We start from the raw sequence: 57,671 nt of genomic DNA, 5'->3' as shown, positions 1-57,671 counted from the left end.
TGCGGTCGATTCCGGCATGAGAAATCAGGTGGCCTTCAGGGTTTCCGGGGATCATGAAAAACTCCTTGAGAATCTGGTACTGACAGAGTTAAAACGCCGTGGTTTTGATGTCTATTACCATTTTTCTGCTAAGGAATGTGATTTTGTTATCATCCAGAATGGCAAGGTGAATGCTCTGTATCAAGTCTGCTCAGAATTAACTGATATGAACAGGGAGCGGGAATATGATGGTTTGCAGGAAGCTATGAAGCAGTATGGCCTTGACTGGGGGATGGTAATTACTATGAGCCAGGAGGGAGCAGTTCGGGTTTCTGAAGGGGTGATTCAGATTATGCCAATGTGGAAATGGGTGTTGAATTGGGAGGTTTGATGTAAATATCTATTCATCTCTTTTTCCAGTTTCATCACACACACTGAAACAAAATAATCGATTTAATTAAATCAGATCATGACAGGATTTTATGTACTTCCAGCTGAAAATAAGCTGTGATTTTTCCGAGAGATACTAAACCGGAGATATCTATGGGCATATATTCAAAAATTAAGGGATTATCGGATGTTGATGTTTCTGGAAAAACGGTCCTTCTGAGGGTTGATTTTAATTCTCCTATTGATCCTCAGGCAGGAGTAATCCTTGATGACAAGCGCTTTCGGGAACATCTCTATACCATAAAGGCACTTGATAAAGCAAAAACGGTTATCATCACCCATCAAAGCAGACCAGGAAAAAAGGATTTTACCTCCCTGTATGCCCATGCTCAGAGGCTTTCAGAATTACTTGGAAAACCGGTCAGATTTATTGATGATATCTTTGGATCATATGCACAGGAATCCATAAAAAAGGCAAACATCGGCGATGTCATTATGCTGGAAAATGTACGGTTTAATGCTGAAGAAAACCTCAAACTATCCGGAGAGGAATCAGCAAAGACGGTGCTGATTAGAAATCTGGCCAGGATGGGAGATATCTTCATCAATGATGCATTCGGAACCGCTCACCGATCTCAGCCTACAATTGTCGGTCTTCCTGAAGTCCTCCCTGCAATTGCCGGCCTTTTAATGGAACGTGAAGTTGAAAATCTATCACGCGTATTCCAAGGCGCTCCTCGTCCGGTGACATTTATCTTAGGGGGAACGAAGGTTGACGATTCTATTGATGTTGCCCGTCATGTCCTTTTAAATGGTATCGCTGATTATGTTCTTGCAGTTGGCGTGGTTGCAAATATCTTCCTCGCTGCCAAAGATTTTGATATTGGAAAACCATCAATGGACCTCATTGAGCAATTAGGATATACCGGACAGATTGAAATTGCACGTTCAATTTTATCACAGTTTAATGATAAGATCGTTGTTCCTGAACATGTAGCGATAAAGAAAGATGGCGTTCGTGTTGAAATGCATGTTCGGGATATTCCCGCGGATTGCCCGATATTAGATCTCGGCTCTGAAGGATTGATCCCATGTCTTGATCTCATCCGCTCATCCCGTACCGTAGTCCTGAACGGTCCTGCCGGATTATTTGAAGAATCTGATTACTCATTCGGAACCTATGAAATAATTAAAGCTGCTGCTGAAGCAGAATTTTCTGTCGTCGGGGGTGGGCATACAGCTGCGGTCATTGAAAAAATGGGATATGATTCTAGATTTACCCATATATCCACAGGTGGTGGTGCCTGTATCGAATTTTTAACCGGAAAAAAACTTCCGGCCATTGCTGCTCTTGAAAAAAGTTCTGAAAGGTTTGCCTGATTATCAAGTAAAAAAGCAAACTTATTTTTCTCTGTTGTTGACCACCTTAGTAGAATACCTAATCTATGAATAATAATATGATATCACTTGACCATATTGCATTACAGGTAACAAGCCTTGAGCAAAGTATTCGTTTTTACCAGAATATACTGCAGATGGAGGTTTTCGGTCCAGTAAACCTCGGAACATTATCAGCGAGCGGTCGATTCGTAGGAAAAGCGGTTTCAGGTGGACAAGGATTATTAAAAGGGATTATTAAGGGAATTTCGCCGCGAGCTTTACATGATCAGTATACTGATATTGCCCTTCTTGCATCATCAGGAAGTAAATACAATATTTTATTGGTTCAAAAAAGATATCCTGAAACCGGAATGACGAAATCAGTCGATGGTAAGACAATATTTGGATTTTCATGTACTCTTTCACCATCAGTAAATGCAGAAATACTTGCATGGGATCTTGCCCAAGCAGAAGCCACATTTCAATGGGGTGATCAAAATTATGATGGAACCCTGTTTACCGAAGACAATCTTATCCACTCAATATATGTTCAGGATCCAGACGGACGGGTAATTGAACTGAAACCTGGAACAGAAGATACTTTTCATGGATCCTGCATCACATCAATTGATTCTATCACACTTCATGCAACTTATCCGGAAAAGTCTGCACAATATTATACTAAAACACTTGGTTTCTCGATTACATCAGATTCAAAAACTACTATTCCAGGAAAAAGATTCATATGGCTTACTGATTCATCAGGAAGAAGACTCATTCTTTTATATGGCCTGATCAGTCCGGATGGAACACCTGTCAAGGCTAGTGGTTATGGATTAGACCATTTTGCATTAACTGGTCTGTCAATAAAAGGGGAGAAACATTCTATCCAGACAGATGTTCGAATGAACCCAGAAAATTTGATAGAAAATTCTGGATCTACATATCTTCAGGATTCAGACGGATATTGGATTGAGAACTACCCAGAGTCATAATTTAACGTAACCTTTGAGTGCCAATGAATGTAAACTGGAAAGTAGTGGGAGGGTATGGAGCCCATATAAAATCAAACCGTACTGAGATCATAATTTCTCATAGAGGGAATGTAACTGAGATCCCTATTCGTAATATATCTCATTTCCTGCTAATCGGTGGGCATACTATTCAGACCTCAACGATTTCAACCCTCATGAAAGAGGGAACTTTTATTTCATTTTGTGAATCAGACGGTAAACCGGTAGGATATATTGCCCCCTATGATTATACTTCATTTAAAGAAATACAGAATCTTCAGGAGACGACAGCACCGTATTCGTATGCATTAACATGTGCTTTTGGATCAATGAAATCGAGAATTTTTGCCATCGAAGAACATACCGAAAAATTCGGCACCGACATTCTCTATTCGGGAGAACTGGATATTTTATCGGGATATTTAAATGAACTGGGAAATATGGTGCTCATTGATGAACTTCGTCGGATTGATCAACTGGTTCGGGATATGTATTACGAGATCATTAGCAGAATAATTAGTCCGACATATAACTTTAAACGAAGAACAATCCGCCCGTATCGTGATCCTGTTAATGCAATCCTTTCTTTTGGGTATGGAATGTTATCCTCTGCATGTATGCGGGCAGTTATAGGTGGGCATTTAAATCCATCTTCGGGATTTTTAAATCGAGGAGACCAGGCCCTCATCCAGGATCTTATGAATTGCTGGAAACCAGGGATGATTGATAAGCCGGCCATTGAATTTCTCGCATCTGACGAGTTTCCATCCAAAGGGTTTGAGCTCACTCGGGATCGATGTATCCTTCATGAGGAAATAATTACAAAGTTAATAACTCTTTTTTCAGAATCAATTGAACAAAATCTGATAGATTCACAGATTCAAAATCTTCTTCAGGCATTACAGGGAGAAACCCAATTTACGATTCTCCGATCACCTACCCTGAAAATTCATTTTTAACTCGATTTTTGGTTCTATTTTTCATTTGAGTGGCATCATCAAAATATGCCATACTAAATAATTCTATTTTAATAATTATTAGATTATTTTACCTCTTCTAATATATAGCATCATAAAGTTTAATATTTAAATATACCGCATTAATTTGCGTTAATTTATTAAACAATATTTATAAAAATGGATTAAATAAAAGAGGATATGCAGGATAATATCTCCTGCTCAAATGCCTTCGCTGTGGCTTGTTCAGGCGATTCCACATACAACCGGACCAGAGGTTCAGTGCCTGAAGGTCGAATTAAAGCCCAGGCATCTTTTCTATCTATCCGGATCCCATCGACCAGATTCAGGGAATCACTTGAGAATTTTTTTTGCACTGCAGCGAGAATTTTTTCTGCATTTCCGGTATGAAATTTATGCTTAAGCATAATAGAAGGGGGGAGTGCATCAACGAGAGAGGAGAGAGGCTGTTTTTTTGAGGTAAGAAGAGTAACCATCATCGCAGCAGTCATCCCACCATCCCGGCAGAACTGATGATCAGGATAAATGAGACCACCATTTCCTTCACCTCCAAAAGAAACCGGTTTACCTTCGGCAAGAAGTGCTCTCATCCGACGTGCGACATAGATGCTACCAACCGCAGTATAATCAACGGTGCATCCATAAGGGGAAACCACAGTTTCTATTAATCTGGATGTGCTCACCGGTGTAACCAGAATTCCTTTCCTTTGAGAGCACATGTATTCTGCAATAAGTGCAAATTCTTTATTTTCTTCGACAAAACGCCCTTTATCATCTATAAAGACAGCACGATCCGCATCACCGTCGTGGGCAACACCAAATGCTGCTCCGGTTCCAACAACCATATCAGCAAGCGGAGCCAGTCCTTCAATGGATGGTTCAGGATCCCGGGCCGGGAAATTTCCATCAGGGTACGCATTTAAGGTAAAGACCTGACAACCAATAGATTGCAATATCTCAGCCGTTGTCCGGTATGCTGCACCACATCCCGGGTCTATGACGACCTTCATGCCTTCACCAATATTTGTTGGAACCTTACTTACAACTCCTTTTACATATTTCTGAACAAGATCCCCTTCAGGAATTACTACTCCAACATCTTTCCATTCCTTTAGATCAAAATTATAGGAAAAAACACGTTCTTCTATCTCTATGGAACCATCATCATCCATTTCAGTCCCGTCTTTTTCTATAACCTTAACCCCATTATAAGCACCGGGATTATGGGATGCAGTAATGACGACTCCTGCATCATACCGATTCATAACAATGTACTGAAGAGCCGGAGTCGGGAGAATACCACAGTCAATGACATCACAGCCGGTTGCCATGAGTCCTGCCTTCATTGCATTAATTAATGCAGGTCCGGAAGTCCGTGTGTCCATTCCGACGGCAATTGTACCAGGACGCATGGTTCCAACAGCCATTCCAATCTTCATGACAAGTTCAGGAGTTATGAGTTCACCAACGATTCCCCGGACTCCATTCGTCCCAAATAACTGCTTTTTCTTTTCAGTCATATGCATCTTCTTGAGGTTTCACAGGCTGAGTACTGAGCTCTTCTACTGGCTCATCAGTATCTGCGTCTTTTTTCTTTCGCTTTTCCTGTTTTTCCCGTAACTGTTCTTCACGAATCTTGAGGAGACGTGATGAAGCCAGGGCGACATGCCGCATTACTTCAGTTACCCGGTCTTCTACTTCAATTTCATTGTCCACTTCAATAGAGGTACTCTCTATTTCCATGAGGAACCGGGCTACTTCACTTACTTCAAACAATAAATCATCAAGTTCTTCTGGAGTATAAAACCCGCACATTGCCCCATAGAGGAATGTTGCTCCTGCTTTACTCACTTTCTTTTTAAAAGAACTTCGTGCCTGATTTACTGCCTGAGGGGTGTATGTTCCGGTCATAAACGGAACCAATTCGGGGAGGTTTTTTCCGATGTACGTCATCTCTGCACCGGATGATGTCTGAAAATCGGCACACAATCTTGATATTGCCCATTCTCTGGCAGTGATAAAAGTTCTTTTTCGAAGAAACTGATTTACCTGAGAATAGGATGCGCCATCAACCTTCCTGAACTTGTGATACTTGGTAGGATCCCGTGAACGGAATGGTGTTGACATCAAAGTACCGTTAGAATTGCCTTACAGATAAGGCCACGGTAAGATCGTGTGTCGAATGAAACAATGGGTTTTTTATAACAGACAGACAACATGTATAGGGGTTGTCCCAAAGCCCAGATAGTGTAGTGGCCTATCATGTCGGCCTGTCACGCCGACGACTCGGATTCGAATTCCGATCTGGGCGTATTCTCATTCTTCTTTTCGATTTTTTACCGAATATCCACCATAAGGCACAACTACCTCAAATCGTGCCCCTTTACCCTCAAGTCCAGTCTCAACAATTGTGATGCCTGTAATTGACAATATTTCTCTGACTAAAAATAATCCAAGCCCGGTATTACTCCCATATCCGCGCTCAAATATTTTTTCTTTGAGATCTCCTGGGATTCCAAGGCCATCATCCTGACAATAAATACAGATTGAAGTATCCCTATGTTGCCAGTAAAACCGGATGACAGAAAGATCCGTGCCTCCATGCCGGATGGCATTATCCACTAAATTATAAAACACCCGTTCCAGTAAAGGATCTGCATACACGAACAGACCTGACAGATTATTCTCTATCTGTATCCGTTCTGGAATACCTACATCGGTTACTTTGAAGACCAGATCTCCAACATCTTTCCATTCCGGAGAATGAACACCGAGGTTTTGATATACCCGGGTAAATTCTATCTGATCATGGATGAGCTTTGCTGCACTTTCCACAATACTAATAATCTCAAGAGTTTCAGGATCTTTCTCATCTCCTTTGAGCAAAGGAATCAATCCGAGAATTACAGACACCCTGTTACGAATATCATGACGGGTAATGCTGGATAACAGATTGAGTTTTTCATTTGTCCGCATGAGCGCTTTTTCAGCCATTATCCGTGGAGTAATATCACGCATACTTTGAATAGCGCCAATCACATTTTTCCTGGAATCATAGAGCGGCCCTGCCATTGAAGAAAAGAATTTTCCCCCTTTTCCCATTTGAGGAAATGATTCTTCAATGAATAAAGAATCGCCCGACTTGCTGGCATCCGGGAAATGTTCCATCAGAGTTCCTTCTTTGTTAAGAACAGCATTCAGGAGCATGGGACGTTTTTCCGCATAAAAAGGGATAGCATATTCATATCTGCCACGACCGATGATATCTGATTCAGAAATGCCTGTCAGGGCCTCCATCGCCTGATTCCAGAAAATAACCCACCCGTCTTTATCAATGACAAATGTCGCATCAGGAAGACGCGAGATAACGTCTCGCAATTGTCTTGCAGATTCCCTGAGAGCTTCACTTTCCACAAGAGCTTTCCATGCAAGACGCTGCTCTGTAATATTTTGGACATTCAAAGACCATATCGCATTTTCAGAACTTTCTCCGGAAAGAATGGTGAGATCATGGAGGACAGGAAATCGCGTTCCATCTTTTCTGATATGATCCAGTTCAAAGGTTGCATGACCAGAATGAAGTGCACTCTCCAGATATGGGGTAAATTGCTTTTCCGGATATCCAGTAACAACAATGAAGGGATTTTTTCTCAGCAAATCAGATGGCTCCATACCATGCATTATCGAATATGCTGAATTAACATAGTCCACTTCATGACTTCGTCCGGTTACAATCCCGGTGCTGGTATGCTCGACAATATTTGCTAATTTCCGAAGTGAGGTTTCAATCTCTTTTCTCTCAGATATGTCAATGGCAAACCCTCGAAGACCAGTAATCACCGAACCAGACATTATGGGAGATGCGTACATAATCAAGGGAAAGCGCTCACCTGTATTTTTTACCCCCGTATATTCAACTCCACTAATAGGAATTCCAGTCTTAATCTTTTCAAGGGCCGAACGGAACCGGGAATGATCCGCCTCATCAATAATTCGCAGGATATGAAGATCGGACAGGTGTACATTCTGGTTAAGCCCTGAAATTGACATTCCCATCTGATTCATAAATGAGATATTCCCATCCAGATCTGATTCAAACACAAACTCAGGGAGCAAGTCTGCTAGTTCGCGATACTTCTTTTCACTTTCTGTAAGGAGTCTGACATGTTCTTCTAACTCTCTTCTTGATCGGCCTAACTCCATGAATACCGGATGAATCTCTTTTGCAAGATCTGAAAATTCATCGTTGCCGTCAAGGAGAATATCGGATAGATTTTCACGTTTCAGGTTTCGGGATTTAATGTTCTCTATCAAGGTATGGAGCCGTTTTAGAACGAGTTGGTCTACCGTGAGGAGTGAGACAAAAATAATCGAGAGACCAAGGCCCATGAGAATAATAATATACGCAAAAATCGTCTCTTTCCCCTGCTTTACAATATTTCGCGGTGAAGATACAAGCAGTTCCAGATATCCTTGAGAATCAAGAGTTGGCAAGTAGGTAAAACCTTGGATTAAATCTTCAGAGATTGGATTAACATAAATATTCTTTTTTGTTTGAACTGAAGGGTAATCATATGGTTCAATATTTTGTGAAGATACAGGAGTTACCTGTATAGAAAGATCAGATATATCAGAAAGTTGCTGAATTTTTTCTTCATACAAATACATACCAAAGACCAGAATACCTGCAGCGGGTCCTTGGTATGTACTGGTAATAATTGGCTCTGAAGTAACGAGTGCCGGACCTTTTGGGAAAATAATCATTCCCGAGTGACCATCTAAAATAGAATCAAAAGAAAAGAAGCCAGGTATTGCAAGTATTTGTGCTATCGTTTCGTTTGAGAGTTGTTCCATCGATTCAGTAGTTTTATTGACTTGCGTACCATACTTTACTGAAGAATTATCCTTTAAGAAGAGCGCAAAATCAATGCCCAGATTCTCCACCGATGCATAGTTCAGGTTACGGATAATATAGTCTTCATTCCTATCAAGAACAAAATTGTATGATTCATCCCATCTGGACCAGTCACCAGCCAGGGAGAGGATCTGTGCCTTTTCATATTCCAGTACCTTCTGAGCCTGGATCACTTTTTGTGTGACATCATCTTCTTCAAATCTGGTATAACTTTCATTCAAAAGAGAAAATGAAAATAGTGTAATGAGAAGGATACCACAAATCAAGGTGAGTCCGATAATGAGGAATGCTTTTGTCCGAAGATCCATAATACAAAACTCCCCTTCGGATTACCCCCTGTACATGTGGGGGTGTATGGGTTTATCCCTGCTGCGAAGGTGTTGTTATCGTCACAAATGAACCGGAATACGTACCAAACATATTCATAATCGGTCGGGATGTAATTATATATTGCCTTTCTTCTGAAGATGGACACAACGGAACCTGTACCCTGGACTCATCTATTGACCTGAAAAAATCAGGAGAGATTTCTAAACCAGATCCTCGTAATGATAATCCTTCCCGGACATCTTTTAAAAAGAGTGAAGAACTGCTCTCCCCGATACATTCTTCTGCAGCCTGATTCATCCAGATTATTTTTAAACCAGAATTTATGATAAGGATCGGATGAGAGGAAGTTGAGATCTGAACATCCATTGAAGGAGTAAGACCGGCTTTTCTACCCTCAGTTGTCTGACGCATTTTTTCGCAGAGATGTGTACTCACCTTGATGGCGCTGTACAAAAGATTTGGATTTACTGGTTTTATCAGAAAACCAAATGGCAATGCCCCAATCGCCTTTTCCAATATTTTTCTCTCATCATGTCCGGTTACAAATATCACGGGTATTGTAAAGATGTTAAAAAGTTCAGTCGCTGCTTCTATTCCGGATATTGCTCCGGGCAGGTCAATATCCATCAATACGATATCAGGCCTTTCAGCAGCTACCTGTTCGATGACCTGTTCACCGGAATTTACCGGAGTGTGAAGGACAAACCCCCCGTCACGAAGCATCGATAGTAAGACACGGGTAATTATCTCATCGTCCTCGACTATAAGGACAGAATTTTCAGGCATTTATGCTTGACCTCAACACTTTTCTCAGGGTAGCAGGGTGACACCGGGATATATCTGATATCATTGTTGGAATAGTCGCTATAAAGAAATATCGAGATCTAAGTTTCGCAGAATAGGTATTCTACGAAATAGTTTTAATTATTGAGATATATACGATATAGTAGTGATTAATGGGTATTTTTCAGAATGGATTCCCCGGTTTATCCAATATCTGAAAATGAGGAATTATTCGCAAAAAACTCTAAGCAGTTACAACATTACCCTCAGACGGTTCGGGCAGTATATCTGGCTCTCTCGATCGCATCGTGGTGACCTCTCAAAAAAGTGGAGCCATAAAGAACTACTCAGACTTGATACAGATGTACTGGTCACTGCATCTGAGATCTCAGGGTACCTTGAATTCCTCTCCCGTGATCATCAGTACCATGCTACAACATATAACCGAATCCTATCATCACTTTCATCCTTTTACCGGTTTCTTCTTATGCAGGAAGTCATCGATATAAACCCTGTACCACGGGTAGATCGTCCAAAAGTGAAAGAAAAAGAACTCAAATACTTAAAACACAGTCAGGTAATGCGTTTACTGCAATCAATTCCTGATGATCGGGACCGGCTGATGATCAGAATTATTTATGCAACCGGGGTTCGCGTATCAGAACTGTGCACGATGAATGTTGAAGATGTTGATTTTGATGACCAGATGATCCGTGTCATGGGTAAGGGTGGAAAAGTCCGTATGGTATTTGTTGATGAGGACACGTTGGATGAAATAGCCAACATCGTAGGAACTCGTCTTTCAGGCCCCCTTTTTCCAGGACAATCAGGAAAACATATCTCACCAAGAACGGTTCAGTTAATTTTTAAAAAATATGCCCCCCAGGGGATAACTCCGCACAAAATCCGACACAGTTATGCAAGTGAATTGTACAGAAGATCCCGTAATCTTCGTGTTGTGCAGGAAAATCTCGGCCATGCATCGATCAAGACCACAGAAGTATATCTGCATACAGATGTTGATGAACGGCGCCAGGTATATCGGGAATTTTTCCCGCTTGCATCTTCGGGAAGAAGAAATACTGAGAATTATCAGCGAAAATCATCTGAGCCGGATCATTATGATGAACATGGATAATCCTGATGTCTTCCAGGAAAGATAAATAGCGCGAGCTTTGAAGTGATCTTGTGATACGCTTAATGAAAGAACTATTCATTTTCCGTAATAAACCAGATTTTGTCATAAAATAGAGTATAAACTGAAAATTTTAGGGTGAGTAGAATCGAGTTATTTCTTTATCACCATCGGTTCATTTTTTGTGAGCGGGAATTTCTATATCCTATCAACACGAATATGTGTAGGCAAGGCTCACACAGCTTTTCAATACTCCCGTAGTGTAGAGGTCAATCATATCGGATTTTGGTTCCGATGACGACGGTTCGAATCCGTTCGGGAGTATTTTATTTTCACTTCTTTTTGGTTTTATGATTGCTAATTCATGACTCCGGCATCAGGTGTCCATAAAAAATTCATCACACACGGCCATTAACTATATACGATGTCTGAGGATAATCACCTATCAGCAAGAGTGCAGGGCAATTCATATGATAGGTATTCGTTGGATAGATTTTGATCACATTCCTGATCGTTTGGCAGGATTGATTGATCTCTCATATAATCTCTGGTCTTCATGGCACCCGGAAGCCTGGTTACTTTTTAAAAATCTGAACCGTCAGGGCTGGAAAGAATCAATACACAATCCGGTAAAAATGCTTCAGGAACTTCCAGCCGAAGCACTTGAAGCTGCGGCTTCGAATATCGAATATACAAACCACTATGATGCAGTTATTGCGAAGTTTCAGCGATATATGCTGGCGAAAAACCAGTGGTTTGATGAATATTACCCGGAACATCAGCAACATAAAATTGCCTATTTTTCCGCAGAATATGGTCTGCAGCACTCACTGCCACTCTATGCCGGCGGCCTTGGATTTTTAGCAGGAGACCATTTGAAAGAATGCAGTGACATTGGTATTCCACTCGTTGCTATCGGGTTTATGTACTCTGATGGATATCTGCACCAAAGGATTCGAAACGACGGGTGGCAGGAAGATGTAGAGGAGAAACTTGACAGAGATAACGCTCCGGTAAAAAGAGTTCTCGGACGGGACGGGACACAACTCATCCTGCAGGTCCCCTTTATAGCGCCGCAGATTCATTTTGCACTCTGGAGAGTGGATATCGGGAGGGTTATTCTCTACCTTATTGATACAGAGATTGAACAAAACCCACCACACTTACGAAATATCAGCAGCAGGCTTTATAGTAGTGTTAATGAAATGAGACTCTTGCAAGAGGTTGTCCTTGGAATTGGAGGAACCCATGCACTCAAATCATTAGGAGTAAAGTACTCTGCAATTCATCTGAACGAAGGACATGCAGCATTTGCTCTTATTGAACGATACCGGCAGAAAATTGAGGAAGGGTTGTCTCCAAAAGAGGCTCTTCAACATGTATATAGCACCTCACTCTTTACTACCCATACTCCTGTCCCGGCAGGACATGACAGATTCCCAAACTGGATGATTGACAAGTATCTAAATGCCTATTATGCAGGAATGCATATGAGCAGGGAGGAATTTCTGCAAAAAGGCCACCATATTGAAGATCCTCCGGATACCTTTAACATGGCTGCATTCTGTCTGCGGATGTCTGCTCATGGGAACGGGGTTAGCAAGAAACACGGTGAAGTTGCAAGAAGAATGTGGCATTTCCTCTGGCCTGAAAATAAACTTGATGAAGTTCCAATAGGTTCAGTCACCAACGGAGTTCATATTCCGACATGGATAAATCCCCGTCTTGTGAGTCTCATAAACCGGTATATTTCCCCCATCTGTCCGGACTGGTTTGAACACCATGATAAAGAATACGTGTGGGCACTCATCGATCAAGTACCAGATGCAAAACTGTGGGATCTTCATTATGCCCTGAAGATAAAACTCATTAACCGGATATTGCAATTTAAAAGACGGGACTGGATGAAATATCAGGCTGATTGTGCAAATGTTGTTGCAGGAGGAGCATTAATTGATCCAAATACCCTGACCATCGGATTTGCACGAAGGTTTTCTACCTATAAACGGGCAGACCTTATCTTCCAGGATCTGGATCGGCTCAAAAAGATTCTCAATAATCCCTGGAAACCAGTTCAGATTATTTTTGCCGGAAAAGCACATCCAGCAGATGATGAAGGAAAGCGGATTCTTCAGCGAATATACCAATATGCACAACAGCCTGAATTTGGTGGTCGAATCGCGTTTGTTGAAGATTATGGCGAACAGATAGCAAAGTACCTGGTTCAGGGTGTGGATGTCTGGATGAACAATCCGGTCCCTCCACTGGAAGCGAGTGGTACGAGTGGCATGAAAGCAGCGGTTAACGGAGTTTTAAATTTCTCAATTGCAGACGGGTGGTGGATTGAAGGATACAACGGTAAAAATGGCTGGATTTTTGGACGAGACCACGCAAACGGTGACCGAAACTGGGAAGATGCATCTGAAATGTATAGTCTTTTAGAGAATGAAATTGTGCCACTCTATTATGATACCGGTCTTGATGGAATCCCACATAAGTGGGTTGCGATGATGAAAGAATCAATAAAAAGTAATGCACCCCGGTTCTCTTCAAGAAGAATGGTCAAAGAATATATGCATAAATATTACATTTCCACACTTTCCTGTGTGGAATGCAATGCATTCATCGATGATAATGCCATTGAGGCAGTTTCACAATAATTTTTCCAGAATAATTTTATTCTTCTGAAGGTTGGGATTCAGAGGTTGATTCCTCTGCATCGCTGATTGCAAGCTGATACATCCAGTCAAGAAGATCATTACATTCGTCAACGACACAATCCTCATCACAGGCAATGCAGGGAATCAGTTCATCACCGGCTAAGAGACAGTATGGATCTGCTGGTCCTTTTCTGGCAATTAATCTGAAAGTTTTAATCCCATCCTGCCGGTATTCAATACGCTCTACTCTGTTTGTATCCAGAAGTTTTTTTACTATTCGAGAACATTTCCTGCTGTCTACTCCAAGGATCTTCCAGAGTTCACTCTGAAGTACACCCTCAGGTGAAGCGGCAATGATCCGAAATGCATCCTCGTCTGTTCCGGTCATGTCAACCTTTAGGCTACCGGTGCGATAGACAGAATATTATTTCCCCGTATTACGAGTGTTCCAAGCTCACGGCCTTTATTTTTCCCTGAAGTCTCGATGCTTTCTTCAAGATGCAGATTCAGGTACTCATCAACTGCCACAAGCCGGCCCTGAAATGTCCTTCCTTCATCCTCTTTCATTTCTACTGAAATCAAAGTGTCAACAAGAGAATATACCTTCTTGATTGGGAGGACAATGCTGCTAACCATCTGCCTTATATAAGGCTTGCAGCCATATTAAAGATTCCTGCAATTCAAAAATGAAAGGATCTATGAATGAGAATAAATCTCTTCAATCTTTTTAATAATGCCTTTACTGCCAATATATATAGGAGTCTTCTGATGAGGCTTCTCTGGAACGATATCCATAATATTTCTCGTTCCATCCGTGATGCTCCCCCCCGCCTGAGTTATGATAAATCCGAGAGGGTTCGCCTCAAATAGTAGTCTGAGTTTTCCATTCGGGCTTTTTTGTGAGCCGGGATAGGTATATATTCCCCCATATACCAGCAACTGATGGCAATCTGCTACAAATGAACCTGAGTACCGCATTTTAAATCCTTGATCATCAAAATACTCAATTACCTTTGTGTGAGCAGGAAGCCAGTCATTTCTCACTCCGCCTGTTCCAAACTGCTTTCCTTCCGGAACAGAAAAACTATCTTTGAGCAGGAGGTAGTGCTCACTTTCAGGATCCCAGGCAAAGCTCTGTACACCCTTTCCAACTGATACCACCAAAACAGTTAATGGTCCGAATAATGTGTAAAAGGCAGCACGCAATTTTGAACCGGGTTGTAAAACCCCACCTTTTTCATAAATGCCAACTATGGTCCCGACAGCCAGGTTTGTAGAAATAAGAGACGATCCATCAAGAGGATCCATAACCATACAATATTCGCAACGGGAATTTTCAAACCGAATGATATCTTCCTGTTCTTCAGATGCCATCTCCCGCACAAGCCCTGACTCGCCAACTACCTTGATAAGATGCTCATCTGCCCAGGTGTCCATCTGAGCCTGCAGTTCACCTGACGCATTCAGGGTATGTTCATACATCTGATTTTCAAGAAATGCCTTCCGGATAGCATCCATCTGCCGCGATATTAATCTGATGAGTGCAATCAGATCAGGTTCACACCCACAGGCTTCCAAATATTTTCGAAGAAACACCATACAAAATCGTAAAGAAATATCCACTCATGATATACATACGATTTTGCATCAGTTAGAGAATCAATCACATACCGGATCCCTTATGATGAGTAAAAACAACCCATTCAGGGGAAGTACTCCGTGATCAGAATCCTTCTTCTAGACAATGAACAGACAATAAATGAAAGAACGTCTTCATATCTTAAAGAACAGAATGGATTTCAAGTTAGAATCACTGACAGTGTAAAAAGCGCAACGAATCTCCTTTCTCAATGCTCCTATGATGTTATTGTATCAGAGTATGATATTCCTGATTTGGATAGCATATCATTTTTAAAACAGAACCGCCAAAGAGGAAATCAAATTCCATTTATTTTTTTTACAAATAAAGGAACTGAAGAGATTATTATCGATGCCTTGAATGAAGGAGCAGACTTCTTTCTTCGAAAACAGGATCTTACTCCTCAAATTCTCTCGAAACTAGCTACCTATATTGTGCAGGCAGTCAAAAGGACGAGAGAAAAACACTGTGACTCTGGACAGATGCATTCGGAAAAAATTCACCACCACACAGAATATGCATGGCATGTTCAGACAATAATGAATGCTATTCCTGCACCCGTATTTTTCAGGGATACATCCGGTATTTATCAGCAATGTAACAGCGCCTTTGAAGCACTGATTGGTATTCAAAAATCCTCAATTATCGGACGGTCTGTGTATGATCTCTACCCGAAGGATCTGGCAGATCATTACCGATATATGGATGATCTGATTCTGAAAAATCCCTATGTTCAACAATATGAGTATGTTATCACAAATGCTCAAGGAGAAAAATTAGATGCTCTTTTCTCTAATTCTGCCTTTCTTTCAGATAATGGGGAGATTAAAGGAATTATGGGGGTCATTCTTGAGGTGACCGACAGAAAAGAACTTGAACGAATCATTCTTGAAAATGAAGAAAAATACCGGACTATCGCTAATTATACATATGACTGGGAATCCTGGTTAAGTCCGGGAGGGACGTATCTCTATATTTCTCCTTCCTGTGAGAGAATTTCCGGGTATTCAGCAGATGAATTTTACAATGAACCAGACCTGATTACCAGAATTACTCATCCCGATGACAAAGAGATAGTGAATCATCACTATTCCCATGTTCCACATGAGAATGATGGAATTTTCCACATGGATTATCGGATAATAACAAAAAAAGGAGAGACAAGATGGATTAGTCATAATTGTCAATCAGTCTTCAGGGATGATGGAACATGGCTTGGAAGAAGAGAAAACAAGCGGGATATTACCTTTCGAAAGGAAATAACTCTGGCAAACGAGAGAGCGAACAAAAAACTCCACTTATTATCCAATATCACCAGACATGACATTCTCAATCAGTTGACGATTATGAGTGGACTTACAGATCTTTTGTCAGATTATTCAGATAATCCAGATATCAGGGCTATGCTGAACAGGATGAACCAGACCATCGAAACAATTCATTCTCAAATTATCTTTACCCGGGACTACCAGGAGATAGGAACTCATACTCCTCAATGGCATCATCTTCCATCAATCGTTCATCAAGCAAAAAGGGGAATCGCTATACAGACTGTGGATATCGACCCTGAACTGGAAAATATCCATATCCTTGTGGATCCATTAATTGAAAAAGTATTTTTTTGTTTGCTGGATAATTCACAACGTCATGGGAAACGAGTTACTGTGGTGAAATTATCATGTGCGATAAAAAATTCCGGGGTCATCATTGTTTATGAAGATAACGGATGTGGGATAATAAACGAAAATAAAGATAAAATTTTCAACCGGGGTTTTGGAAACAATACCGGGTATGGTCTTTTCTTAGCTAAGGAGATTCTGACAATTTCCGGATTAAATATTCATGAAACTGGAATATTCGGAGAAGGAGTACGATTTGAAATCTCGATTCCGAAGGGACTATGGAGACGTGAACCGCTAAACAAAACGATTTAATCATTAAAAAGATTACTAACTGGTATGCAGAAAATGAAATGCAGCATATGTGGGCATGTTTATGATCCTGTTCTCGGTGATAAGGATGCTCCGGCAGGCACAGATTTTCAATCTTTACCAGAAGGATGGGTTTGTCCGGTCTGTCTTGCAGCAAAGCCTCTTTTCAGGCCGATCTAAATCAGGCAATAACCTTCACAATTTTACCTTTTTTCATTATGGAAACTTTTCCACCACTTTCCGACACTACAAATCCAATGGCATCAGTAACTCCCGTTAAAGCAGCTACAGATGAATGACGTGTTCCCATCCCTTTTGGTAAAGACACAGCAGAGGTATCCAGAGTGATGTACCTCCCTGCTGCTTCCAGTATTCCATCACCGGTGACAACAAATGCTCCGTCCAAAAGCGCATATTCTTTGAGCATCTCTCTTACATCAGGCACAGATACCATCCGCATTTCAGGGGGGTGGCCGGAAAATGGATTAAGGATAAGTTGTCGGGATCGTTTCAGCACTTCTTCTGAGTCCCCGACGAGAAATGAGGTTCCAATTGTCTTGCCTTCACGGCCCTCTCTTCCAATTTCCATACATGCCTGAAGGACTGCATCAAAGACCTCTGGAGAGATGTCTGTATAGGAAAGAATCCGGTCACGCCACACGCGGGTGGATATTCTCTCTTCACCGTTGGATGCCTGCTCAGTCATATCTGTGCCGATGCAGATGATGCCGGTCAGTTCATTATCCGAACTATAGAGCCCCCGGCTGGTCCATGCTATCCAGAGATGATTTCCATTCTTTTTACAATGTTCAAAAATATGAATTGCTGAAGATGATTCATCTGACACTTCAAGGAACAGAGATACCGGGTTTGTCACATCCTGTAATGTTCCAGAAGGGAACAAAATCCCTACACTTTTGCCGGTTAGTTCATCAGGTTCATAGCCAAAACACCTGACAGCAGCCGGATTTACAAATGAAATTGTCCCATCCGGACCAAGTCTGATGACCAGAGTCTCAGCGAGATAGAGTTGTTCGCGGCATTCATACTCTGTTTCCCGAAGAGCTGAACTGATGACTGCATATTCACGGCGATCCTCGATAAACCAGAGTCCATCTCCCGGGAGTCCTGACTCTTTTGAATGGAGAGTGAGTCTGCAAGGGACATGTTCCCCATTTTTACCCGTAATAGCGCCTTCAATACATTTCTGATGATATAGATGAAGAAGAATATCACCCGGCTGTGAGGCAGAATCGGACGAGATAAAATATTCAGGTGATTTTCCTAGAATCTCGGACTCATCAAATCCGGATAATTGTGTGAAATGAGGAGTTGTCCGACTAATAAGGCCTTCATCCACATCCAGACATGAAAGAGGCATATGACAGATTATCCGGTTATGATGATCATAATCCTCACGAAGTGAACGTTCAACTCTTGATCTCCCGACAACCTGCCGAATCGAAGAAATAACCTGATGGCCGGTATCTGACTGGTTAAGACGGATTGGCATGCTCCCATAGGTAATATCAAAAAAAGTCAGAGAGTCATTCTGGACTGTAAAAAGCAGAAAGCCTGGATGAAGCCCTTCTGATGTACAACGGTGTTGCCATTGGGTTATGGTGTGAATCATCGGATCAGACCATTCCGGCAATGGTATAAGAATAATATCAGGCATAATTCCCTGATGTCTATCTTTCCCTTCAGGTACAGAACGAACCTCATACAGCTCAACCTGAAGTGAATCGGCAAGCAATTTTTTCACACAATGTGCCGGATTACTTCCGTTATGAACAAGAAGAACTTTCACCATGATATGCAGAACCAAACTGCTCGTTCAGAATATGTACCATGTTATTCTACATATAAAATGAGTTCTTTGTCAGGATACTAATACAAAGGATTGTAACCATATCTCTTTTTTATGAAACGGGTAAATATGATCGCATCAGGGAGCGTTCAGGGAGTCGGTTTCAGAGCATATGTACAGAAAATTGCACAGGACAGGCACATCGCCGGATGGGTACGAAATCTGGCTGACGGAACTGTTGAGATTGAAGCAGAAGGACCAGATGATCTCCTGAACCGTTTTATTGAATCCATCAGATCGTCAAAGACGATATTTATTAACGTTCATTCTTTACAGGTTCGTGATATTTCAGTTACGAACGAACAGGGTTTTACAATCAGAAGATGATTACAGAACATTTATTGAGCTGTAAGAAAATATGAATACCCATGAATATGCGAATATCATTCATTCTGATTACTTTATTTTTCTTCTCTGGTTTTGCCACAGCTGACTGGAGTATCCCGGATCCCAATGACAAATCAAAACCTGCGACCGGAGAATATTTGAAATCTATTGAAAGTCAGGGATACTGGCAATTCGAATATGATCCAACCAATCCAATTTCAGCAGCCATGTACTGTTGCTGGTGGGAGATGGTATACGGAAACCAGAAAAAATATTTTGATGCTATGAATGGTGTTACATCAACAGAATCAGATTCTTCAAGTGATTCATCCATTGAAACAAAAAGTTATTGTCCTGCCTGTCATATTGACGATTCTTTTGCAACCCTGGAAGTTGAACCAGAACTCCAATCATTATCTGATGAACTCATGCAGACAAAACCATGGCTCAAAGAGGGGAAAGATAAAAACCCGGTACGAAAAGTCAATAATACCACTACAGCAGTACTCTCTTTTAGTGAACCGGTAAAAATTTAGATTTTTTTACTTTTCTTTTTCAGATACAATATTTTTCTCATTTTCGACAAGTTCATTGCTTGTTAGGAGATATATTGTATTGTGTCAGATAATAATCAGAATCACCATAATTCAGGTGCTCCAAAATATTTTGCAGGACTAGGCAGGAGGATTGTTGCGGGAATAATTGACGTTGTAATTCTTACTATCATTGCAGGGTTTGGTGCATATTATTTAGGACTGACGGAAGGCTATCGAATGCTTCTCATGATGCTACGACATGAAGAGGTAAGAACTATGGAAGGCGTTCTGGTTACCTCACCCTTCCCAGGACAGGTGGCAACATTTCTTCTGGTCACCATAGTTCTGATTCCCTGGCTCTATTGTGCTTTGCTCGAATCATCTAAAAACCAGGCAACTCTTGGAAAGATGACGTGTCGGGCAGTAGTTACCGACCTGCATGGAAACCGGATTACATTTGCACGAGCATCCCTTCGGCATTTTGCGAAATTTGTTTCAGGAATCCTGTTTTTATCAGGATTTATTGCAATAGCATATACCAAACATTCGCAAGGATTCCATGATATAATAGCAGCATGCCTGGTGTATTACAGGCCGGAAAAAATAGAATAATTTTTTTAGCATGGACCACAGGAAACGACCTGAGGCTCTGTGAATAATGCTTCCCAGTTGTTATTCCTGTTTTCTAAAGACAATGATGAATCCTCAATTTCTTTATTTGCCTGAATTCCGGTAGTGTATCGGTCAAGGGCAGCCCAGTCTTTTGCCTTGATAATATCTCCTACAGATGCATAACCGGACAGGAGATCATTGATTTCTGTAGTATTCGTCTGATTTGTCACAGTCTGGTTTGAGGATGTAGAATTGTTCACTGATGCACCGGTTGAATACAGTACCATCCCGGCAGCTTCTGCTTCGTCCAGAATTTTAGATGCTTTCGATTCGGTATTCTCAAACATGCTCCCGGCATCTTCACCATTCAGGAGTTTATCTCCTTCCCATTCAAATGATGTCGGCAGAGAACCATAACCTGGATTTGAACCTACTGATGAACCAGCAGAGGCAAATCCAATAATTACGCCGGAGAAGATGACAGAAATTATGATAAAGCGATTAAATAACTGCTTACTCATAGTGTACACGTTCACGATCGAATATCATAAATCTTCTTATCATCAGAATCCAGGTCTGAATTATCTCTGAGGATTAAAAAAGAGATAGATTCTCTTCAATTACAGATGAAAAAGATATGGAAGAGCGAAGATAGCAACCATGAGAACTATCATCCCGGTGCTTACAAAACCAACGATATGATCTGCATATTTTGAAAGACCGCGTCTGGCTAGTATACGCTCTGTTCCTTCCTTAAATATGAACCCTCCATCGAGGGGGATCATTGGAAGAGCATTGAATAATCCGGCTGCAAAGTTGATAAATCCACTCCAGAAGAGGAGATGAATGAGTTCCCAGTATCCAGGGAACGGAGCGGAATAATATTCAGTATCTGATACGTCAAATCCAAGTATTCGTAAGTATTGCCCTTCCATGGTCGGATTGAAAGGAACTGAGAGTAACATGAAAATACCAATCGGAGAGAACATACTCCTGACGGTATCGATAATTCCCTGACCATTGTAATAATACACTCCCATGAACCCGGATTCGTGTTCTCCTAATGCTTCAGGCCAGGGGGACACATTTAGGGAGTAGTCCCGAACTTCTCCTTTATGATCAAATCCAACAAGAACCGCATCTCCTGGTCGTGTCGTATTTAAAATATCTGACACGTCTTTTGATGTCTGCACAGCCTCTCCATTTACGGTCCTGATTATTGAAGGGGTTGGAACATCTGCCTGGGCAGCAGAGTAGTTCTGATACAGTCCAACGACAACAGGTTCCTGGGTTGGAACAGCTAGTCCTATCAGACTTACCATGAGGCCGAAACTTATCAGCCCGATAATGATGTTATTAATAATTCCAGCACCATACATCCTCATTCTAGGCCAGGGAGATGCTTTTTTCACCCCTTCTTCATCTGGTTCAACAAATGCTCCGATGGGAATTATCAGGAATAATACACCCATACTTTTTACTGCTATCTGTTCTACCCTACACAAAATTGCATGACCAAATTCATGGACGACAAGAGTGAGGATAAAAGCAAACCAGACGGCAAAGGTTGAGGGAACAAATTCATTCACGCCAGGAATTAAAAAAATATTCTGGGGTTTATGAAGTGATGTTGGTTCAGGTTTTAGCTCCAGCGTGAGATTTACCGACAAAAGGAGCATTATGACCATCGCAATTGATACGATGATAACCATTGCCACTCCGATAGTTCCATATATTCGTAAAAAGCCGGAGTATCGTCTAAAATAATCAAAAAATCCAACGTTTTCAGTTTTCAGCCCGATTATCGGACCATAGAGCGTGATATAGCGGGGATACGGGTTGTATGTCCTGATATATGCAAGGAAGAGGACATAAATGGCAATGCAGCCGAGCAGGATAAGAAACCATTCCATGAGTGTTTACAGGTGGCCCTGACAGGAAGAAAAGGTTGTGTACGGTTTGTCAGAAATCTAAAAGGGAACACTGGTTTTTACGATGTATCATCTGTTTTACGGTCTCCCAACTTGAACGCGCAATCACCGGAGGTCGCTTATGCGTTGAAATGTATTCCTGAAGATATGCAATAGTAACCGGATCAGAAGGATATCCACTACCAATTGTGCCGTGGATTTGTGCAAGCTCTGTGATAATGTGATCACGTTCTACTTTGGCAACAATAGAAGCTGCAGATACAGGAGAATATAATGCATCAGCTTTATGACGGGCGATAATTGTTGTGTCGGATGTGGAAAAGGATCTCACGGTCTCTCCATACCGCTTTTCATTCACATCACATGCATCGACATATGCCTCAGTGCAGGACAGAGCATCCAACGCCTCTGCGTGTGCCCGGGCAACTATCTCATTCATGGTCATGGTCTGGCGGAGTGTATCAATGTCTTCAGCAGTCCGAATTACTATCGAATAGGGAAATTGTTCCCGTATTGAAGCATTTAGTCGTTCTCGAGAATCTTTTGTAAGTTTTTTAGAGTCTGCAACTCCAAGAGCCGTGAGGTCATCCATCTGCATGCATCCCACCGCGGCGATTACCATCGGACCAAGTACCGATCCTTTTCCGGCTTCATCCACTCCACAGATCATCTCTAGAAATTTCTAAATATTGAGAGAAATACCTGATGATAGAGAATATCCCGGGGTTTTTCGTATCAGATTTTCACAGGAACTAATTTCAAAAATATTAAATACTGAGCTTTCCTACATGTATAGGCGCAAGCATTCGCCTCAGTGGCTCAGCCGGTAGAGCGCGTCCTTGGTAAGGACGAGGTCGCGAGTTCAAATCTCGCCTGAGGCTTCAGAAAACTTTTTCCAAAGCCCTAACTTAAACCGGGTACAAATCAAACTTTTTTTTTATCAGCTGATATTTTAAAGGTCTTAACGATAACTTTTTTAAAAAATGAAAAGCATTTTCCTTTTTTTTCTAATCTTTTTAAAAAAGAAACATGAAATATCCTGGTATAATGTCGAAGAACATGATGGCCTCTGTGATTCCTGTTATTACCGGGACATACCCGGGATCATTCGGAAGGGAATGTATGATACCTGTCTCTTGCTGACTCCGGTTAAACCTACATACTGACTTCGCCTGCAGCGAGAGCTTTCATACATAAACTACCCTTTCGTGCTTCTTCAATGATGGTATCCATTTTTCGTGAAATATCCGGAGTGAAATATGCTTCATGACACCGTTCACATACATATGCTGGAATATCCCTGATAACTCTTTTCCGATGAGACTAAATTTCGATGTATGTTTAATCGCTCCTTGAGATTTCCGAATGCCTTTTCCACAACATCCTTATTACGGTAGATTTCAAGAGCGGTAACCGCATCCAGAGTCCCATTCGTAATCAGAGAAAAAAATCCATAATCTCGTTTCACTTTTGTGATAACTTCTTCATTTTCTAATGATTTCGTTCCTCTCTTCGGTGTTGATTTGCAGATAAAGTACTTCTGGTAGAGTTTTCATGTTCAGGAACACGATTATCCATTTTCAATTCCTGCTACAAGGCATTTAATCTTCGATCAAAAGTCATTTTATCTTCAGCTGCTTTTTTCGATATTGAAATAATAATGGATATACAGAGGTAAAATATGATATTTCCTGTATATATTCTATAAAGGAACCAAGTGTTAAAAGATATTCCGGCAGCATATATTCTCATAAATTCAATGACATTCACGTTACAGATACCTTATTACCTCATATCTTCAATAATTCTATGAAAGTATGATAACCATTGATCAGGTGGAATCAGTCATTCATAATCTTCCACAGGATCTCCGGGAACGAGCTCTCCAATATATTGAAGAACTTAACAAAGAGTACCCGCAATCAGAAAAGAAATTTTCATTTGACTGGGTCGGAGATCTAAAAGACGAAGAACCCTCTCTCTCTACTGTTGAAATTCAGCATAAAATCCACACCCTGAAGGCCTGATGTGCCTCCTTGATACCAATATTCTCCTGGAATTATTACTAAAGAGGGAACATGCCAATTCAGTAATGTATTTTTTACAAACTCCTGGTATTACCTGCTCCATCAGTGATTTCTCCTTTCACTCAATCGGGTTATTTCTCTTTAACAAGGATAAAAAGGAACTGTATCTTCGATTTGCAAATGATATATTAAAACAGGTCGCCCTTTATTCTCGGCCTTCTTACTGACCTTCTTTACCCATTTCCGGTCAATCAGATCACTAAGAGCAATACTCACTTCCGGATGCCGAAGATCACAGACCCGTTCCATCTCCCGTGATTTCAGATCGATATCCCGTAGCAACAGGACCAGGACACGGGCAGCATGACGCTTCACCCGGATATCAGTAAATAATTCTGCAATCTCCTCATCCCCCCTGGAGAATTGCAGATAGATATCGCCTCCACCCATTGAGCACCCCTATATTATTTGTTGAGTAATATAATGCCCATCGAATAAATACCAATCCTCTTCTCAATACAATGAGGATTGGTGACATATCTCAAAAAAGAAACATTTTAGTAGGTATAATACAAGTGTTGATATTCTCTGAATGAAGAAGTGTAGTATTCATGCCAGCGTTAATAAGAAAAAAATGTAATTCCGATGGCATTCTCTCTGAAGAAGACCTGAAAGATATAGCCGAAGCAAAAGATGACATTCAGGCTGGTCGGGTCTATACCCCAGAACAGGCACGAAAAGCGCTCGGCCTTCAATGAGTTATTCCATCATCTATTCTGAAAAGGTTCTTAAACAGCTGGGAAATTATCCAAGCATCAAATGACCCGGATTCTTAATAAAATAGATTCGATTGTAGAAGACCCACATCATTTTCTGGAATCGTGTGAGGGGTACCCGTATTATCATCAACGAGTGGGCAATTACCGGATTATACACGACCTTAATGATAGAGACCGGATAATTGAGGTTTTAAAAATCGGTCTTCGGAAAAATGTATATGACCGATAATTACCCGAATAGTCCTACCTCATAAGAGTAATAGGCCATCATACCAGATACCAGTATATAACCTAGTACTATGGGTAATGGAGGTGCAAAATGACAGAAATTAAAACGATTAATCAGATTCGTGATGAGGGGTTAGCCGCATTGATTAAAGCACTTGGTCCGGGAAACGCAATACGTTACATCAATAGTTTTGAACAGGGAACGGGGAATTATAGTGAAGAAAAATACCAGAACATGGATGAAGAGTTTGATGCTGTTGTTGCCCGAATCAAAAATCGTACCGAACCGAAGTAAATATAATTATTGATTATTCCAACGTATGATATACTATGACTCAGGCAATGACGGTTCTTGAAACACTGAATACCATAAAACCGCAATTAGCCAGTCAATATCATGTCAGAAGATTTGGTTTATTCGGTTCAGTAATCCGAGGGGATCAGTCACCGGATAGTGATATAGATATCCTTGTCGAGTTTGAAACTGCCCCAAGTATCTTTGGATTTCTGGAGCTTGAAGAAAAATTGGAAGAAGTATTGCAGGCTCCCGTAGACCTTGTAGATATTGAAGGGATAAAACCTCTGCTCCGCTCAAAAATCCTCTCGGAAGTACAGTATGTCTGAAAAACGTGATCTTCGTATTTTTTTAACAGACATACTTAATGCTACAGAGAAAATAATCCGGTATAACCAGGAAAAAGAGAGTTCACAAAATGTGAGCACGGATAAGGATCTTGAGGCTATCATTTACAATCTTTTAGTACTCGGTGAAGCTTCACGGTCAATTCCTGAAGATTTTCGAGAAGAACATCCGGAGATTCCATGGAAACGAATGGTAGGAATGCGTGACAAACTCATTCACCAATATTGGGGTATGCAACAGGTCACTATATGGAATACCATAACTCGGGACATACCGGATCTTCGGGAAAAGATCAGGAAAATAATTGATAATTATTCAGACCGGGAATAACCGGATATTAAAATTCAAAATCTTTTGTTCCCATTTACTTTCTTTTTTAGGCGCTGTTGGGAAGTATAACAATAGTACAGAGCATTCGTTAACCTGGCAGACTGCGACCTGTTCGCGGGATGAAAGATTCAACGAATGATCGTACCACTCTGGCTTCAGGGGAGGAGAGAAGCGATGATATGCCGGAGGAACATGCACAGGAGGAAGAGGAACGATGACGATGAAGAGCGGACGGAGAAACATTCTTGCCGAAGCGTTCACAACCGGAAGTGGTGCCGACTGAAAGACCGGAGCCTGACCTCGGAAAAGTTAAGGAACATACTATTCACTTAGAGACCACCCTATCACATTTTAATATGATGGCCATAGAGAATATCAAAGAAAAGGAGATCGGCCATTTTAGAGGCCTTCACGAAAACATTTTTTCTTTCAGTCAGTGAAAGTTACCCGGAAGTAACCGGGATTACAGAACCGGTCATGGATCACCATTCCGTAATTGATATCCCGGACCGGATAGAAAAAGTCATTCAATCCCATACTTTTCCCAAAATCTCTTCAGGCTTGATAGATTTCCTTTTCCGGTGCTCTGCAATAGCTTGCTTGTGGGTTTAGCTCTTTCAGACCATCCAGTATAACAGAACCTGAACGCAGCGTGACAATCTTTGTCAGACCTTTCATTTCATCCAGGAGCGACAAAGTTACGTATACTTTTTTAGAATTTCATAAAACCATAATTTTTCCTTTCCAAAAGGAAAAAGCGTCTGAAATATTATTTTTTTTATGACCCACCGGTTTACCAGAAGGATTTTGTATCAGCAGATTTTTCCTATTTATTTTCAAATATTTGCATGAATTGAGGAGATATTGTGTTGCCTAAATTGGGCAGTGTACTATGAGTGTTTTATTCGATAGATGGATTGAATTAATGAAAATAAAACGAAATTATTACCTTCTGAAAAAATGGTATGACACGGATACAAAAACTTTCTTATGGTATTGATACATAGAATTCATACGCACTCAGGAGGTGTGATATGTACAAAAAAGATGATGCAGTATCACCGGTTATTGGTGTTATCCTGATGGTGGCGATCACCGTTATCCTTGCTGCAGTAATTGCAGCGTTCGTATTCGGAATGGCAGGGAACGTTAGTAAGACAAAAAATGTTGCAGTAGTAGCAGATTCACCAACAACAAGTGATATTGTTGTGACATATCATGGTGGCCAGGACGCTGATGAAGTTGAAGATATTATTATTACTTGGTTAGATAACCAAGGGACAAGTTCATTAGGAAGCACAGTTGGTAAATCTGTGAGATATACTGGGGGTTCAACTGGAAAAGACCATGTAACTGCTGTTGCTACATTTGCAGATGGAACTTCACAAGTTGTTTTAGACACATACGTATAATTTATCAATTTTATCCTTTTTTATGAGTAACCAGAAAAATGATTATTATTGGTCATTTTTGATTTTCATCAGCATTTTTATTTTTATAATATCTATTGGGATTCCCAATCTTTTGCTAAATGATACAGTCCTGACTGTTGAACAACTCCATCAACTATCATCAGGCAACCAAATCCTTTTTAGCGAGGGAAAATATGGACTAATGGAAAATGGGACGCAATACAATTATTTTAAGGCCCGAAATGGAATCCTAATGTATTCCCTTTTGCTTCCGGTGTGTTCTTTGCCTGCCTTATCAATAATTACTCTTTTTGGAGAATTTTATGATTATTTTATTATTTATTTGTGGGCTTTTTTGTCAATTCTATTCATAATTTTTCTGGGCTGTATAACGAAAAACATGTTAGATGTATCAAAACGATATAAAAAAATCATTCCAGCGATTTTTCTTTCTTTGTTTATCTTTTTTTTTATAAATTTATATTTATATCAACCTTTATCGCATTCTAGCCCGTCATATTTTGAAATCCCTGCGGTGATCTTAACAAACCATATTCTTTTGGCACTCATGGGTATCTTCATATTCAAAATATTCAAAAATCTTCATTATAGCAATTATTACTCGTGTATTTTTACTATATGCATATACTTCTGTTCAAGTTACTTATTTTGGTCAACCGACGCAAAAGATCACATTCTGGTAACATTTTTACTCGGGATTTTTCTTTACTCAATCTCATCACATTATGTAAAAAAGGAAATCCATTATTTTTATTTAAGTATTTTACTCACCGGCATCATTTTCTGGGCCAGACCGGAAATAGGAGTCGGAACGCTCATATCTTTAATAGGATATAGTATATATTACGAATTTATTTATCAGAAATGTTCAAAATCAGATTTAATAAAATTTTTTCTGATATTTTCGATTCTTCTACTCGCAAGTTTAATTCCATTTTTCATTAACAATTATATTGCCACTCAAAACCCTCTTACTCCAGCTTTTATTTTAGCAACAGATATTACTGATTATAATATAGATAATTTAAATTTGGATGAAAAATCACCATTTGATCAAAATATTGTCATTTATTTCTTCAATCTTTTGCATATTAACTATCTCCTGCCAATTTTATTATTAAAAGTATTTCTCAATCCGGATTCAGGCAGTATGGGTTTTTTAACAGTGAACCCTCTTCCAATAATCGGTATATTTATGCTATTATTTTATCGCTATAGCAGCACGAAATACAATATTCAAGAACAAAATAAAGTATTTGCATTTTTTTCTGGTTTTCTTGCTTTATGTATCGTTGGGATATACATGATCATTAGCAACGATGGTTTAAACATGAGTCATGGAATTGCACCGGATGTTCGATATCTGTCTCCAGCATATCTTCCGTTAAGTCTATTTAGTCTTCTCATAATTCATCCATTTATTCCCAAAGAGATAACCGGGAAAACAATTCTAAATTCATTAAAAATCTGGATTGTGTGGGGTTTCGTTCTCGCTGCGATCTTATTATTTTCTTTACCAAAGAGAAATATTTACTTTGATAATGACATTCTTTCGATTATTTCAATCGGATTATGTTGTTTAATCATGTGTGCAGTTGTCTTAATTGACAAAAAAAATATTCCAAAAACATTATTTCTCGTATTAATAGGAATGTTGATTATTGTTCCATTTATGTGGCAAATGAATGAATTATTATATTACGCATTTCGAAGACCATGGGGTTATGATTTCTGGTTGCCATTATCAAGTTACATTTATTCTAATTTCTTTTTACCACTTTATCGGTAATATCTATTTTTAAAAGCAAAACCGAAAATAAAAAGATAACTGGTATTCCAACAGGAAACGCAATTCCAGATGAACTTGACAAAAATAATGAGTATTGACTAATTATAGAGAAAAGGAACAAAAATCCTCCAATCATAAGAAATATCCCTGTTCTTTGGACTATGTTTTTATTTTGATAAAAAAGGGTACAAAAAGACATTATTAATCCTATTGTTGAAATTACTACTCCTAAGCCCCATAATGCAATCGAGAAATTTGTTTTGGGAGTAAGGAGCCCTAAAAAAATGTATTCTATATCTCTGATCCATGTGATCAGACTAACTCCCATATTTGAAAAATTATATCTAAAAAAAACAGTTTGGTAACCAAAACCTTGATAATCGCCAATTATGTAGAGATTGATAGGGAAGATAAAATAAAACAATAATAGAAAGAAAGGGAAAGTGTTCTTAAAAAGGACGAGATAATTGAATTCATTCAATTTTTTATTGATATATTCGAGTGTCAGATCTTCCATTGATTATCAATAATACTCCTAAACTTTTGATACTAATGTCAGAACATTACATTGCTCATACAAAAGTGCTATGCTGTCTTTCTCGATGTGTAGGGGGCACTATTAATCACATCCACACAACACCTGATTTTAAAGTAACTTAAGTAACACATATCATCACGACAGAAAACCTATATATCCAATAATTATTATTCCCGAGGATCTCTAATGGAAGAAATCGAAATCATCAATTTTACTCCTGAAACTATCGGCAATTACGGCGTTTGTGGATACAAAGACGTACACAAACACGAAGAACTTGTCAGAAAAATTGCATGGTACTCAAAATACTATCCGGAAGGACTCCGGATAAAAGGACTATTCTCTAAAACCGATGGGTACCAGGGTATGATAGAGTATATGCCAGGAAAAATTGCTCACCGGCCCGTTGACGCAAACGGGTATCTCTTCATCCAGTGTGTTTTTGTCGGCTTTAAGAAGGAATACAAGGGCAAAGGATATGGAGAACGACTCATCCGTGAATGTATGAAAGAGGCTCGAGAGGGATCATATACAGGGGTTGCTGTTGTCACCCGGAAGGGATCGTTCATGGCAACCAAGGATATCTTTCTGAAACTTGGATTCTCAGTGGTTGATACAGCCCCACCGGACTTTGAACTGCTTGCATACCGGTTTGACACCGATGCACCAGAGCCGAAATTTCAATCAGGTCTGGACGGGCGGGCAGCAGAATACCCGGAAGGTCTTACGATTATCAGGTCAGCCCAATGCCCATACTCGGTGAAAAATGTGAACGCCATCATCAAAACCGCGAAAGAAAAATACAATCTGAATCCGGTTCTGATTGATCTTGATACACCAACAGCAGTACAGCATTCCCCCTGTGCCTTTGGCACGTTCTGTATTCTCTACAATGGGACGGTGATAAGCCATCATCCCATCAGCAACGGCCGGTTTGAAAATATTATGAAAAAACTCATCTCCTGATTATTGCAGAGAACATGAATGACAGTACAGATCTGACACTTCGGACACTCACACCAAACGAAAATATTCCGTATTCACTCCTTTTACTTGCAGATGAGACAAAAGAGGCTATTGATACATATATTCACCAGTCAGTGATCTATGTTCTGGAGCATGAAGGTGAAATGATAGCCGTTTGTGCCGTGGCCAGGATCAGCGATTCGGCAATGGAGATAAAAAACATCGCAGTACGAGAAGATTGGCAAAATAAAGGTGTCGGGTACCGATTCTTACTGGATATCATACATAAGGTTCGGGAACAGGGATGTTCAGAACTTATCATCGCGACTGCTGATTGCGGTCATAAGCAGTTATACCTGTATCAAAAAGCAGGGTTTCAGCCAGACAGGGTAATACCAGATTATTTTATCCAAAACTATCCAGAGCCCATATTTGAAAATGGAATACAACTCAAAGACCAGGTTATTCTGAAAATGATCCTTTGATAAGAAGTAGATGAGATCGTTTGTCTATCATTGTGCCAAGTATTTTCATGAAAGTAAAGATATCATAGCCCTCATGACAGATACATTCAATGAAACTACACTCATTGATGATAATAAAGAATTATTACACCCCCAAAAAGGAGTGTGCTGACAGCCGGTTTCATTTTTCGGATCTCACAAATAAACCAGAAATACATATTTGGTTTGAATGATTACAATATTTACGATAGACATGGAAACGGTAATTTCGGAAAATGAGGATATAATCATTCCACGGGAAATATGGAAAAAAGCGGAGTTTTCACCAGGTGATCATGTTATGATATCAGTTATCCAGGGGAAAATAATAATCGTGCCTGAAAAATTGACAGTTGTGTCAAAATTTAAAGCTCTTGCTGAAAAAGTCCAGATCAATGATTATCAATCTGATAAACAATATGATTTAGAATTACAGGAACGATTAGGTCTATAAGGCATGTATTACATCGATGCAAATATCTTCATTTATGCTGCGATAGATAATTCAGATAAAGGGATATGGTCTCGTGATGTCCTTCAAAGAGTTGAAAATAATGATATTTCTGCAATTACATCATCCCTTACCTGGGATGAATTTACCTATGCACTATTAAGAAAAATTAATCGGAAAGTTGCTGAAGAATATTCATCCTTTCTCTTTGACTTGAATGGATTATCATTCATCCCGGTTGATGAAAATATTATTAAATCAGCCGGATATTTTTTCTCCCACTATAAATTAAAGCCACGTGATGCCATACACTATGCTACAGCCTATAATACTGGTGTGAAAAACTTGATTTCTGAAGATTCAGATTTTGAATCAATTCCATTGATGAAAAGAATTTGGATGGAACATACCTGGAGTTAAACTTTTTTTAAAATTTATACATCTTACAGGATCTTATCATCATCTTATCCCCTCCTCTTCATCACTATCCGGATTACTCTCCACCAGCCTGACCGGATCAACTGCCTCTACTGGCATCCGACCACCAAATTTCCGGGGTCCCTTGTACACCCCGTCCGGTGAGAGATCCCGGTCATGTTCCTTCAGCCAGAAAAACTGATGATGGTACAAATACACCCCTTTCGTGTTTGAATCCCTCCGGTCAACCAGTTCATGTCCGATGAGTTTTCCAAACTGCTGAAATTTCCTTCCCAGGGTTTTTACTGGAAACCTTGGAGAGAGACTGATGTAGAGTGTTTTTCGGACATACGAATAATTCAGGGGATTTTCATACCATGTAATCATAACTGATTCTCCATTTCATACAGATATTTCATTTCATCAAGGTGTTTCTGACAGACCTGATTATAAGGCCGGTCTGGGATCCAATACATCGGTGATGACCGGTTTGAAACGGTACATCCCTTGCACCTGCAGTATAATTCAGTTCGGTCCTCATCCGGAATGGGAACATATGCATGGACAGGAAGGTCAGGACTCATACCATGAAATGCGGCAAATTCCAGGAAAGTGGGAAACTCTGACCGATTTGGCGATGTTGCTTCATGAACCGGCTGCACCATAACATCTCCAGGGTGACAGGTTTTTTCAGCATCACAACCATTCGGCCCGGTAAACGATTCAATACCAGTAATTTCGGCCTGAAGAACCTGATACTCAGAACCTCTCAAACATTCCGGGCATTCTGGGATTGTCCCCCCGGACTCATCGTAATAATACCGTTGCATGATCTCCAGCCATTTCCGTCTGGTCGGGATCTGCATTGCCCGGATATTTTTCGTTCCATGTGTAGTCTGAACCCTTTTCTGTTTGCTCTCCATACCGATACCCCCGAGAGCCCGGGAGACACTTCTCGTGCTACATTTCAGGCCTTCGGTGATCATTTTGGAGGTAATAACCTGAATTCGTCCTTCATAGTAATATTTTCCAAATTCTGGATCGCTTATCAGATCCTCATCACCAATAGCAAGGGACAGGACATAATTGAACATCATACCCTCATACGATTCAGCCCGTGTCCGCTTGATCTCCTGCTGCCGGTAATTGAGATATCGTAAAAACCGTTCCTGACCGTCTGGAAAGAGAGTAAGGATAACAGAGAGTGGTCGTGCCATTTGTTTAAGCCGCCCTTCAATCCCTTTCCCGATACAGGAGAGCATACATTCTTCTGAAACAAGGGCCCAGTGTTCAAGGACAAACCTGGCAATAAGAGCCCTGATTTCTGCCACCTCTTGTGCATACCGGGATGGAAGTTCAGGAGGAATATCCTCCCGTGTGGTCTCATCCGGGGAAAAGGAAAGACACCGCCCCTCGGTTGCAGCATCCTGGAATGGCTGTCTCATTGCGATGACTTTCGGACCAAATGGATCAAACAGATGAATCTGGGTGAGATCGTTTTTGTTCGTCAGGATGAAGTAATTGTCCTTTTCAAATCCAAGATTCAGGTATTTGATGAGTGGATCTGACTGATCACCTTTCAGATCTGATTCATCGATAAGGAGCGTTCCCATCCATTTCTCCTTAAACCGCATGATGCCGGAGAGTGAAGACGCTCCTGATGCCCTGATTGGGTAAAAGCAAAGGTCAGAGATGACTTTCAGAAACCGACTCTTTCCTTTACCGGTATCACCAAGGAACCGCAGATAAGGCGTCGTGCTGCACTTAGAATAATACCAGGTATACAGGATGTAGTAGACAAACAACTCATAATCATGTTCTTCAGCATCCAGGTATCTGAACAAATGATCTCGAATTCGGGTATACAAAACTCCAGGTGAAAGCAGTTCGGCCTTTTCGAGGAGATCGGTCCGTGGTATTCCGACAATATATGAAGTTGTTCCTCGGTCCTGATGAACAGGAAGCTCAGGAGGTCTTGTGGCTATATCAAACGGATCTCTCTCTTCTTCGGAGAATACCACTTTGCCGTCCTGTAGGTGGGCATATGAATACCGATCGTCCGGACTGATACAGGTAAGGTAGATTTTTCCATCTTTCTCAAAAAAAGGAATATGCCTGATTATCTCCTCTTCGTCAGAAGAATCAAACGTTTTCACAGTTTTAATATACGAATATGCCAGTTCCTTGATCTCCGAGAGAGCCTCATAGTCTAGTTGCTGATATTCCTTCAGTTTCTTATTTCGCTTTTGCAGGATTTTGATAACCGCGTCGGAGGGTTTTCGCTTGGAGAGCAGATAGACGGCAATATCCCAGAATTCCTGGGTAATATCACCCTCTTCATCTGGTTCATTGGAGAACTGGTATGCACCAGATTCCTTTACCTTTGAAAAGGATCGGTCCCCAGCCATTACTAATGCTCTTCTCATCACATCAGTAAAAGGAGAATGGATGGTCATTACTTCGGTCATGATCTCCTCCGGGCTTTTTTCCAGGCTATTCTCTCCAAAAACCTGACTTCTGGCTTTTCCTTGTTCAGTACATCCAGATGCTGTTTCATCACATCCGAATCGTAGATCCCGCCACAGGGCATGATCCCCCGGCATATGGCATCCCAACCGGCAGCATCATAGCCAGAAGCACACCGAAAACAGTAGACAAGGCCCTTTGCGGGGTTCATAGCAACATTTCCTCCCGGTGATGTACTTCCATGAACCGGATGTACTCCCCGGATCTCGGTCCCTGCTATCCTGGCATCCTGTGGGAGATTATCCATAACAGAGAGGCCATAACGCTGGGTAATAGTTTTTCCTGTGCCATGTACTCCAATCCTCTGCCCAGGTTCTGGAATCGTATGAGAGGTGATATCGGGGCTGATCGTTTTCGTGATTGTTTCGATATCAGACCACCTGACGGTCATTATGGAAGCATCTGGATCATGGATCTCATACCGGTTTCCATTCGGATGAAGGCTGGAAGGGCCGATACACTGGCCACCTGTTTTCTCGTTATCAGCCGGGAAAAAGAGCTCAACAATGGTCTGGTTCTGTTCGTTTCTGATCGAGAGTTTATGCCCCCGGTAATGGACCGGGATATCCGGACAGGAGATCATTGCCCGGTACTTGTGCCAGTCAGGCCATGCTGAATACCGGAACGTCTCCCTGACCAGATCCTTTCCACCTGCTGCATGAAATGCCTCTGCATTATCCACATCAAGAGAGAGGATATCTGAACCGGGAGCCGGATAATACCCATAATTTCCTCCATGCTGCAGGTGTACAGCCAAAAAGGGATCATCATGACGTCTTCCCTGTGATACCTGGTTCCATCCTTTCAGAGTCGGACCCTTTTCCCCGGCAGGAACCAGGACATAGAGCAGGTCTTCCCGCTGCATCTGCCAGGGTATGGAGGATCCAGAAGAAATAACGGTTGTAGTTTTATTCAATTAGAGTCCTCCTCTGGTTCCTGAATCATCAAGAATGACAGAGATGTCAAGGATGTAACAGATCCCTTTCAAAGATATTCCTTCGCGTTTTGAATGAACGATACAACAATAAATCATTTTTTTAACTCTTATTTAATAAATTTGAAAACGCACACTGCTGTTTTCATTTATCACTACTCCCGTTATCTGTGCTCATACATAAGGTTTGGTATTATAATACCATATATCAATTCATAGCAATATATTCATAGTAATAATTTCATACGCATTGATCATGACTGAAGGGAGAACGCGAGGTCAGGGAAATAATCCTGGTGTTACAAAACGGAAAATTATAGAAATTATCTTAAAACAATCCGAATGGATCCCTGAACCTATGATTCGGGAGAGTATTGCCAGTGACCTTGGTATTAAGGAACCAAAGAGTACAAAAATACAACTCGCTGCAGCAAAGGAAGAAGGGATTCTCCTGAAAGATACGAAAAGTGGCGTGAATTACTGGAATATTGATTTTACCTCAGCACGTCTTCTTGGGCATGTCATTGACATCATTGCCCTGATGCCGGAGAAGGATCGGGTGTCTTTCTTTTCATCTTCATATGTCCAGGATCTGGTACTCAAAATGGCCGGATTTATGGCACGAACAAACCACCCGAACGAACAAGCAGGGTATAGAGGCACCCAATTCTCTGAATACTGGGGGTTTTTAAACAGTGAACCACTCCATGAAAACCCGTACGAAGAACTTACAAAAGACGTGTACCAGGCCGTTCACTTTTACCGATATGTAGTTACCCATTCTCCTTCCTTTTTCCTGTATCAACTTGATGATGCAGCACATATCAGTCCGTACCTTGAGTTAATCCTGGGATCGCAGATGCTCAAAACCGAATGGAAAGATTTTGACTTTCTTTTTTTTGTCGGGACCATAGGACTTATCATTGATTACAGCCGGTCCGAAGGGAGATACCCAAATGAAATCGCTGCATTCCTGAGAAAATATTCACGTGATATCATGAATCATACCTCCCTGAAATATCCGGACCGGTTATTATGGAATATGATACGGGCACGTGAGATGATGCAGGATAGGCATTCGCTCAGTCCTGAAGAGAAGAGATCACAGAAGTCATTTTGCCTGGATCCTCGTACATTCAAAAAATATCATGGTTTTGAGGAAATAGAGGCTTTGTAGCAGTTGTAACAGTTGTAGCAGCTCTATGGAAAAGAGACCTGCTTATTTTTTATCATAGAAGTGAATGTATTCTCATATGGATGAAAAACATCTCAATATTGGTGAATATCTCATTCAAAAGATATACGAATCCGGTGCCAGGCATGTATTTGGTGTTCCCGGCGATTATATCCTGAATTTTTATGCGAAACTGAATAATAGCCCGCTCGAGCTCATCAATACGTCAGATGAGGAGGGTGCAGCATTTGCCGCTGATGCATATGCCAGGGTTTCCGGATTCGGGGTGGTATGCGTCACGTATACGGTGGGAGGATTAAAAGTGCTTAACGCGACAGCATGTGCCTTTGCTGAAAAATCCCCCTTGCTGGTTATTGCCGGTGCTCCCGGGTACAAGGAACGGGAGAAATATCCCCTTCTTCATCATAAGCCAAACGAGTATGATGATTCACTCCGGATGTTTGAACGAATAACTGTGGCATCCACCGGTCTTGAGAATCCGGCTGAAGCATGCAAGGAGATTGACCGTGTTATTCAAACCGTCCTTACATTAAAACGACCGGGATTTATCGAACTTCCCCGTGATGTGGTGGATATGGTTGTGACACCAGCTTCTCGTCATAAGGAGCAGGCCATGAATCCTGATTCATCTCTTCAGACCGAAGCGGGAGATGCCCTTGTTCATACCATAAATTCAGCAAAGCAGCCGGTTATCATGGCCGGAATCGGAATTTTACGACATAACCTTGTTTCAGCCCTTGAATCCTTTGCTGAAAAGACCAATATCCCGGTTGTCACTACAATTCTTGGAAAATCTGTTCTTGATGAGAGAAATCCACATTTTCTCGGAGTTTATGCAGGGATTATCGGAGATGATGCGGTCAGGGCGTATGTTGAATCCAGTGATTGTGTCATTCTTCTTGGTATGCTCCTGACCGATGTGGATATGGGTGCAAATACTGCAGTTATCAGCCCGGATTTGATGGTCACGTTGTCAGATGAGGAATGCTCAATCGGGAACCAGAAATTTTCTCTTCCTGGTCTCATGCTGCTGCCTGACCTACTTGAAAAAGAACTCTGTTATCATACAATAAGCGGGGTTCCTGTTCCGGTCAGACAGCGACTCCCATCCTTCACCCCCTCGGATACAAAAATCACTACCAAAAGCCTTGTTCCTTCAATTAATTCTCTAATCGACGATAGGACGATCCTCATCACCGAAGTAGGGGATGCGGTTATGATGTCTCTTGATATAACTATTCAGAGATCAGGGGGATTTTTATGCCCGGTTTATTATTCGACACTCGGATTTTCGGTTCCGGCAAGTATCGGAGTTCAGGCTGCATGTCCTGATCTGAGACCGCTGGTTCTATCAGGAGACGGGGCATTTCAGATGACAGGAATGGAAGTCTCTACCGCCTGCCGGTATCATATGAATCCCATTGTGATTATCCTGAATAATAGTGGGTTTGGTACAGAACGGCCGATGATCGACGGTTCATTTAATGATGTGGCCAGGTGGAAGTATCATAAGATTCCGGAGATAACCGGGTGTGGGAAGGGGTATCTTATCCGAACCGAACAGGAGTTTGTGGATGCTCTCAAGGAGGCATATGCTTCAAAAGAACTGGCAATCCTTGATGTTATCCTTGATCCAGATGATATCTCTCCCCAGCTTCGGCGGTTATGCCAGAAATTTTCACAGGGTGTTAAACAGTGAGAATATAATGATTACCACTCCGCTCTATCCAGGATTCACTGTTTCGCGGGACCCTGACAGAGCAAGGATTATTCAATCAGTTTTTCTCTCTCACTTATCCGTAGATTTGCCGAGAATGTTCTGGCAAGAAGGGGATTTACCGCCTGAGGAGGTAGCCCCAGAAATTCTACTGTTTTCCTGGTAATATCCATGAGGTCAGCAGATTCAGTATCAGTACAAGCCCTCACTGCGTCATGGATGTGTTGGAGATAGAGAAGTCCCTTTTCTATCTGTAGATATGCCTCTTCATTCGCCCGGGGTTCGTCCCAGGCAGAAAGCAATACCCTGATTCCGTCATGTTTTCTGATCTTAAGAATGGATGTTGCGGATGTCAGGGCATCATCATACACGGGGAGATCTCCTGGAACCGGTATCACATCTCCGGAAAAGAGCAGCCCTTCACCAGGCATGAATAGTGAGACTGAACCAGGTGAGTGTCCGGGAGTATGCAGTACCTGTATGGTCAGATCCGTTCTTTCATCAAGGACAATGATGTCCCCGTCACTGAGTTCACGATCTACCCTGACCGGTCCGCTTACCAGAGTAGAGAATCCAGGGACAGGCCGTTCCCGGTTTTGGAGCTCAACATCTTCAATCCATGGTTTTTCTGAGCGATGGGCAGCGATGATGCACCCAGTATTCTTTTGAATCGTCATTGCTGCACCGATATGATCCGGATGAGCATGGGTCAGGATGATAAGAGCAATCTCCGAAGGATCACGGCCATGTGCCTGAATGGTATCAAAGATCTGTCTTTCGCATCCGGCTACACCGGTATCAATGAGGGTTATGTTCTTCCCAAAGATGATGAAACTGTACACAAACCGGTCAAGGAACAATCCGGGTGCAATCGGAATTCTAAACGAGTGGTATAATGCATCGACAGAGGGTGTAATCTGCATAGGTTATCCTGTTCTGTATGTTTGGAACTTTTATGCAAATATATACCGATAATAACTTATTCTGCATACATGAATGGACAATATGAATCGGGTCATTTATTACGCTTTTCTAGAATTGCTTCCCCTCCCCATTGATTGGATTCTATGTTGCAGAGGATGAACAAGGTTCATTGCGTATGTTTAGGGTGGAAATGCCTCAATCATGAAAACCTGGATGAAATTCTGATTCTAACCTTTCAGGACATTATCCCCTTCTTCTATGGGATCGGAAAAAGAAAATGTTTTCAATCATAGTACATTTAATTATCATAATGATTATGCTACCAAAAAACCAATGAAAACTCATGGTTTTTGGGAGTCAGCCTGATTTTTTCCTGATTACCTTCTCACTGATCTATCTGATAATAACGGCAATACTCTCCCTGATTCTGATTTGGAGTAGAAATGTACGGAATAATCCGGCTATTCTTCCCTTTCAAATCCTCCTTGTTTTATTCATTATTGCAACTGTAATTCTTTCATTATTTTCATTTACCAATTCACTTGACACATGGATACTACTTGAAAAAATTGGATATTTTAGTTATGCTTATGCATCTGTTTTTTTCTTTATTGTTACCTGGCAATACATTGGGTATAAGGATATCTGGCGATGCAAACTAACACCCCTGATGTTTATCGTGCCCTCTATTACTATCCTTTTGCTGTGGATGCCCGGATACCAGAGCCTGATGATGTCAGATTTTTATTTTGATACTTCAGGGATTGTACCTACTTTAGTATACCAGTACGGAATCTGGGGATATGTACATACAATCAATAATGTAATCTTCATGTTTGGATCGCTGGTATTACTGGTTATTTCCTTCTATTCTCACACCGATACTCGCAAAAAGGGAATCCAGTATCTTTTAGCAGGTTTCATTATCTTTTGTATATGGAATATGCTCTATACGGCTGGTTTTATCCCCCTTTGGGTTTTCAATCTTCCGTTTCCGCTTTTGTTATTCAGCATTTTGATGAGCATAGCAATTTTTCGATACAATGCTCTTGATTTTCTGCCGATGGCGAGGAATCTTGTACTTGAGCAGATCAGTGATCTTTTTCTCATTATCTCTGTTGACAACCGTGTGATAGATATCAACCCATCAATGGCCCAGGCTTTTGATCTCAATCACAGATCTTCAATAGGGGCTCATATTTCTGAAGTTTTTTCAAATTATCCTGATTTCATTTCCATATTATCTGAATCAGATGGAAATGTTTCTTTTTTTTCTCTCAAGAAAGGGGAATTGGCCCTAATCTATGCTATTAAAAAGTCAACGATATCGGATAAAGAGGGGAATGTACTTGGAAATGTGCTCATCCTGCATGATATTACAGAACTTGAACATGCACTGGATATGCTTGAAAAATCAAATATAGAATTACAATTAATAAATACAAAGCTCCAGGATGAAATTACTGAACGAAAAAAAGTTGAAGGGGCACTTCATCTTACGATGAAAAAATTAACCCTATTAAATTCGATGACTCGGCATGATATCAGGAACCAGTTAAGAACCATATTGGGATTTCTTTACTTTGATAAGAAAGAATTAACAGATCCTGAGCAAATTCGTCGGAATCAAATGGAAAATAATGCATGTCTTTCTATTCTGAATCATATTGAGTTTGCTCAATTATATCAGGATGTTGGAAAATATGAACCCATATGGAATTCGGTTTCAGAAATAATAGATAAGGTGATTGGTCAGTTGAATCTCTCGGAGATTAAAATTATTCACGATATATCTGATTTTGAACTTTTTGCTGATCCCATGTTTGAAAAAGTACTATACACATGTTTTGATAATAGTATCAAACATGGGGAGAGAGTTACAGAAATTAAGATATGGGTTGATACTCATTCTGATTCCTGTTCACTTATGTATTGTGATAATGGTGTTGGTATTCAAGAAGATGAGAAAGAAGTTATTTTTAATCATGGCTATGGAAAAAATACCGGCATTGGATTATTTTTAGCCAAAGAAATTCTGGGAATAACCAAGCTCACCATCAAAGAGACCGGAGAGCCGGGGAAAGGATCAAGATTTGAGATTGAGATCCCAGCTGGGTTTTGGAGAATAAATTTTAGTACTCAACACAATATCTCTTAAAATCTAACCAGTTCATTAATAATGGTCACATTACAGTCTCTTCATTGGATCATTTTTTACACAAAAGTTATATTTTGCGAGATAGAGTATTAATAGACTTTGAACGCATAATTCTTCGTTTATTTTCTCTCTGAATGATTCAGGCATCTTGATGTGCTCAATAATAGCACAGGTTCTTAGTTAAGGCTGAAAAAAACCAGGGAGGTTTTGTATAGATTTTGATTAGTATATAAAAGGAGAGTATAGTATGCAGATATCTAAAATTCTCGATATATCCGGGCCGGTGGCCCTGTATGAAAAAGGCACAGCATGTATGTGGGAGGACGAGTATATTTCAAGCCAACTCCTGCAGATTCACCTGAGCCAGGAAACCGATTCAGCAAGTAGAAAACGATCAACCATCATGAGGACCGTTGATTGGATTTTGGGAAACATCAATGGGTCCGAAAACTCAATTCTTGATCTTGGATGTGGTCCTGGATTATATTGCGAACTGCTGGCAGAACGAGGCCACCATGTTACCGGAGTGGATTTTTCAAGGCGTTCTATTGATTATGCAAAGAAGGAAGCAGCAGCGAAATGCCTGGATATAGAATACATCTGTCAGAATTATCTTAACCTTACCTTTGATAACCGGTTTGACCTGGTGATGATGATTTATTGTGACTTTGATGTGTTGATCCCTGCGGAAAGAGAAAAACTCCTGAAAAATGTCTATCGGGCTCTCAAACCAGGAGGTTTATTCATTTTTGATACGCTCAACACGAAATCTCCTGACAAAATGAACGTGCCGGGAAAATCATGGGAGGTTGCCGAGAAGGGATTCTGGAAAGATGAACCGTATCTTGCTTTATCTGAAACGTTTCACTACGAAGAGAAACAGGTAATCCTTCAGCAGCATATTGTCTGCCCGGAATCGGATGATCCTGTGGTTTATCGTTTCTGGACACATTATTATGAGTCTGAAGGTTTATCATCAATTCTGAGTGATTACGGTTTTCATTCGGTTCAATCATTTGAAAACCTGTTACCTGATGATGGGTCAGGTATGCATGAGATGGTTACGTTCTATGTAGGAAAAAAGTAAATTCGGGTACTAGATACCCGGAATCCCTGATTTTTGGACACATGACACGTATTCAGCAACCAGATAATAATTATTCAGATCTTCTTCATCAAGACCGCGATATACAAATAACTCATCCCAGATCTGACTACTTCCTTCGACCATGAAATATCCTGATTCGAGTTCAAAGCCAACAATAATATCACATCCCTTGAACACATCATCCTGATTTTCATAGAGACGTTTTCCGGTTCCGGTGTTTTCTATCTGGAAGACCTGTGGCAGAGGATTTTTCCCGGTTGAAATCTTTTGTGCGGAATATTCGTTCAGGATTACATTATCAATAACGACCTGAAGCAGGCTTTCTTCGTTCCGTTCTATGACCGGATAGTTCTCTTTTAGGTATGCAATGACGTCTTGGATTGGTTTCCTATTCGGTTTGAGTCCTGGTCTGAAGGTATTATACGTTTCTTTCCATGACTGGACCATTTCCGGGGTTGGTTCCTGCATGAGCATGATGAGGTGAAAGATATCTCACTCATGAATAATCAATGGATCCTATATTCCCGCCCACTCATACCGATGTAGGTGGAGTAACCCCAGGAGTGTTAAATAATTGATCTTGTTTTTCAACCATCTCCCCCACTCGTAGAACGTTTCCAGGCTGCTTGAAACATTCAATAACATCCAACGTATCCAATAACCGAGTTATTGAGTATTTTTTGCCACGGTGTTCAAAGATTATTTTTCCCCTCTTTCTTCTTGCAAATTATTGATCCTTTCTTTCAATATAAACTCTAATTTTGCCCTGATTTTTGCATTCTGTTCATATTCATAGGTAACTAAATCCTCATCCTTTCTTCGTACCTGTTCATACACATCTTTGTATGAATTCTTTAGATATTGCATAATATTGACATCTTTCTCTCTTGGAATTAAATCCTGTAATATTTGAAATTGATATCGTTCAGTCGCGTTGAATTTTTTCTCCATCCGATTCCATACGGTATCACATGCTTCCTCATAAGGCACACCTTGCATCTCTAATTTTTTCGTTTCTTCCAGGAATTCCTTTCCTTTTGAACTGATAAGAGTATTCGTACCCATTACATCGTCACGTATTGCTTTTGCTACTTTTTCAGGGAAATCAAGAGGGCTGCTTGGGATCTTTAATATATTTGTGCCAATCTCTTTTATGGTATCAATGAGAAGTTCAGATAATGTTTCATCATCGTATGTGCCTATTGAATCGATATCAATATACGGATATTCTGTCTCATAAATGTCAATATGCCTATTGATCTGGTCCTGAATTTTTTCGGCCAATTCTGGATCATCCAAGAGAACAGAGATTATATCTTCACTTGACGCATCGATTTTCCATTCCTGCCGGATAAAGAAGGCCTGATTATCTAAATCAAGTGACTCTTTTTGTTTATTTTCTCCATTCTCGTCAACTTTTTCTTTATCTGAAGCGGTCTGTTCTTCCGAAGATTCCTCTGATGTATCTTTTGTCATCACACCAGTCAGAGCTCCGGCAAGGTCTAGAGAAGAACTGCCGGTCAAGGGGTTTTCATCTTCGATTGTGTATTCTTCTTTCTCATTCTCATCACTCGGTTTTAGGATCATCTCAAGAGAAGTATCCTCGTCTTCTTCTTTCGTGGTATCTGAAGGCTCCTTCACATTTCCTTCTTGCAAAGGGGCGTTCCCGAATACATCTCCGTTTTCAGTGCTTTGTGTTGTCGAGTCATACGTATCATCGATTGAACTCATAACCGTGTCAAGAGCATCGTCTTCTCTTTGAGTGGTTGTGCTATCAGAAGTCTCCAGTTGTTCTTCATGAGCAGTATCCCGTCCCAAATCTTTCATTATCTCGTTCCATCGTTCATTTAATTCTTCTTCAGAATATTGTGTCTCTGTGGTTATGTACCCAAAGTTATTGAGATAAAAAACAGTCTTGGTTTTGGGATCATACAATTGATTTGCCTCTTCATCAATGGTAATCTCATCAGATGCTTTTGATTCATTCACATAAACATCTGGAATTTGTGTCGGCTTCGGAGTTGTTGTCAAGGGAGGGTATTTTTTGTTGTCAGTGTCATGATCACATACCCCATTCCCATCAAGGTCAATGTAATCCTTGCAGATATGTGGTGAATTATGAAAACAGGTTGCTGCTGAAGTGGGAACATTCGCCAGAGAACATAGGATGAGAGTTATACAGATAAGTGCTATGAAGGAACCGGAGTTGTGAAGAGATGAATATGGATCCATGAAGTGAATTCGTACATTTCCTACATAAGGGTAACGATCACAGTATGTTCGTTCCGATCCAACTATATATCATCTTTTGTAACTATTCAGTCGGCTTAGGCTAATGCAAGATTTTGAGAGAGTAACGACTCTCCACTAATATCTTTGGTTCTATTTGGTGACCATGGAAAATTATGAAATGCTGAAACAATTCCTTCAATAACATTAATTCCATTTTTTCTTATAGTTGAGATGTAACTTCTGATCAGAGCAATCGCACTGGCTGTATCGAAGCTTCTAAATCCACCTGATATTTTCATTTTTACCTTCATCATACGAATATCTCTCTCGGCCTGATTATTGTCGAATGGAACGAGAGGATCATTTATAAATCTCAACACACTCTCTCTCCACTCTTTTAGCCTTTCGAGTAAGTTTCGTACAAATCCCTTTTTCTTCCTGCCCCTTTTTACTTCATCTACAACCGGTGGAGGATTTTCATCCAGTCCTATCTGTATCAATTCATCGTATGACTCCATCAGACTGGTACGAATGATTGGAGGAATAGGAACCCCAACTCCATGAAATATCTCTTTGTTTTCTTTTGCCCCTAATAATAACTCAATAAGATCATAAGGCCATTTTTGAGAGGTTTCTTCTTCAACCCGGATGAGTTCTCGGATAATATGAGCACAACAAAAACTGTGTTCGCAGGAATAGGAAAGATAAGGACCCCAGAAATCATGAACACTAATCCCATGAAATTCAGGAAGGATTCCAATATTATCCATTCCTTCTTTACCTCTTTTTCTCTGAAGGGAATAATGAGTTAGGTTAGGAGTACAGGTCACATGAAGCCAATGAAGTTTTCCTTCTACTCTGACTCCAGTTTCATCATTATGGATTACGGGCTCATTTTGAAGAACGTTTACAATATCATCCTTAAATGATTGTAATTTCTTCGCTAGATTGTGAGTTAAATTTACGATTGTTCCAGGACTAACAGAAAAACCGAAAAGAACTGAGCAGATTTCAGTTACTCGTTCATAAGGGATTAATTGATGATGAGAAAAATAGGTCAGATAAGATTTGACTCTGGATCCATATTGAACTGGATGTGTAACATCTTCGGGAAAATCCCCTGATGTTTTTAAACCACAATGAGGACAGCAGATAGTGAAAGACTGATGTTCTGTTATCTCGATTGTGGGAGGAGGGGGAAGATCAAAAACCTGTCTTTTTTCAATGCCGAGTATTTTTCCAGAAACAAGGCTATGTCCACATTTGGAGCATTCATGAGGTTTATGATATTCGATATGATCTGGATGAGGACTCTGCCTTAAGGTTGTCCCTTTATGGCCGGGTTGACCTCCCGGATATTTCTTTCGAGAATCTGATTTATTTCGATTCTTTTTAGCATACCCATCAGAAGATGGTGGTTTTCCGCTATTTCGACTATTGAGGTTTAGCCTGGATTCGAGTTCTTTGACTCTGGATTCTAATTGATCAATTCTTTCATGTAGGTGAACAATATATGCAATTACTTCAGGAGGACATTCAAGTATTTTGGCTTTGAGTTCTTCTGGAAAGTCCATTTGATAATTTAACGTTAATAGTCATTATAAAAAGATCTTTCGGTAAAAATGAATTTTTAGAAGAAGAGGACTAATATTAGAGTAGGTTTTCAGATGGACGGGATAAGGGCGCTGAGACCGGCTGAATAGTTACCATCTTTTATAATTAGAATTTGCATTAAAGTAAATTTTTTATACTACAAAATATGATAAAGCCGTATGAAAGGACTCATTTTATTGTTCATCATGATGATATCGCTCAATATCCCGGTCATGGCAGCGGAGGAGCAGGAATGGACTCCTTTTCGAGCCGATTCAAGGATTGATATAAACTTCCCATCACACTGGAACTGGCAGGAGATCCAGACAGGTAACAAAGGGATGAAGGCGTACTTGATGACAGATAAAAAAAGCCCGGGGATGTATTCGCTTGTGATGGTTGCAGACAATCCCTTCTATCAGATTCCTGACAAGGATGTCCTTAATGAACTGCTATTTTCTTTAATGAATGATTATCCTGATTATGTTCAGCAAGGTGAGACAAAGTTTGGTTCTGATGATAAACGTCCGTATTTCTCACTCTCTCAATGGGAAAATAACACAACGGGAGAAAGACTCACTCTCATTGTTGCAGGATCAAAAAAGTCAATCGTCTATCTCTGGATGGTATATCCATCGGAACTCTTGGAGAAGGCATATCAATCACTCATGAATGACATGGCAACATCGTTAAAAATATTTTAATATTTTTTCCATATTCATCATTATCCAGCACTTCATCGAACTCCTAACTCCTGAATTTTTCAGGGTCTCTTTTCCATAGAACTGCTACAACTGTTACAACTGCTACACGGGCGTTAAATTTGATAAAGATACCTCAATACTGCGATATTGGTGAAAGAAGATAGTTCCATTGAATAATGATATGGGGGCTTTCGAATGATCGGTCATTTTATATGATGAATTGTGGAGTCAGTGACTCCACTATCATGTTTCACGGAATACTTGCTATAACCGATTTTTGCACTTTTTGGTGATATGAATGGGATAAGATAAAAAGGATACCCAGATTTACACATTTTTCCTGGAAGTCTTGCATAAGTGCGATACTTGCTATTCAATCAAACCTACAGAGGAATTGTGAGCGATAAGCTGATGAGTTCCCATTACATATAATAGATAAGAAGGAACTGGGATGTTAAGGACATATAAGGCGATTATAAGAAATAATTATGTTGAATGGGATACCGACATACATGAGATTATAAACTCAGATAGTCCAGTTTCAGTGTATATTACTATTTTAGATGAACCCAAACCAGACAATAATGTCGAAAGAGGCAAATGTATGGTTTCAGCTTTGAACAAGTTAGTTAAAATAAATGCATTTGGCGATGTTGATGATCCAGTTGAGTTCATACGGGAAATGAGGCAGGAGAGAGAGTTACCAGGAAGACAAGATGCTGATTGATAGTAATATAATCATTTATGCCATGCATCCCGATAAGGAAATTATCCGAAAATTAATTGAGAAAAATTCACCCTTTGTCTCCGTTGTCAGTTATGTCGAGGTACTCGGATATCATAAATTAAGTGAAATTGAGAAGGAATATCTCGAAGTTTTTTTCAAAAATGCGAAAATGTTACCGATTTCTCAAAATGTATTAAATTATGCAGTAAAACTCAGGCAAATAAGAAAAATGACATTGGGGGATGCACTCATTGCAGGCACGGCACTTACTCATGATATTACATTAGTTACCAGAAATATTAGCGACTTTCAATGGATCGAGAACCTAGAGTTACTTAATCCATTTGAATAGATTATCGCAATATTTGTAGATCCAGTTCCTTTCATCATGTAATGTATGCAGGAAAATATATGTTCAGAAATCCCCACCAAATTCACTTCTTTTTTTAGTGGGTCTCTTTTCCATAGAACTGCTATAACTGTTACAACTGCTACACGGGCGTTAAATTGAATAAAGATACCTCAATACTGCGATATTGATGAATCGTCTCCAAAGTGACCTATGTACAACAGAGATGGGACATTCTCCCTCCTGAACTGAGGGAGTAATTTGCTCATTTTTTTTAGCCTGGAAATTACCCCTCTTTTTAACCAGAGGAGTTAATTAATACCTATGAAAATTACCAAACTTTGGTAAAAATTACCCCCTATTTTAGCCAAGTTATATAAACCCAAATCATCTATATCAAAGGATAATGTTTCGCACTATAACGTCTCATCTGGCATCCTGGAAAAAAAACCACCGTTCTCCTCTTCTTATCAGAGGTGCAAGACAGGTTGGAAAAAGTTATAGTGTTGAACAATTTGGTAAAACTGAATTTAATAATTTTATTTCACTGAATTTTGATTTAAATCCGGGGTTAATCTCAATATTTGACTCAAGAGATCCTGATTCTATAATTAGCCAGATAGAAATCTTATTCCGGGTAAGAATCACAAAAGATACACTCATTTTTCTGGATGAAATCCAGGAATGCCCAAATGCGATAACTTCTCTTCGGTACTTTAAAGAATTACGCCCGGATCTTTTTGTAATAGGAGCGGGTTCACTCCTTGAATTTGCATTTACCGAAGATATCCGGATGCCCGTTGGAAGAATTCAATTTTTAAATATGTTCCCCCTTTCCTTTTATGAATTCATGAAGGCAATGGGTGAAGAAAACCTCATATCTTTCCTCAATACCGTTTCATATTCTGATACTATCTCTTCAGCAGTTCATGAACATCTCCTCTCACTTTTACGGACATATTTTGTCCTTGGAGGAATGCCTGAAGTCATCGTCTCACACAATGAGACAAAAAGTTTTCTGGAGGCTTCCTATGTTCAGGATTCACTTATTGAGACATATAAACGTGATTTTTATAAGTATGCCCAATCATCAGAATTAATTCATCTCCAGACTGTTTTTTCTGCTATCCCCCGGATGGTATCGGAACAGATAAAATACGTAAATATTGACAGGGAATCAAGATCCCGTGACTTAAAAAAGGCATTACACTTACTCACTCTTGCACGGGTGATAACTCCGGTCTCAAGTACCGATGCATCAGGACTTCCCCTTGGTGCGACACTTTCAAGCAGACAGAAGTATATTTTTCTTGATATCGGGCTTATGCAGCATCTTTGTGGATTGAATACTGAAATTTTAAGCCAAAAAGATATGATGCAAATAAACAAAGGAAATTTAGCAGAACAATTTATTGGCCAGGAATTATTGGCACTCGAAGATCCATTTATCAGTTCTGAACTATATTTCTGGGCTCGTGATAAACAAGGGAGTTCGAGTGAAATTGACTACTGTATTACCAGAAAAGGAAGGATATACCCTATTGAAGTAAAATCAGGTACGACAGGAAAATTACGATCGCTTAGAATATTCATGGACGAGAAAAAACCACCTTTCGGAATCCGTTTCTGGGAAGGAGAAATCAGTTTTCATGACAATATTTTATCAATACCACTCTATATGGTCGGTGAAGCCGGGCGGCTTATTGATGAGGTTTTCGAATCAGAAAAAAACCATCTCTGATTAAAATTTTTAGGAATCTGGATAATAGATGGTTAAGAGAGGGACTGCATATGTATGTCCATGGACGATGACAGACAGAGACACACATGATATCCTGTCACATACAATTGGGGGATATCGAATTCTAAGCGACAAATCCGGCCACCAGCAGAATTGGCAAGTACAGGAGAGACAATAGTGTCAAATCCTCCTAAGGTTCCGGTACGGATGGTCAGATACCCTGCCTGTTTTCCATCAGTGTTCTCGCACACGAGTATTCCAGTTTAAAACTCTGGAAAAAACGGTAATAGATCGAATAATGGAGTCAGCGACTCAACAATTTAGGTTCGGCCTTATCTCAAGATAGTTTATTATATAATGAATTGTGGAGACAGTGTTGCCACAATTCTGTAAGACCAGATATATTCTCACCATAACCAATTTTAGCACCTTCTTGTGACACGAAAGCGACAGAATAAAAATGATCATTTTTTATAATTTCCCGATATCAAACTATAAAAAACATACCATTATGATGACCTGTTCAGTATCTGGAAATTCATTCATCAATAAAAACATTTTTCTATGTCTATCATTATAGAACTTATATCATACAATCAGATCATTCCTCACGTTTTCAATAATAAGACCAATTTCACAACTTTGCAGATACCATGACCGTGAACCAGAATCCTGAACAGATAGCTCGGGACACCATCGACCGGAAATTGATCGAATCCGGATTTGCGGTTCAGGATCGAAAACATATCGACTTTAAGGAATCTACCGGAATTGCGGTCAGGGAATACCCGACTGATGTTGGTCCTGCTGATTATATTCTGTTTGTTGATCGGGTGCCTGTTGGGGTTATCGAGGCAAAGAAGGAAGATTTTGGGGAGAAGATAACGACCGTCGAGGGTCAATCATATGAATATGCGGCCAGTAAACTAAAGCACCTGAATAATGATCCTCTTCCGTTCGTATATGAGAGCACCGGGGAACTGACCAGGTTTACTGATCACCGCGACCCAAAGCCACGGTCACGAACGGTCTTCTCCTTCCCAAGGCCGGAGACGTTTCGGGAATGGATGGGTCAGGATAAGACCCTCCGTGGGCGGTTTCATGATATCCCTGTATTGAATCCGGAGGGGCTTCGTGCCTGTCAGATTCAGGCCATTCAAAACCTTGAAGATTCGTTCAGGAAGTATTATCCCCGTGCTCTTATCCAGATGGCAACCGGTTCAGGAAAGACATTTACTGCAATAACCTTCATCTACCGGCTTTTAAAATTTGCCAATGCAAAACGGGTTTTGTTCCTGGTGGATACCCGGAACCTTGGAGAGCAGGCTGAACAGGAGTTCATGGCCTATGTTCCGAATGATGATAACCGGAAGTTCACCGAGCTCTATAATGTACAGCGGCTCCGGTCCCGGTATATTGCATCTGACAGCCAGGTGTGTATCTCCACCATCCAACGCCTCTATTCAATATTAAAGGGCGAAGAACTGGATGAGACTCTTGAGAATGAGAATCCGGCGGAACGGGGATGGCAACCAAAGCAGCCTCTTCCGGTTGTGTATAATTCACAGATTCCGATAGAGACGTTTGATTTTGTTGTTATTGATGAGTGTCACCGTTCGATATACAATGTCTGGCAGCAGGTCCTGGATTATTTTGATGCTTTTCTTATCGGGCTGACTGCAACTCCAGATAAGCGGACGTTTGGGTTTTTCAACGAGAACGTGGTGAGTGAATATACTCATGAAGAAGCAATTGCCGATGGGGTGAATGTCGGTCATGATGTGTATACCATTGAGACGGAGATTACGAAGAACGGTGCACGGATTGAGGCAAAGGAGTTTGTTGATAAACGGGAGAAACTGACGAGGAAGAAACGATGGGAACAACTGGATGAGGAGGTACAGTATTCTTCAAAGGAACTTGACCGTGATGTGGTCAATCCCAGTCAGATCAGGAATGTTATCCGGACGTTCAGGAATAAACTTCCCGAGATCTTCCCCGGCAGAACCGAGATTCCCAAGACTCTTATCTTTGCAAAGACCGACAGTCATGCGGATGATATCATTCAGGTTGTCCGGGAGGAGTTCGGAGAGGATAATGCCTTTTGCAAGAAGGTTACCTACAAGACCGAAGAGGACCCGAAGTCAGTTCTGGCTGCATTCCGCAATGATTACAATCCCCGGATAGCGGTGACGGTTGACATGATCTCAACCGGGACTGATGTGAAACCGCTTGAATGTCTGCTCTTTATGCGGGATGTGAAGAGCCGGAATTATTTTGAGCAGATGAAAGGGAGAGGAACCCGGACTATCGGGTATGATGACCTGAAGAAGGTGACTCCGTCAGTTCTTTCTGCCAAGACTCATTTTGTTATCGTTGATGCTGTCGGGGTGACAAAGTCACTGAAGACTGACAGCCGGCCACTTGAACGGAAGAAGAGCGAACCTCTGAAGGATCTGCTGGCAGCGGTGACGTTCGGGTCAACAGATGAGGATCTGTATGTCTCACTGGCAAACCGGCTGGCACGTCTGGATAAGCAATTAACCGACGATGAGAAGGAGACATTCACGGAGAAAGCCGACGGGAAGACGATTCATCAGACGGTGAAGGATCTTTTGAGGGCGTATAATCCGGATATCATCGAGGCCAGAGCTGGGGAGATAAAGCAGCAGGAACCGTCAATTTCAGAGAAGAAGGCAAAAGAAAAGGCTCAGAAGGAACTTATCGAGATTGCCCGGACGCCATTCTCCGGAGATCTGAACGAGTATATTGAGAATGTTAGAAGGGTGCATGAGCAGATCATTGATACGGTGAATATTGATGAGGTCAGGAAAGCAGAGTGGGATACTGATTCCCATGAGCGGGCAGAACATATAATCAAAGACTTTTCAGCATTTCTTGCGGCACACAAGGATGAGATCACTGCTCTTTCATTATTCTATAATCAGCCCTACAACCGCCGGGAACTCACATCCAGGATGGTAAAAGATCTGCTAAACATCCTGAAGGCTGAAAAACCGCAGTTTGCACCGTTTCATGTCTGGCAGGCGTATGAGCAATTGGAGCAGGTGAACGGGAAATCTCCAAAGAGTGAACTGACCGCCCTTGTCTCCCTTATCCGGCGGGTTACCGGGATAGATGAGGTCTTGACCGGGTATGATATGACCGTGAATAAGAACTTTCAGGACTGGGTGTTTCAGAAGCAGGCCGGAGCGTTAAAGTTTAATGAAGAACAGATGGAGTGGCTCCGAATGATCAAAGAGTTTGTGATTAATAGTTACCATCTTGAGATTGATGATTTAGATTATGTCCCGTTTGATGCTTTTGGTGGGAGAGGGAGAATGTACCAGCTCTTTGGTGATAGTATGACCGGGATTATGAGTGAACTAAACGAGGCGTTAACGGTTTGAATAAGCAATTAGTGTGTGATAAACCACCAAATCATTGGGCAACTGTATCTCTATCAGATATTTGTATAAAAGCGTCCAAAGTTAAAAGAAAGGAATTGGAACCGGACTCAAATTTTCTGTATTTAGATATTAGTTCGATTGATAATGTCTCCAATAAAATTACAGGACATAATCAACATAATTGGAGAGAAGCACCTTTACGAGCTCAACAAATAATTCAAACTGAGGATATTTTATTCTCAACCGTTCGTGTGTATCTAAAAAATATTGCAAAAGTCACGAATCCAATATATTCAAATCAAATTTGTTCATCTGGCTTTACTGTACTAAGAGCAAATGAGGATCTCTGTCACCCTAATTATTTGTTTGCGTATACCCTCTTTGAAGGCTTTTTGAATCCATTATGTGAACTTCAAACTGGAACTTCATATCCAGCAGTCAGAGACAATGACGTATTTGCACAAATAATTCCGCTCCCTCCACTCCCCGAACAACGTGCCATCGTGAATAAAATCGAGCAACTCTTCAGCGAACTGGACAACGGTATCGCCAATCTCAAACAGGCACAGGAGCAATTGAAGGTATATCGGCAGGCTTTGTTAGCTAAAACATCTGTAACTGAAAAATTTGTTCCAATTTTACAAGTGGTTGAGGATCTAAGTCAAGGATGGAGCCCAAAATGTCATAACCATTCAAGAGTTAATTCCAATGAATGGGCTGTAATCAAAACCACATCTATTCAAGAGGGTTATTTTGATGAAAAAGAAAATAAAAAATTACCTGATGATTTAAGTCCAAGAATAAAGCACGAATTAAAAATTGGTGATATTTTAATTACTCGTGCTGGCCCTCGTGTCAGAGTTGGTGTGTGTTGTTTAATTAAGAAAGTAAAACCAAGATTACTTAATTGTGATAAAGCATACCGAATCAGGTTAAAAAAAGACTGCATTATTCCAGAATTTTTTGAATTTACGATGAATTCGCCCCGATACAAATTTATCATAGAGGAACTCAAAACAGGTATTAGTGATAGTGGCGTAAATTTGACTCAAAAAGGATTTTTAGCCATAGATATACCAGTCCCACCTATTCAGGAACAACAAGCCATCGTCACCGAGATTGAAACTCGCCTGTCTGTTTGCGATAAACTGGAGCAGGATATATCCGATTCTCTCGAAAAAGCCGAAGCTCTCCGCCAGTCTATCCTAAAACAAGCCTTTGAAGGTAAACTCCTCAATGAACAGGAACTCACCGCTGTCCGAAGCGATCCGGAATGGGAACCAGCCGAAGCATTACTTGCCAAAATAAAATCAAAGACCACCTGAAATTATGACTGAAACCACATCATCAATCATCTCGAAGGTATGGAGTTTCTGCCACGTTCTCCGTGATGGAGGAGTCAGTTACGGAGACTATCTCGAACAGCTCACCTTCCTCATCTTCCTCAAGATGGCAGAGGAATACCGAAAACCCCCCTACAACCGTGATATCGGTATCCCCGAAGAATACCGGTGGGAAACGCTGAAAAGAAAGCGGGGTGCTGACCTCGAGACTCATTACCGGAACCTGATGCAGGATCTTGGAAAGAAACCGGGAATGCTCGGGCAGATATTCCTGAAAGCCCAGAACAAGATCTCTGATCCGGCCATGCTCTATAAGGTCATCGACATGATCGACAAGGAGGACTGGGTTATGATGGGGGTCGATACCAAGGGAGAGATATACGAAGGCCTCCTGCAGAAGAACGCAGAGGATACCAAGAGCGGGGCCGGTCAGTATTTCACCCCGAGAGCTCTTATTAAGGCGATGGTAGCCTGTACTCGTCCGGAACCGATGAAGACGATTGGAGATCCCTGTTGTGGGACCGGTGGATTCTTCCTTGCCGCCTATGATTACCTGACCCATAAACACCAGCTCAACCGAGAGGAGAGCCGGTTTTTAAAAACCCAGACCTTCGGAGGGAATGAGATCGTGCCGGGAACCAGACGACTCGCCCTCATGAACCTCTTCCTCCACAATATCGGAGAGATTGACGGGGAGCCGATGATCTCCGTTGCAGATGCACTCATCGCCGATTCTGGGGACCGGTATGATTATGTCCTCACCAATCCCCCATTCGGCAAAAAGAGTTCCATGACCTTTACGAACGAGGAAGGAAAACAGGAGAAGGACGAACTCACCTATAACCGGCAGGATTTCTGGGTCACAACCAGTAACAAACAACTCAACTTTCTGCAGCATATTCATACCATACTCAAAACCGGCGGACAGGCAGCCGTTGTTCTTCCGGATAATGTCCTTTTTGAAGGAGGTGCCGGAGAGACAGTCAGAATGAAGATCATGGAGACCTGTGACCTCCATACCATCTTACGGCTCCCAACCGGTATCTTTTACGCAAATGGAGTGAAAGCAAACGTCCTCTTCTTTGAGGCAAGAGAGGCATCAAAAGATCCCTGGACAAAAGAGGTCTGGATCTACGATTACCGGACCAATATCCATCATACCCAGAAGAAGAATCCGATGAAATTCTCTGACCTTGAGGAGTTCATCAGCTGTTATCATCCGGAAAACCGACATAAACGGCAGGAAACCTGGAGCGAGGAAAATCCGGAGGGACGGTTCAGGAAATTCTCATACGACGAAATAATCGCACGGGATAAGACAAATCTTGACATTTTCTGGCTCAAAGACAAGAGCCTTGCAGATTTGGATAATCTTCCGGACCCGGATGTTCTGGCAAATGAGATTGTTGAGAACATCGAGGCTGCATTAGAGAGTTTCCGGGAAATTGCTGATATTGTCAATGGGAATGGGATAGACAAAGAAAAAGATATGCAATAGAAGAGCCATATTGAACCTACCGAAAGAAAACACAGAAAAAACCGATACAACGGGAGGATCACGCAATAAATACATGTATCTCAATCATCGATCCGCGTCTCAAAAAGATCTCTGAACAGATCCGGGACCAGGCGAAAGAAGAGCTGGGGATTATTGATGAGACCCGCTTGAAATCACTCAGCTTTGTCTTTCTTACCGTCAAAACCATCCCCTGGATCTGACCGATGAGGAGACCCTTGATTATATGACTGAAGGATCCGGGGATTTCGGTGTAGATGCAATCCACCTTTCTGAAGACTTTGTTCATCTATTTAATATTTAACCAGAATCCGTGTTGAAAAGAGTTTTTTCCTGTTCTTCTGATCCCAGATAAGCCCGGATCCTGTAGTTGGATAGATAAACCCATGTATAACATCATAAATATTCTCGATATGGGTATCAGTATAGATACGCTGGTTCGTTGCATCCCATAGCAGTACAACATATGTTCCAGAACTCAGTCTATGGCGGTTTTTCCTTTCATCGATTGATTTTGACCAGCACTTTTTCCCGGTTTTTTCAATCACCTTGGCAAATTGTATCTGGTGGTCCGGACATGGAGGAGCAGGAAGATACGTTATTGTTCCATCCGGATTGAAAATATACAGAAAAACGCCACCATAGGTATCTCCATTACTCTCTGACTTTGCAGTATTGATATTCTGAACTACAGAAAGTAATGACAATTTGAATCCTTTTGCTTGTCTATTACGGGCTAATTCACCTACCTTCTCCCAATAAAGAAGGGGAAAGATCTCAACACCGACTTGTTTACAGTCCTTACTTGTAACATGTCCGGATAAGATAATCTGCTGTGGTGAATCAGTAATATCTATAGAATCAAAAGAAATTTCATCGGGAATTACACCGATGACCGGATTTCCGATGATAATTACCATACAAAAAGGAATAGTACAGAGAGAGGATTTTCCTTGTAACATGGGTTAAAAACCGTTTGTAC

The 57,671-nt window shown here is 40.8% G+C and carries 56 protein-coding genes, 3 tRNA genes and 1 pseudogene (1 of these 60 cut by a window edge); 37 read left to right on the top strand and 23 right to left on the bottom strand.

Going from position 1 to position 57,671, the window contains the following annotated elements:
• The 4 genes from KSK55_RS16155 to cas1 all read left to right on the top strand — a co-directional run.
• Positions 1-370: the 3' portion of an ATP-binding protein gene (locus KSK55_RS16155; RefSeq protein ID WP_218607690.1), read on the top strand. The gene continues 869 nt to the left of window position 1, outside the view; 370 of the gene's 1,239 nt are visible here — the last part of the coding sequence; the start codon falls outside the window, past its left edge; the stop codon is at positions 368-370.
• 152 nt (positions 371-522) lie between these two features.
• A complete protein-coding gene (locus tag KSK55_RS16150) occupies positions 523-1,749 on the top strand; it encodes a phosphoglycerate kinase (protein WP_218607689.1) in 1,227 nt (408 codons plus the stop codon).
• A 65-nt stretch (positions 1,750-1,814) separates the two neighbouring features.
• Positions 1,815-2,744, top strand: coding sequence for a VOC family protein (locus tag KSK55_RS16145; protein WP_218607688.1), 930 nt, complete (start codon positions 1,815-1,817; stop codon positions 2,742-2,744).
• A 23-nt stretch (positions 2,745-2,767) separates the two neighbouring features.
• Positions 2,768-3,721 (top strand): CRISPR-associated endonuclease Cas1, encoded by a 954-nt coding sequence (cas1, locus tag KSK55_RS16140; protein ID WP_218607687.1) that lies wholly within the window; start codon positions 2,768-2,770, stop codon positions 3,719-3,721.
• 182 nt (positions 3,722-3,903) lie between these two features.
• On the opposite strand, the gene glmM is transcribed toward cas1, so the two are convergent.
• Entirely contained in the window at positions 3,904-5,265 is a 1,362-nt protein-coding gene (glmM, locus tag KSK55_RS16135) for a phosphoglucosamine mutase (RefSeq protein WP_218607686.1), read from the bottom strand.
• Entirely contained in the window at positions 5,252-5,866 is a 615-nt protein-coding gene (locus KSK55_RS16130; RefSeq protein WP_214421194.1) for a DUF5806 family protein, read from the bottom strand. Before KSK55_RS16130 ends, glmM begins: the two co-directional genes overlap by 14 nt.
• A 111-nt stretch (positions 5,867-5,977) precedes the next feature.
• Between KSK55_RS16130 and KSK55_RS16125 the strand changes: the two genes are divergently transcribed.
• A tRNA-Asp gene (locus KSK55_RS16125) sits at positions 5,978-6,050 on the top strand.
• 5 nt (positions 6,051-6,055) lie between these two features.
• Here the strand turns inward: KSK55_RS16125 and KSK55_RS16120 are convergent.
• Together KSK55_RS16120 and KSK55_RS16115 are read right to left on the bottom strand one after the other, a co-directional pair.
• A complete protein-coding gene (locus tag KSK55_RS16120; protein ID WP_218607685.1) occupies positions 6,056-8,962 on the bottom strand; it encodes a PAS domain S-box protein in 2,907 nt (968 codons plus the stop codon).
• 52 nt (positions 8,963-9,014) lie between these two features.
• Positions 9,015-9,770 carry a response regulator gene (locus KSK55_RS16115; protein ID WP_218607684.1) on the bottom strand — a complete coding sequence of 252 codons (756 nt, stop codon included), beginning with the start codon at positions 9,768-9,770 and terminating at the stop codon, positions 9,015-9,017.
• Positions 9,771-9,933: 163 nt separating this feature from the next.
• On the opposite strand from KSK55_RS16115, the gene xerA reads away from it, so the two are divergent.
• From xerA to glgP, 3 genes are all read left to right on the top strand, one after another.
• A complete protein-coding gene (xerA, locus tag KSK55_RS16110) occupies positions 9,934-10,905 on the top strand; it encodes a site-specific tyrosine recombinase/integron integrase (protein WP_218607683.1) in 972 nt (323 codons plus the stop codon).
• Between the two features lie 248 nt (positions 10,906-11,153).
• Positions 11,154-11,226: transfer RNA gene (locus tag KSK55_RS16105), tRNA-Gln, on the top strand.
• A gap of 146 nt (positions 11,227-11,372) precedes the next feature.
• Positions 11,373-13,562 carry an alpha-glucan family phosphorylase gene (gene glgP / locus KSK55_RS16100; RefSeq protein WP_218607682.1) on the top strand — a complete coding sequence of 730 codons (2,190 nt, stop codon included), beginning with the start codon at positions 11,373-11,375 and terminating at the stop codon, positions 13,560-13,562.
• Positions 13,563-13,578: 16 nt separating this feature from the next.
• Here the strand turns inward: glgP and KSK55_RS16095 are convergent, their stop codons facing one another.
• Genes KSK55_RS16095 through KSK55_RS16085 form a run of 3 tightly spaced genes read right to left on the bottom strand, consistent with a single transcriptional unit; the run spans position 13,579 to position 15,161 of the window.
• Entirely contained in the window at positions 13,579-13,950 is a 372-nt protein-coding gene (locus tag KSK55_RS16095) for a helix-turn-helix transcriptional regulator (protein ID WP_214421189.1), read from the bottom strand.
• 8 nt (positions 13,951-13,958) lie between these two features.
• Positions 13,959-14,198 (bottom strand): LSM domain-containing protein, encoded by a 240-nt coding sequence (locus tag KSK55_RS16090; protein WP_011448229.1) that lies wholly within the window; start codon positions 14,196-14,198, stop codon positions 13,959-13,961.
• Between the two features lie 60 nt (positions 14,199-14,258).
• Positions 14,259-15,161 carry a class 1 fructose-bisphosphatase gene (locus KSK55_RS16085; protein WP_214421188.1) on the bottom strand — a complete coding sequence of 301 codons (903 nt, stop codon included), beginning with the start codon at positions 15,159-15,161 and terminating at the stop codon, positions 14,259-14,261.
• 120 nt (positions 15,162-15,281) lie between these two features.
• Here KSK55_RS16085 and KSK55_RS16080 point away from each other — a divergent pair, with 120 nt between their 5' ends.
• Together KSK55_RS16080 and KSK55_RS16075 are read left to right on the top strand one after the other, a co-directional pair.
• Positions 15,282-17,135 carry a hybrid sensor histidine kinase/response regulator gene (locus tag KSK55_RS16080; protein WP_218607681.1) on the top strand — a complete coding sequence of 618 codons (1,854 nt, stop codon included), beginning with the start codon at positions 15,282-15,284 and terminating at the stop codon, positions 17,133-17,135.
• A 24-nt stretch (positions 17,136-17,159) separates the two neighbouring features.
• Positions 17,160-17,312: a rubredoxin gene (locus KSK55_RS16075; protein ID WP_214421187.1), complete on the top strand. Its 153-nt coding sequence runs from the start codon at positions 17,160-17,162 to the stop codon at positions 17,310-17,312.
• Between the two features lies 1 nt (position 17,313).
• On the opposite strand, the gene KSK55_RS16070 is transcribed toward KSK55_RS16075, so the two are convergent.
• The gene (locus tag KSK55_RS16070) at positions 17,314-18,945 is read right to left on the bottom strand and encodes a PAS domain-containing protein (protein WP_218607680.1); all 1,632 of its coding nucleotides are present in this window, start codon (positions 18,943-18,945) and stop codon (positions 17,314-17,316) included.
• A gap of 111 nt (positions 18,946-19,056) precedes the next feature.
• On the opposite strand from KSK55_RS16070, the gene KSK55_RS16065 reads away from it, so the two are divergent.
• From KSK55_RS16065 to KSK55_RS16055, 3 genes are all read left to right on the top strand, one after another.
• A complete protein-coding gene (locus KSK55_RS16065) occupies positions 19,057-19,329 on the top strand; it encodes an acylphosphatase (protein ID WP_218607679.1) in 273 nt (90 codons plus the stop codon).
• 41 nt (positions 19,330-19,370) lie between these two features.
• Positions 19,371-19,865, top strand: coding sequence for a hypothetical protein (locus tag KSK55_RS16060; RefSeq protein WP_218607678.1), 495 nt, complete (start codon positions 19,371-19,373; stop codon positions 19,863-19,865).
• 81 nt (positions 19,866-19,946) lie between these two features.
• Positions 19,947-20,477: an RDD family protein gene (locus KSK55_RS16055; protein WP_214421183.1), complete on the top strand. Its 531-nt coding sequence runs from the start codon at positions 19,947-19,949 to the stop codon at positions 20,475-20,477.
• 5 nt (positions 20,478-20,482) lie between these two features.
• Here KSK55_RS16055 and KSK55_RS16050 read toward each other — a convergent pair whose 3' ends face one another.
• The 3 genes from KSK55_RS16050 to rnhB form a co-directional block, all read right to left on the bottom strand.
• On the bottom strand, positions 20,483-20,998 hold the full coding sequence (locus tag KSK55_RS16050; protein WP_218607677.1) for a hypothetical protein: 516 nt from the start codon (positions 20,996-20,998) through the stop codon (positions 20,483-20,485).
• A gap of 99 nt (positions 20,999-21,097) precedes the next feature.
• Entirely contained in the window at positions 21,098-22,390 is a 1,293-nt protein-coding gene (locus tag KSK55_RS16045) for a site-2 protease family protein (RefSeq protein ID WP_218607676.1), read from the bottom strand.
• A 49-nt stretch (positions 22,391-22,439) separates the two neighbouring features.
• Entirely contained in the window at positions 22,440-23,078 is a 639-nt protein-coding gene (gene rnhB, locus KSK55_RS16040; protein WP_218607675.1) for a ribonuclease HII, read from the bottom strand.
• Positions 23,079-23,216: 138 nt separating this feature from the next.
• Here rnhB and KSK55_RS16035 point away from each other — a divergent pair.
• Positions 23,217-23,289, top strand: a tRNA-Thr gene (locus KSK55_RS16035).
• Positions 23,290-23,563: 274 nt separating this feature from the next.
• Here the strand turns inward: KSK55_RS16035 and KSK55_RS16030 are convergent.
• Together KSK55_RS16030 and KSK55_RS16805 are read right to left on the bottom strand one after the other, a co-directional pair.
• On the bottom strand, positions 23,564-23,704 hold the full coding sequence (locus KSK55_RS16030) for a YgiT-type zinc finger protein (protein WP_256664308.1): 141 nt from the start codon (positions 23,702-23,704) through the stop codon (positions 23,564-23,566).
• A gap of 1 nt (position 23,705) precedes the next feature.
• Positions 23,706-24,080 (bottom strand): annotated as a pseudogene (locus tag KSK55_RS16805) (IS1634 family transposase); the annotation flags it as partial.
• A gap of 145 nt (positions 24,081-24,225) precedes the next feature.
• Between KSK55_RS16805 and KSK55_RS16025 the strand changes: the two are divergent.
• Positions 24,226-24,435 carry a DUF2281 domain-containing protein gene (locus KSK55_RS16025; protein WP_218607674.1) on the top strand — a complete coding sequence of 70 codons (210 nt, stop codon included), beginning with the start codon at positions 24,226-24,228 and terminating at the stop codon, positions 24,433-24,435.
• Positions 24,436-24,576: 141 nt separating this feature from the next.
• Here the strand turns inward: KSK55_RS16025 and KSK55_RS16020 are convergent, their stop codons facing one another.
• Positions 24,577-24,885, bottom strand: coding sequence for a hypothetical protein (locus KSK55_RS16020; protein WP_218607673.1), 309 nt, complete (start codon positions 24,883-24,885; stop codon positions 24,577-24,579).
• Positions 24,886-25,046: 161 nt separating this feature from the next.
• On the opposite strand from KSK55_RS16020, the gene KSK55_RS16015 reads away from it, so the two are divergent.
• The 7 genes from KSK55_RS16015 to KSK55_RS15985 all read left to right on the top strand — a co-directional run bounded on the left by KSK55_RS16015 (position 25,047) and on the right by KSK55_RS15985 (position 29,637).
• A complete protein-coding gene (locus tag KSK55_RS16015; protein WP_214421176.1) occupies positions 25,047-25,193 on the top strand; it encodes a hypothetical protein in 147 nt (48 codons plus the stop codon).
• A gap of 61 nt (positions 25,194-25,254) precedes the next feature.
• Entirely contained in the window at positions 25,255-25,443 is a 189-nt protein-coding gene (locus KSK55_RS16780; RefSeq protein ID WP_218607672.1) for a type II toxin-antitoxin system RelE family toxin, read from the top strand.
• A gap of 90 nt (positions 25,444-25,533) precedes the next feature.
• Entirely contained in the window at positions 25,534-25,737 is a 204-nt protein-coding gene (locus KSK55_RS16005; RefSeq protein WP_218607671.1) for a hypothetical protein, read from the top strand.
• 35 nt (positions 25,738-25,772) lie between these two features.
• Positions 25,773-26,066: a nucleotidyltransferase family protein gene (locus tag KSK55_RS16000; RefSeq protein ID WP_218607670.1), complete on the top strand. Its 294-nt coding sequence runs from the start codon at positions 25,773-25,775 to the stop codon at positions 26,064-26,066.
• Positions 26,059-26,415 carry a HepT-like ribonuclease domain-containing protein gene (locus KSK55_RS15995; RefSeq protein WP_218607669.1) on the top strand — a complete coding sequence of 119 codons (357 nt, stop codon included), beginning with the start codon at positions 26,059-26,061 and terminating at the stop codon, positions 26,413-26,415. The genes KSK55_RS16000 and KSK55_RS15995 overlap by 8 nt, the downstream gene beginning before the upstream one ends.
• A gap of 1,034 nt (positions 26,416-27,449) precedes the next feature.
• Positions 27,450-27,827: a type IV pilin domain-containing protein gene (locus KSK55_RS15990; RefSeq protein ID WP_218607668.1), complete on the top strand. Its 378-nt coding sequence runs from the start codon at positions 27,450-27,452 to the stop codon at positions 27,825-27,827.
• A 22-nt stretch (positions 27,828-27,849) separates the two neighbouring features.
• Complete coding sequence (locus tag KSK55_RS15985) at positions 27,850-29,637, top strand: hypothetical protein (protein ID WP_218607667.1); 1,788 nt, start codon at positions 27,850-27,852, stop codon at positions 29,635-29,637.
• On the opposite strand, the gene KSK55_RS15980 is transcribed toward KSK55_RS15985, so the two are convergent.
• On the bottom strand, positions 29,609-30,154 hold the full coding sequence (locus KSK55_RS15980; RefSeq protein WP_218607666.1) for a hypothetical protein: 546 nt from the start codon (positions 30,152-30,154) through the stop codon (positions 29,609-29,611). The two genes, KSK55_RS15985 and KSK55_RS15980, sit on opposite strands and share 29 nt — an antisense overlap.
• Positions 30,155-30,361: 207 nt before the next feature.
• On the opposite strand from KSK55_RS15980, the gene KSK55_RS15975 reads away from it, so the two are divergent.
• The 4 genes from KSK55_RS15975 (at position 30,362) to KSK55_RS15960 (ending at position 32,515) form a co-directional block, all read left to right on the top strand.
• The gene (locus KSK55_RS15975; protein WP_218607665.1) at positions 30,362-31,141 is read left to right on the top strand and encodes a GNAT family N-acetyltransferase; all 780 of its coding nucleotides are present in this window, start codon (positions 30,362-30,364) and stop codon (positions 31,139-31,141) included.
• Positions 31,142-31,155: 14 nt separating this feature from the next.
• Entirely contained in the window at positions 31,156-31,626 is a 471-nt protein-coding gene (locus KSK55_RS15970; protein WP_218607664.1) for a GNAT family N-acetyltransferase, read from the top strand.
• Between the two features lie 208 nt (positions 31,627-31,834).
• Entirely contained in the window at positions 31,835-32,098 is a 264-nt protein-coding gene (locus tag KSK55_RS15965) for an AbrB/MazE/SpoVT family DNA-binding domain-containing protein (protein ID WP_218607663.1), read from the top strand.
• A 3-nt stretch (positions 32,099-32,101) separates the two neighbouring features.
• Positions 32,102-32,515, top strand: coding sequence for a type II toxin-antitoxin system VapC family toxin (locus KSK55_RS15960; RefSeq protein WP_218607662.1), 414 nt, complete (start codon positions 32,102-32,104; stop codon positions 32,513-32,515).
• Positions 32,516-32,554: 39 nt separating this feature from the next.
• Here the strand turns inward: KSK55_RS15960 and KSK55_RS15955 are convergent, their stop codons facing one another.
• On the bottom strand, positions 32,555-32,899 hold the full coding sequence (locus KSK55_RS15955; protein ID WP_218607661.1) for a DUF6009 family protein: 345 nt from the start codon (positions 32,897-32,899) through the stop codon (positions 32,555-32,557).
• Positions 32,896-35,115 (bottom strand): hypothetical protein, encoded by a 2,220-nt coding sequence (locus KSK55_RS15950; RefSeq protein ID WP_218607660.1) that lies wholly within the window; start codon positions 35,113-35,115, stop codon positions 32,896-32,898. Before KSK55_RS15950 ends, KSK55_RS15955 begins: the two co-directional genes overlap by 4 nt.
• 1,113 nt (positions 35,116-36,228) lie before the next feature.
• Between KSK55_RS15950 and KSK55_RS15945 the strand changes: the two genes are divergently transcribed.
• A complete protein-coding gene (locus tag KSK55_RS15945; RefSeq protein ID WP_218607659.1) occupies positions 36,229-37,149 on the top strand; it encodes a hypothetical protein in 921 nt (306 codons plus the stop codon).
• A gap of 76 nt (positions 37,150-37,225) precedes the next feature.
• The gene (locus KSK55_RS15940) at positions 37,226-38,866 is read left to right on the top strand and encodes an alpha-keto acid decarboxylase family protein (RefSeq protein WP_218607658.1); all 1,641 of its coding nucleotides are present in this window, start codon (positions 37,226-37,228) and stop codon (positions 38,864-38,866) included.
• 68 nt (positions 38,867-38,934) lie between these two features.
• Here the strand turns inward: KSK55_RS15940 and KSK55_RS15935 are convergent, their stop codons facing one another.
• Positions 38,935-39,807, bottom strand: coding sequence for an MBL fold metallo-hydrolase (locus KSK55_RS15935; RefSeq protein WP_218607657.1), 873 nt, complete (start codon positions 39,805-39,807; stop codon positions 38,935-38,937).
• Between the two features lie 344 nt (positions 39,808-40,151).
• Here KSK55_RS15935 and KSK55_RS15930 point away from each other — a divergent pair, with 344 nt between their 5' ends.
• Together KSK55_RS15930 and KSK55_RS15925 are read left to right on the top strand one after the other, a co-directional pair.
• Complete coding sequence (locus KSK55_RS15930) at positions 40,152-41,966, top strand: sensor histidine kinase (protein ID WP_218607656.1); 1,815 nt, start codon at positions 40,152-40,154, stop codon at positions 41,964-41,966.
• 247 nt (positions 41,967-42,213) lie between these two features.
• Positions 42,214-43,053, top strand: coding sequence for a class I SAM-dependent methyltransferase (locus KSK55_RS15925; RefSeq protein ID WP_218607655.1), 840 nt, complete (start codon positions 42,214-42,216; stop codon positions 43,051-43,053).
• A gap of 9 nt (positions 43,054-43,062) precedes the next feature.
• Here KSK55_RS15925 and KSK55_RS15920 read toward each other — a convergent pair whose 3' ends face one another.
• The 3 genes from KSK55_RS15920 to tnpC all read right to left on the bottom strand — a co-directional run bounded on the left by KSK55_RS15920 (position 43,063) and on the right by tnpC (position 46,880).
• On the bottom strand, positions 43,063-43,542 hold the full coding sequence (locus KSK55_RS15920) for a hypothetical protein (protein WP_256664064.1): 480 nt from the start codon (positions 43,540-43,542) through the stop codon (positions 43,063-43,065).
• A 231-nt stretch (positions 43,543-43,773) separates the two neighbouring features.
• Positions 43,774-45,306 (bottom strand): hypothetical protein, encoded by a 1,533-nt coding sequence (locus tag KSK55_RS15915; RefSeq protein WP_218607653.1) that lies wholly within the window; start codon positions 45,304-45,306, stop codon positions 43,774-43,776.
• A 95-nt stretch (positions 45,307-45,401) separates the two neighbouring features.
• On the bottom strand, positions 45,402-46,880 hold the full coding sequence (gene tnpC / locus KSK55_RS15910; protein WP_218607127.1) for an IS66 family transposase: 1,479 nt from the start codon (positions 46,878-46,880) through the stop codon (positions 45,402-45,404).
• A 198-nt stretch (positions 46,881-47,078) separates the two neighbouring features.
• Here tnpC and KSK55_RS15905 point away from each other — a divergent pair, with 198 nt between their 5' ends.
• The 4 genes from KSK55_RS15905 to KSK55_RS15890 all read left to right on the top strand — a co-directional run bounded on the left by KSK55_RS15905 (position 47,079) and on the right by KSK55_RS15890 (position 50,420).
• Complete coding sequence (locus tag KSK55_RS15905; protein ID WP_218607652.1) at positions 47,079-47,603, top strand: hypothetical protein; 525 nt, start codon at positions 47,079-47,081, stop codon at positions 47,601-47,603.
• Positions 47,604-48,054: 451 nt separating this feature from the next.
• Positions 48,055-48,330 carry a hypothetical protein gene (locus KSK55_RS15900; RefSeq protein ID WP_218607651.1) on the top strand — a complete coding sequence of 92 codons (276 nt, stop codon included), beginning with the start codon at positions 48,055-48,057 and terminating at the stop codon, positions 48,328-48,330.
• Complete coding sequence (locus tag KSK55_RS15895; protein WP_214421153.1) at positions 48,320-48,682, top strand: type II toxin-antitoxin system VapC family toxin; 363 nt, start codon at positions 48,320-48,322, stop codon at positions 48,680-48,682. Before KSK55_RS15900 ends, KSK55_RS15895 begins: the two co-directional genes overlap by 11 nt.
• 403 nt (positions 48,683-49,085) lie before the next feature.
• Positions 49,086-50,420, top strand: coding sequence for an ATP-binding protein (locus KSK55_RS15890; protein WP_218607650.1), 1,335 nt, complete (start codon positions 49,086-49,088; stop codon positions 50,418-50,420).
• Between the two features lie 32 nt (positions 50,421-50,452).
• Here KSK55_RS15890 and KSK55_RS15885 read toward each other — a convergent pair whose 3' ends face one another.
• Positions 50,453-50,671: a hypothetical protein gene (locus KSK55_RS15885; protein ID WP_218607649.1), complete on the bottom strand. Its 219-nt coding sequence runs from the start codon at positions 50,669-50,671 to the stop codon at positions 50,453-50,455.
• 402 nt (positions 50,672-51,073) lie between these two features.
• Here KSK55_RS15885 and KSK55_RS15880 point away from each other — a divergent pair, with 402 nt between their 5' ends.
• Genes KSK55_RS15880 through KSK55_RS15870 form a run of 3 tightly spaced genes read left to right on the top strand, consistent with a single transcriptional unit; the run spans position 51,074 to position 56,671 of the window.
• Positions 51,074-53,830, top strand: coding sequence for a type I restriction endonuclease subunit R (locus tag KSK55_RS15880; RefSeq protein ID WP_218607648.1), 2,757 nt, complete (start codon positions 51,074-51,076; stop codon positions 53,828-53,830).
• A complete protein-coding gene (locus KSK55_RS15875) occupies positions 53,827-55,155 on the top strand; it encodes a restriction endonuclease subunit S (RefSeq protein WP_218607647.1) in 1,329 nt (442 codons plus the stop codon). The genes KSK55_RS15880 and KSK55_RS15875 overlap by 4 nt, the downstream gene beginning before the upstream one ends.
• Positions 55,156-55,159: 4 nt before the next feature.
• Positions 55,160-56,671 carry a class I SAM-dependent DNA methyltransferase gene (locus tag KSK55_RS15870; protein WP_218607646.1) on the top strand — a complete coding sequence of 504 codons (1,512 nt, stop codon included), beginning with the start codon at positions 55,160-55,162 and terminating at the stop codon, positions 56,669-56,671.
• Positions 56,672-56,982: 311 nt separating this feature from the next.
• On the opposite strand, the gene KSK55_RS15865 is transcribed toward KSK55_RS15870, so the two are convergent.
• Positions 56,983-57,651, bottom strand: a complete 669-nt coding sequence (locus KSK55_RS15865; protein WP_218607645.1) for a hypothetical protein — start codon at positions 57,649-57,651, stop codon at positions 56,983-56,985.
• Positions 57,652-57,671: the final 20 nt, after the last annotated feature.

Source organism: Methanospirillum hungatei, assembly GCF_019263745.1.
Lineage (GTDB): Archaea > Halobacteriota > Methanomicrobia > Methanomicrobiales > Methanospirillaceae > Methanospirillum > Methanospirillum purgamenti.
The sequence above is the reverse complement of the archived record's forward strand: the minus strand, read 5'-3'. Positions and strand labels throughout refer to the sequence as shown.

Coding starts and splice junctions, on each gene's coding strand:
- KSK55_RS16050 (WP_218607677.1), bottom strand. CDS start 20,998: ATGAGTAAGCAGTTATTTAATCGCTTTATCATAATTTCTGTCATCTTC.
- KSK55_RS15970 (WP_218607664.1), top strand. CDS start 31,156: ATGAATGACAGTACAGATCTGACACTTCGGACACTCACACCAAACGAA.
- KSK55_RS16150 (WP_218607689.1), top strand. CDS start 523: ATGGGCATATATTCAAAAATTAAGGGATTATCGGATGTTGATGTTTCT.
- KSK55_RS16115 (WP_218607684.1), bottom strand. CDS start 9,770: ATGCCTGAAAATTCTGTCCTTATAGTCGAGGACGATGAGATAATTACC.
- KSK55_RS15945 (WP_218607659.1), top strand. CDS start 36,229: ATGACTGAAGGGAGAACGCGAGGTCAGGGAAATAATCCTGGTGTTACA.
- KSK55_RS15985 (WP_218607667.1), top strand. CDS start 27,850: ATGAGTAACCAGAAAAATGATTATTATTGGTCATTTTTGATTTTCATC.
- KSK55_RS15895 (WP_214421153.1), top strand. CDS start 48,320: ATGCTGATTGATAGTAATATAATCATTTATGCCATGCATCCCGATAAG.
- KSK55_RS16085 (WP_214421188.1), bottom strand. CDS start 15,161: ATGGTGTTTCTTCGAAAATATTTGGAAGCCTGTGGGTGTGAACCTGAT.
- KSK55_RS15905 (WP_218607652.1), top strand. CDS start 47,079: ATGAAAGGACTCATTTTATTGTTCATCATGATGATATCGCTCAATATC.
- glgP (WP_218607682.1), top strand. CDS start 11,373: ATGATAGGTATTCGTTGGATAGATTTTGATCACATTCCTGATCGTTTG.
- KSK55_RS15915 (WP_218607653.1), bottom strand. CDS start 45,306: ATGGATCCATATTCATCTCTTCACAACTCCGGTTCCTTCATAGCACTT.
- tnpC (WP_218607127.1), bottom strand. CDS start 46,880: ATGGACTTTCCAGAAGAACTCAAAGCCAAAATACTTGAATGTCCTCCT.
- KSK55_RS16130 (WP_214421194.1), bottom strand. CDS start 5,866: ATGTCAACACCATTCCGTTCACGGGATCCTACCAAGTATCACAAGTTC.
- KSK55_RS16780 (WP_218607672.1), top strand. CDS start 25,255: ATGACCCGGATTCTTAATAAAATAGATTCGATTGTAGAAGACCCACAT.
- KSK55_RS16020 (WP_218607673.1), bottom strand. CDS start 24,885: ATGGGTGGAGGCGATATCTATCTGCAATTCTCCAGGGGGGATGAGGAG.
- KSK55_RS15880 (WP_218607648.1), top strand. CDS start 51,074: ATGACCGTGAACCAGAATCCTGAACAGATAGCTCGGGACACCATCGAC.
- rnhB (WP_218607675.1), bottom strand. CDS start 23,078: ATGATCTGTGGAGTGGATGAAGCCGGAAAAGGATCGGTACTTGGTCCG.
- KSK55_RS15940 (WP_218607658.1), top strand. CDS start 37,226: ATGGATGAAAAACATCTCAATATTGGTGAATATCTCATTCAAAAGATA.
- KSK55_RS16145 (WP_218607688.1), top strand. CDS start 1,815: ATGAATAATAATATGATATCACTTGACCATATTGCATTACAGGTAACA.
- KSK55_RS16000 (WP_218607670.1), top strand. CDS start 25,773: ATGACTCAGGCAATGACGGTTCTTGAAACACTGAATACCATAAAACCG.
- KSK55_RS15900 (WP_218607651.1), top strand. CDS start 48,055: ATGTTAAGGACATATAAGGCGATTATAAGAAATAATTATGTTGAATGG.
- KSK55_RS15930 (WP_218607656.1), top strand. CDS start 40,152: ATGGTTTTTGGGAGTCAGCCTGATTTTTTCCTGATTACCTTCTCACTG.
- KSK55_RS15935 (WP_218607657.1), bottom strand. CDS start 39,807: ATGCAGATTACACCCTCTGTCGATGCATTATACCACTCGTTTAGAATT.
- KSK55_RS16015 (WP_214421176.1), top strand. CDS start 25,047: ATGCCAGCGTTAATAAGAAAAAAATGTAATTCCGATGGCATTCTCTCT.
- KSK55_RS15980 (WP_218607666.1), bottom strand. CDS start 30,154: ATGGAAGATCTGACACTCGAATATATCAATAAAAAATTGAATGAATTC.
- KSK55_RS16070 (WP_218607680.1), bottom strand. CDS start 18,945: ATGGTGAAAGTTCTTCTTGTTCATAACGGAAGTAATCCGGCACATTGT.
- glmM (WP_218607686.1), bottom strand. CDS start 5,265: ATGCATATGACTGAAAAGAAAAAGCAGTTATTTGGGACGAATGGAGTC.
- KSK55_RS15920 (WP_256664064.1), bottom strand. CDS start 43,542: ATGCAGGAACCAACCCCGGAAATGGTCCAGTCATGGAAAGAAACGTAT.
- KSK55_RS16005 (WP_218607671.1), top strand. CDS start 25,534: ATGACAGAAATTAAAACGATTAATCAGATTCGTGATGAGGGGTTAGCC.
- KSK55_RS15870 (WP_218607646.1), top strand. CDS start 55,160: ATGACTGAAACCACATCATCAATCATCTCGAAGGTATGGAGTTTCTGC.
- KSK55_RS15925 (WP_218607655.1), top strand. CDS start 42,214: ATGCAGATATCTAAAATTCTCGATATATCCGGGCCGGTGGCCCTGTAT.
- KSK55_RS15995 (WP_218607669.1), top strand. CDS start 26,059: ATGTCTGAAAAACGTGATCTTCGTATTTTTTTAACAGACATACTTAAT.
- KSK55_RS15975 (WP_218607665.1), top strand. CDS start 30,362: ATGGAAGAAATCGAAATCATCAATTTTACTCCTGAAACTATCGGCAAT.
- KSK55_RS16095 (WP_214421189.1), bottom strand. CDS start 13,950: ATGACCGGAACAGACGAGGATGCATTTCGGATCATTGCCGCTTCACCT.
- KSK55_RS16075 (WP_214421187.1), top strand. CDS start 17,160: ATGCAGAAAATGAAATGCAGCATATGTGGGCATGTTTATGATCCTGTT.
- KSK55_RS16090 (WP_011448229.1), bottom strand. CDS start 14,198: ATGGTTAGCAGCATTGTCCTCCCAATCAAGAAGGTATATTCTCTTGTT.
- cas1 (WP_218607687.1), top strand. CDS start 2,768: ATGAATGTAAACTGGAAAGTAGTGGGAGGGTATGGAGCCCATATAAAA.
- KSK55_RS16045 (WP_218607676.1), bottom strand. CDS start 22,390: ATGGAATGGTTTCTTATCCTGCTCGGCTGCATTGCCATTTATGTCCTC.
- KSK55_RS15890 (WP_218607650.1), top strand. CDS start 49,086: ATGTTTCGCACTATAACGTCTCATCTGGCATCCTGGAAAAAAAACCAC.
- KSK55_RS16120 (WP_218607685.1), bottom strand. CDS start 8,962: ATGGATCTTCGGACAAAAGCATTCCTCATTATCGGACTCACCTTGATT.
- KSK55_RS15965 (WP_218607663.1), top strand. CDS start 31,835: ATGATTACAATATTTACGATAGACATGGAAACGGTAATTTCGGAAAAT.
- KSK55_RS15990 (WP_218607668.1), top strand. CDS start 27,450: ATGTACAAAAAAGATGATGCAGTATCACCGGTTATTGGTGTTATCCTG.
- KSK55_RS16025 (WP_218607674.1), top strand. CDS start 24,226: ATGATAACCATTGATCAGGTGGAATCAGTCATTCATAATCTTCCACAG.
- KSK55_RS16065 (WP_218607679.1), top strand. CDS start 19,057: ATGAAACGGGTAAATATGATCGCATCAGGGAGCGTTCAGGGAGTCGGT.
- KSK55_RS15950 (WP_218607660.1), bottom strand. CDS start 35,115: ATGCCGGGGGATCATGCCCTGTGGCGGGATCTACGATTCGGATGTGAT.
- KSK55_RS16060 (WP_218607678.1), top strand. CDS start 19,371: ATGAATATGCGAATATCATTCATTCTGATTACTTTATTTTTCTTCTCT.
- KSK55_RS15865 (WP_218607645.1), bottom strand. CDS start 57,651: ATGTTACAAGGAAAATCCTCTCTCTGTACTATTCCTTTTTGTATGGTA.
- KSK55_RS15960 (WP_218607662.1), top strand. CDS start 32,102: ATGTATTACATCGATGCAAATATCTTCATTTATGCTGCGATAGATAAT.
- KSK55_RS15955 (WP_218607661.1), bottom strand. CDS start 32,899: ATGATTACATGGTATGAAAATCCCCTGAATTATTCGTATGTCCGAAAA.